44 protein-coding genes and 2 pseudogenes (2 of these 46 cut by a window edge) are annotated in these 57,671 nt (G+C 61.5%); 20 read left to right on the top strand and 26 right to left on the bottom strand.

Annotation, left to right across the window (positions count from 1 at the left end; translation table 11 throughout):
* The 12 genes in view from MJP36_RS27860 to MJP36_RS27805 are tightly spaced (at most 9 nt apart) and all read right to left on the bottom strand, a layout consistent with a single transcriptional unit that may run on beyond the window.
* Positions 1–157, bottom strand: the start of a protein-coding gene (locus tag MJP36_RS27860) for an MMPL family transporter (RefSeq protein WP_244384550.1). Its footprint begins 2,156 nt before the window's first position; 157 of the gene's 2,313 nt are visible here — the first part of the coding sequence; it begins with the start codon at positions 155–157; the stop codon falls past the left edge of the window.
* Complete coding sequence (locus MJP36_RS27855) at positions 147–830, bottom strand: outer membrane lipoprotein carrier protein LolA (protein ID WP_198760854.1); 684 nt, start codon at positions 828–830, stop codon at positions 147–149. Before MJP36_RS27855 ends, MJP36_RS27860 begins: the two co-directional genes overlap by 11 nt.
* A complete protein-coding gene (locus MJP36_RS27850; protein WP_060755184.1) occupies positions 827–1,252 on the bottom strand; it encodes an acyl-CoA thioesterase in 426 nt (141 codons plus the stop codon). Before MJP36_RS27850 ends, MJP36_RS27855 begins: the two co-directional genes overlap by 4 nt.
* The gene (locus tag MJP36_RS27845) at positions 1,245–2,786 is read right to left on the bottom strand and encodes an HAL/PAL/TAL family ammonia-lyase (protein WP_244384549.1); all 1,542 of its coding nucleotides are present in this window, start codon (positions 2,784–2,786) and stop codon (positions 1,245–1,247) included. Before MJP36_RS27845 ends, MJP36_RS27850 begins: the two co-directional genes overlap by 8 nt.
* The gene (locus tag MJP36_RS27840; protein ID WP_090367249.1) at positions 2,770–3,705 is read right to left on the bottom strand and encodes an LpxL/LpxP family acyltransferase; all 936 of its coding nucleotides are present in this window, start codon (positions 3,703–3,705) and stop codon (positions 2,770–2,772) included. The genes MJP36_RS27845 and MJP36_RS27840 overlap by 17 nt, the downstream gene beginning before the upstream one ends.
* Complete coding sequence (locus MJP36_RS27835; RefSeq protein WP_244384548.1) at positions 3,702–4,436, bottom strand: glycosyltransferase family 2 protein; 735 nt, start codon at positions 4,434–4,436, stop codon at positions 3,702–3,704. Before MJP36_RS27835 ends, MJP36_RS27840 begins: the two co-directional genes overlap by 4 nt.
* On the bottom strand, positions 4,429–6,099 hold the full coding sequence (locus MJP36_RS27830) for an acyl-CoA synthetase family protein (protein ID WP_244384547.1): 1,671 nt from the start codon (positions 6,097–6,099) through the stop codon (positions 4,429–4,431). The genes MJP36_RS27835 and MJP36_RS27830 overlap by 8 nt, the downstream gene beginning before the upstream one ends.
* The gene (locus MJP36_RS27825) at positions 6,096–6,641 is read right to left on the bottom strand and encodes a COG4648 family protein (RefSeq protein WP_090367243.1); all 546 of its coding nucleotides are present in this window, start codon (positions 6,639–6,641) and stop codon (positions 6,096–6,098) included. Before MJP36_RS27825 ends, MJP36_RS27830 begins: the two co-directional genes overlap by 4 nt.
* Complete coding sequence (locus tag MJP36_RS27820) at positions 6,638–6,892, bottom strand: acyl carrier protein (protein WP_060755179.1); 255 nt, start codon at positions 6,890–6,892, stop codon at positions 6,638–6,640. Before MJP36_RS27820 ends, MJP36_RS27825 begins: the two co-directional genes overlap by 4 nt.
* Before the next feature lie 9 nt (positions 6,893–6,901).
* Complete coding sequence (locus MJP36_RS27815; protein WP_060755178.1) at positions 6,902–7,171, bottom strand: phosphopantetheine-binding protein; 270 nt, start codon at positions 7,169–7,171, stop codon at positions 6,902–6,904.
* Entirely contained in the window at positions 7,149–7,961 is an 813-nt protein-coding gene (locus tag MJP36_RS27810; RefSeq protein WP_060755177.1) for a lysophospholipid acyltransferase family protein, read from the bottom strand. Before MJP36_RS27810 ends, MJP36_RS27815 begins: the two co-directional genes overlap by 23 nt.
* Positions 7,937–8,659 carry a beta-ketoacyl synthase chain length factor gene (locus MJP36_RS27805; RefSeq protein ID WP_090367241.1) on the bottom strand — a complete coding sequence of 241 codons (723 nt, stop codon included), beginning with the start codon at positions 8,657–8,659 and terminating at the stop codon, positions 7,937–7,939. The genes MJP36_RS27810 and MJP36_RS27805 overlap by 25 nt, the downstream gene beginning before the upstream one ends.
* 336 nt (positions 8,660–8,995) lie before the next feature.
* Here MJP36_RS27805 and MJP36_RS27800 point away from each other — a divergent pair, with 336 nt between their 5' ends.
* Positions 8,996–9,766, top strand: coding sequence for a ParA family protein (locus tag MJP36_RS27800; RefSeq protein WP_060755175.1), 771 nt, complete (start codon positions 8,996–8,998; stop codon positions 9,764–9,766).
* 219 nt (positions 9,767–9,985) lie between these two features.
* Here MJP36_RS27800 and trxC read toward each other — a convergent pair whose 3' ends face one another.
* Positions 9,986–10,420, bottom strand: coding sequence for a thioredoxin TrxC (gene trxC / locus MJP36_RS27795; RefSeq protein ID WP_244384546.1), 435 nt, complete (start codon positions 10,418–10,420; stop codon positions 9,986–9,988).
* 236 nt (positions 10,421–10,656) lie between these two features.
* On the opposite strand from trxC, the gene MJP36_RS27790 reads away from it, so the two are divergent.
* Together MJP36_RS27790 and MJP36_RS27785 are read left to right on the top strand one after the other, a co-directional pair.
* Positions 10,657–10,953, top strand: coding sequence for a type II toxin-antitoxin system HigB family toxin (locus MJP36_RS27790; protein ID WP_060755173.1), 297 nt, complete (start codon positions 10,657–10,659; stop codon positions 10,951–10,953).
* Positions 10,950–11,351, top strand: a complete 402-nt coding sequence (locus MJP36_RS27785) for a helix-turn-helix domain-containing protein (RefSeq protein WP_060755172.1) — start codon at positions 10,950–10,952, stop codon at positions 11,349–11,351. Before MJP36_RS27790 ends, MJP36_RS27785 begins: the two co-directional genes overlap by 4 nt.
* Positions 11,352–11,356: 5 nt before the next feature.
* Here MJP36_RS27785 and selO read toward each other — a convergent pair whose 3' ends face one another.
* From selO to MJP36_RS28265, 5 genes and pseudogenes are all read right to left on the bottom strand, one after another.
* Entirely contained in the window at positions 11,357–12,820 is a 1,464-nt protein-coding gene (gene selO, locus MJP36_RS27780) for a protein adenylyltransferase SelO (RefSeq protein ID WP_244384545.1), read from the bottom strand.
* Between the two features lie 48 nt (positions 12,821–12,868).
* On the bottom strand, positions 12,869–16,207 hold the full coding sequence (mscK, locus tag MJP36_RS27775; protein ID WP_090367235.1) for a mechanosensitive channel MscK: 3,339 nt from the start codon (positions 16,205–16,207) through the stop codon (positions 12,869–12,871).
* Positions 16,208–16,256: 49 nt separating this feature from the next.
* Positions 16,257–17,999: a potassium/proton antiporter gene (locus MJP36_RS27770; RefSeq protein WP_060755169.1), complete on the bottom strand. Its 1,743-nt coding sequence runs from the start codon at positions 17,997–17,999 to the stop codon at positions 16,257–16,259.
* A 345-nt stretch (positions 18,000–18,344) separates the two neighbouring features.
* Positions 18,345–18,944: pseudogene (locus MJP36_RS28270) on the bottom strand (methyl-accepting chemotaxis protein); the annotation flags it as partial.
* A 303-nt stretch (positions 18,945–19,247) separates the two neighbouring features.
* Positions 19,248–19,904 (bottom strand): annotated as a pseudogene (locus MJP36_RS28265) (MCP four helix bundle domain-containing protein); the annotation flags it as partial.
* A 342-nt stretch (positions 19,905–20,246) separates the two neighbouring features.
* Between MJP36_RS28265 and MJP36_RS27760 the strand changes: the two are divergent.
* Positions 20,247–20,477 (top strand): hypothetical protein, encoded by a 231-nt coding sequence (locus MJP36_RS27760; RefSeq protein ID WP_058423524.1) that lies wholly within the window; start codon positions 20,247–20,249, stop codon positions 20,475–20,477.
* Positions 20,474–20,764, top strand: coding sequence for a cell division protein ZapA (locus MJP36_RS27755; protein ID WP_060755167.1), 291 nt, complete (start codon positions 20,474–20,476; stop codon positions 20,762–20,764). The genes MJP36_RS27760 and MJP36_RS27755 overlap by 4 nt, the downstream gene beginning before the upstream one ends.
* Here MJP36_RS27755 and MJP36_RS27750 read toward each other — a convergent pair.
* Positions 20,761–22,563 (bottom strand): acyl-CoA dehydrogenase, encoded by a 1,803-nt coding sequence (locus MJP36_RS27750; protein ID WP_060755166.1) that lies wholly within the window; start codon positions 22,561–22,563, stop codon positions 20,761–20,763. The genes MJP36_RS27755 and MJP36_RS27750 overlap by 4 nt on opposite strands.
* 230 nt (positions 22,564–22,793) lie before the next feature.
* A complete protein-coding gene (gene putA / locus MJP36_RS27745) occupies positions 22,794–26,747 on the bottom strand; it encodes a trifunctional transcriptional regulator/proline dehydrogenase/L-glutamate gamma-semialdehyde dehydrogenase (protein ID WP_244384544.1) in 3,954 nt (1,317 codons plus the stop codon).
* A gap of 470 nt (positions 26,748–27,217) precedes the next feature.
* Here putA and putP point away from each other — a divergent pair, with 470 nt between their 5' ends.
* From putP to MJP36_RS27730, 3 genes are all read left to right on the top strand, one after another.
* The gene (gene putP, locus MJP36_RS27740) at positions 27,218–28,702 is read left to right on the top strand and encodes a sodium/proline symporter PutP (protein ID WP_161547739.1); all 1,485 of its coding nucleotides are present in this window, start codon (positions 27,218–27,220) and stop codon (positions 28,700–28,702) included.
* A gap of 204 nt (positions 28,703–28,906) precedes the next feature.
* A complete protein-coding gene (locus MJP36_RS27735; protein ID WP_244384543.1) occupies positions 28,907–30,919 on the top strand; it encodes a type VI secretion system Vgr family protein in 2,013 nt (670 codons plus the stop codon).
* A gap of 26 nt (positions 30,920–30,945) precedes the next feature.
* Entirely contained in the window at positions 30,946–31,671 is a 726-nt protein-coding gene (locus MJP36_RS27730; RefSeq protein ID WP_244384542.1) for a DUF4123 domain-containing protein, read from the top strand.
* On the opposite strand, the gene MJP36_RS27725 is transcribed toward MJP36_RS27730, so the two are convergent.
* On the bottom strand, positions 31,657–32,934 hold the full coding sequence (locus MJP36_RS27725; protein ID WP_244384541.1) for an O-acetylhomoserine aminocarboxypropyltransferase/cysteine synthase family protein: 1,278 nt from the start codon (positions 32,932–32,934) through the stop codon (positions 31,657–31,659). The two genes, MJP36_RS27730 and MJP36_RS27725, sit on opposite strands and share 15 nt — an antisense overlap.
* A gap of 174 nt (positions 32,935–33,108) precedes the next feature.
* Here MJP36_RS27725 and MJP36_RS27720 point away from each other — a divergent pair, with 174 nt between their 5' ends.
* On the top strand, positions 33,109–33,945 hold the full coding sequence (locus tag MJP36_RS27720; RefSeq protein ID WP_060755160.1) for a 23S rRNA (adenine(2030)-N(6))-methyltransferase RlmJ: 837 nt from the start codon (positions 33,109–33,111) through the stop codon (positions 33,943–33,945).
* Between the two features lie 153 nt (positions 33,946–34,098).
* Here the strand turns inward: MJP36_RS27720 and msrA are convergent, their stop codons facing one another.
* From msrA to aceE, 4 genes are all read right to left on the bottom strand, one after another.
* Complete coding sequence (gene msrA / locus MJP36_RS27715) at positions 34,099–34,746, bottom strand: peptide-methionine (S)-S-oxide reductase MsrA (protein ID WP_060755159.1); 648 nt, start codon at positions 34,744–34,746, stop codon at positions 34,099–34,101.
* A 72-nt stretch (positions 34,747–34,818) separates the two neighbouring features.
* Positions 34,819–37,512 carry a putative bifunctional diguanylate cyclase/phosphodiesterase gene (locus MJP36_RS27710; RefSeq protein ID WP_161547742.1) on the bottom strand — a complete coding sequence of 898 codons (2,694 nt, stop codon included), beginning with the start codon at positions 37,510–37,512 and terminating at the stop codon, positions 34,819–34,821.
* Positions 37,513–37,816: 304 nt separating this feature from the next.
* Entirely contained in the window at positions 37,817–39,460 is a 1,644-nt protein-coding gene (aceF, locus tag MJP36_RS27705; protein WP_090367218.1) for a dihydrolipoyllysine-residue acetyltransferase, read from the bottom strand.
* Between the two features lie 11 nt (positions 39,461–39,471).
* Positions 39,472–42,117 (bottom strand): pyruvate dehydrogenase (acetyl-transferring), homodimeric type, encoded by a 2,646-nt coding sequence (gene aceE, locus MJP36_RS27700; protein ID WP_090367216.1) that lies wholly within the window; start codon positions 42,115–42,117, stop codon positions 39,472–39,474.
* A 382-nt stretch (positions 42,118–42,499) separates the two neighbouring features.
* Here aceE and glnE point away from each other — a divergent pair, with 382 nt between their 5' ends.
* From glnE to MJP36_RS27660, 8 genes are read left to right on the top strand one after another with little or no spacing between them, the layout of a single operon-like run.
* A complete protein-coding gene (gene glnE, locus MJP36_RS27695) occupies positions 42,500–45,439 on the top strand; it encodes a bifunctional [glutamate--ammonia ligase]-adenylyl-L-tyrosine phosphorylase/[glutamate--ammonia-ligase] adenylyltransferase (protein WP_244384540.1) in 2,940 nt (979 codons plus the stop codon).
* 54 nt (positions 45,440–45,493) lie between these two features.
* Positions 45,494–46,528, top strand: coding sequence for a lipopolysaccharide heptosyltransferase II (gene waaF / locus MJP36_RS27690; RefSeq protein ID WP_060755154.1), 1,035 nt, complete (start codon positions 45,494–45,496; stop codon positions 46,526–46,528).
* Between the two features lies 1 nt (position 46,529).
* On the top strand, positions 46,530–47,591 hold the full coding sequence (waaC, locus tag MJP36_RS27685) for a lipopolysaccharide heptosyltransferase I (RefSeq protein WP_244384539.1): 1,062 nt from the start codon (positions 46,530–46,532) through the stop codon (positions 47,589–47,591).
* Positions 47,591–48,715 (top strand): glycosyltransferase family 4 protein, encoded by a 1,125-nt coding sequence (locus MJP36_RS27680; RefSeq protein ID WP_090367210.1) that lies wholly within the window; start codon positions 47,591–47,593, stop codon positions 48,713–48,715. Before waaC ends, MJP36_RS27680 begins: the two co-directional genes overlap by 1 nt.
* Entirely contained in the window at positions 48,712–49,518 is an 807-nt protein-coding gene (rfaP, locus tag MJP36_RS27675; protein WP_104995340.1) for a lipopolysaccharide core heptose(I) kinase RfaP, read from the top strand. The genes MJP36_RS27680 and rfaP overlap by 4 nt, the downstream gene beginning before the upstream one ends.
* On the top strand, positions 49,518–50,252 hold the full coding sequence (locus MJP36_RS27670) for a lipopolysaccharide kinase InaA family protein (RefSeq protein WP_090367206.1): 735 nt from the start codon (positions 49,518–49,520) through the stop codon (positions 50,250–50,252). The genes rfaP and MJP36_RS27670 overlap by 1 nt, the downstream gene beginning before the upstream one ends.
* A complete protein-coding gene (locus MJP36_RS27665) occupies positions 50,249–51,001 on the top strand; it encodes a lipopolysaccharide kinase InaA family protein (RefSeq protein WP_244384538.1) in 753 nt (250 codons plus the stop codon). The genes MJP36_RS27670 and MJP36_RS27665 overlap by 4 nt, the downstream gene beginning before the upstream one ends.
* On the top strand, positions 51,001–52,440 hold the full coding sequence (locus tag MJP36_RS27660) for a lipopolysaccharide kinase InaA family protein (protein ID WP_244384537.1): 1,440 nt from the start codon (positions 51,001–51,003) through the stop codon (positions 52,438–52,440). Before MJP36_RS27665 ends, MJP36_RS27660 begins: the two co-directional genes overlap by 1 nt.
* A gap of 164 nt (positions 52,441–52,604) precedes the next feature.
* Here the strand turns inward: MJP36_RS27660 and MJP36_RS27655 are convergent, their stop codons facing one another.
* Positions 52,605–54,686, bottom strand: a complete 2,082-nt coding sequence (locus MJP36_RS27655; protein ID WP_244384536.1) for a TonB-dependent receptor family protein — start codon at positions 54,684–54,686, stop codon at positions 52,605–52,607.
* A gap of 172 nt (positions 54,687–54,858) precedes the next feature.
* Here MJP36_RS27655 and MJP36_RS27650 point away from each other — a divergent pair, with 172 nt between their 5' ends.
* The 3 genes from MJP36_RS27650 to MJP36_RS27640 all read left to right on the top strand — a co-directional run.
* Positions 54,859–55,179, top strand: coding sequence for a YceK/YidQ family lipoprotein (locus tag MJP36_RS27650; protein WP_060755146.1), 321 nt, complete (start codon positions 54,859–54,861; stop codon positions 55,177–55,179).
* Positions 55,180–55,323: 144 nt separating this feature from the next.
* On the top strand, positions 55,324–57,081 hold the full coding sequence (locus MJP36_RS27645; protein WP_244384535.1) for a carbamoyltransferase family protein: 1,758 nt from the start codon (positions 55,324–55,326) through the stop codon (positions 57,079–57,081).
* Positions 57,065–57,671, top strand: the 5' portion of a protein-coding gene (locus MJP36_RS27640) for a glycosyltransferase (RefSeq protein WP_244384534.1). It continues 524 nt past the right edge of the window; the window shows 607 of its 1,131 coding nt (coding positions 1–607); its start codon is at positions 57,065–57,067; its stop codon lies beyond the right edge, outside the window. Before MJP36_RS27645 ends, MJP36_RS27640 begins: the two co-directional genes overlap by 17 nt.

The raw sequence follows: 57,671 nt of genomic DNA, 5'->3' as shown, positions 1-57,671 counted from the left end.
CGGCTTGCAGTTCGAGGGCATCCGGCGTGTTGCCCGGCACCAGTTCCATCAGGTTGGCCGACAGCGGCGCACCGTGGCGCCACTGCCAGCCGGCCACGGCCAGCACGGCCACCAGCAGGATCAGGAACAGGCGCGGCAGCAGGCGCTCACTGGGCAAAGTCGTGTTGCTCCGCGTCAGTCAGGGGCAGGCTTGCAGTGCTGTCCTGCATGCGCAGCACGGTGCTGTCACCCTGGGTTTCGAGCAACTGGATGGTCTGCACCAGCTCGCCGCCGTCAATGTTGATCTGGGTGAACACTTGCTTGAGCAACAACGAGCGTGGAACCAGCGTCAGCTTCCACTGCTTGGCTTCGCCTTGCAGTTGCAGTTCAAAGTCGCGCTGCAAGCCGCTGCTGTCGCCCTGGAGCACCGCAAGGAACAACCGGTTCTGCTCGGCCCCGGCGCTCTTGTTCGGCAGCAGTTGCCAGCCACCGGCGTCACGGCGGGCAATGCCTTGGGCGCTGATGCGGTAGTCCTGTTGCAACGGGGTTTTGAGCAGCCACAGCAGGCCGTGGTCTTTGGCCAGCACGAAGGTGCCTTTGCTGATCAGCGGCTGGGGCAGGGCGCGCAGGTGTTTTTCCTGGGTGAAGCTGCCGTGGATCACCGATGGTTTTGCCAACTGCTCGCTTAGCTGCTGCAGGTCAAAAGCATGAGCACTCAGGCTTAGCAGCAACCCAACCCCTGCAGGAGCGAGCTTGCTCGCGAAAAACCTGAGGGCGCGGCGCAGTGTCAGGCAGCCCGTATTCACGTTGACGATTTTCGCCAGCAAGCCGGCTCCTACAGGGGATCTCATTGCAGGGCCCTCTCGACGGCGTCGGTGAAGACTTTGGGCGAGGCCAGCTGCATCTCGCGGCTGGCGATTTCCACGGCCACTTGCACGGTGCTGGCGCGGGTCATGCGCTCGCCGCTGGCCAGGTCGGTAATCAGGTAGTTGACCTTCAAGCGGTTCTCCCATTCCACCAGGCTGGCGCGCACATTGAGGGTCTGGCCAAAGGTGGCGCCGCGCACGTAGCGCAGTTGCATATCGATCACCGGCCAGGCGTAGCCCGATGCCTGCATCTGGGTGTAGTTGTGCCCGAGTTTGTCCAGCAACGCACAACGCGCCACTTCCAGGTATTTCACGTAATGCCCGTGCCAGACCACGTGCATGGTGTCGATGTCGAAAAACGGTACGAGGATTTCAGTGTCGCAATGCAACACGCCCTGGCTACGCATGCAGCCTCCAGTGTTGCTCGGCGATACGTTTGAGGCACAGGCGCAACTCGCCTTCCAAGGCTCGATCCTCGATGACCGGCGGGAAGTCTTTGCCCAGTTCCTCGTGCATGGCGGCCAGGGCCGGCGGCAGCGGCCTTGCCTCCTCGGCCTGGACGCGCAGCCATACGCCCTGGTTGGCGGCGAGCAAGGTCGCGGCGGCGACTTGTTCGGTCAGCTCCAGCACGCGGATCGCGTCGCGGGCGGCGATGGTACCCATGCTCACTTTGTCCTGGTTATGGCACTCGGTGGAGCGCGAGAACACGCTGGCCGGCATGGTGTTTTTCAGCGCTTCGGCGGTCCAGGCGCTGGTGCCGATCTGCACGGCCTTGAAGCCGTGGTTGAGCATGGCGCGGTCGGCCGGCGCGCCGGACAGGTTGCTCGGCAGGCCATGGTTGTAGCGCACGTCCACCAGCAGTGCGAGCTGGCGGTCGAGCAGGTCGGCGACATTGGCCACCAGGGTCTTGAGGCTGTCCATGGCGAAGGCGATATGCCCGCCGTAGAAGTGCCCACCGTGCAGTACACGTTCTTCTTGCGCGTCGATGATCGGGTTGTCGTTGGCGCTGTTCAGCTCGGTCTCGATAAACGCGCGCAGCCAGCTCAGGCTGTCGGCCAGTACGCCGAGTACGTGGGGTGCACAACGCAGCGAATAGCGGTCTTGCAGGCGGTGCAGCGGCGCGGTCGGCGCATCGATTGCCAGATCCTTGCGCAGCCAGGCGGCCACTTGCATCTGCCCCGGGTGCGGTTTAGCGGCGAACAGGCGCTCGTCGAAGTGCTCCGGGTTGCCTTGCAGCGCCACCACGTTCAGCGCGGTAATGCGTGTGGCCAATTGCAGCAGGTAGTCGGCGCGGGAGAAGGCCAGGCAGGCCAGGCCGGTCATTACGGCGGTGCCGTTCATCAGCGCCAGGGCTTCCTTGGGGCGCAATACCAGCGGAGTCCAACCCAGTTCGCGGTGTACGTCGGCCGCCTGGCGGCGTTCGCCACGGAACATCACCTCACGTTCGCCGGACAAGGTCGCCGCCACGTAAGACAGCGGGGTCAGATCGCCGCTGGCACCCACCGAGCCTTCCTCCGGGATCAGCGGCAGTACGTCGTGTTCGAGAAAGGCCTGCAGGCGCTCCAGCAGTTCGACGCGCACGCCGGACACCCCATTGCACAGCGACTGCAACCGCGCAGCCAGTACTGCGCGGGTGGCCTGGGCGTCGAGCAGCTTGCCCAGCCCGCAGCCATGAAAGGTATACAGGTGACGGGGCAGCGCCTCGACATGTTGCAGCGGCACCGCCACCACGCACGAGTCGCCGTAGCCGGTGGTCACGCCGTAGATCACGCCTTCCTTGTCCAGCAGCGAGTCGAGGAACTGCGCGCCCTTGGCGATACGCTGGCGATACGCGGCGTCGTTCTGCAATTGCGTGGGCGCCTGGCGGTTGGCCAGGGCTCGCACGTCTTCAATGCGCAGAGCGCGTTCGCCAAAGGTTACCGGCTCAAGATGCGTCGTCATCGGTCTTCCAGAAAGGGTAAAAGTTGAACCATTGTCGGGGCGCTTGCAGGCAGAACTCGCCCAGGCGTGCGGCGTAGCGCGCGGTCCACTGGGCAATCACCTGCTCGCGGGTACTGCGCTTCCATTCGATCAATTGGGCGAAGGGCTCGATGGTCAGGCGATAGCGGCCGTCGTGCTTGAGGCACATCAGCAGGTTGACCGGGCATTTGAGCAGGCCGGCCAGCAACCACGGACCTTGGGGGAAGGCGGCATCCTGGCCGAGGAAATCCACGCGCACCTTGCGCCCGCCGTGTAGCGGCACGCGGTCGCCGGCAATCGCCAGCCACTCGCCCTCATCCAGGCGCTGGCTGAGCAGCAGCATGGTGGCCGGGTCCAGTTCGCTGACCTGGATCAGGCGCAGATGGGTCGCCCCGGCTTCACCCAGCAGGCGATTGAAACGCTCGGCATGCTTGGTGTGCACCAGCACGTTCATGGTGACTTGCTCGCCGATCTCCGCCAGGGCGCGGCACACTTCAAGGTTGCCCAAGTGTGCGCCCACCAGCATCTGCCCGCGCTCGCCGCGCAGTTGCCCACGCAATTGCGCCGGGTCGTCGATTTCGATCTGTTCGATGCGCAGCTTGCCGTTCCACACATCGAGCTTGTCGAGCAAGGCGTCGGCGAAGGCCATGAACTGACCGAACACGCTTTTATGGGTGGGTTGCAATTCGTTGCGGCCGCTCCAGTACGCCAGGCGCTGCTGGTACTCCCAGGCACTCTGGCGGGCCGTGCGGCCGAAGAGGAAGAAGTACAACACGATGCCGTACAGCAGGGGGCTCAGCAGGCGACGCCCCAGGACCCTGGCGGCGACAGCGGTGAGCTTCATCAACCAGAAACTGCCGCGCTCCTCGCGGTCGGCCCAATGTTTGTGGCTGTCGTTCATGCCTGCCACCGCCGCCACAGGATGAGCGGTGCCCGTACCAACATGCCGAAGAACAGCCGGGTATGCATGGCCGAGATACGCACGTTGTCGCGGAACAGGCGGAAGTGCGACAGGCCGTCGGCGGGGTAATGCACCTGGGTCGGCAGCCAGCGCATCGGCTGGTTGCGCCAGGCCAGGCGCACCAGGATGTCCGAGTCGAAATCCATGCGCGTGCCGATGTAGGCCGAGTCCATCAGGGCCAATGTGGGTGCCAGCGGGTACACGCGAAAGCCACACATCGAGTCGCGAATCTGCAGCGACAGGGTGTTGATCCACACCCAGACGTGAGTCAGGTAGCGTGCGTACAGGCGGCCCTTGGGCACGCTTTCATCGTATTCGGGATAGCCACAGATCACGGCCGTTGGGTGGGCGCGCGACGCGTCAAGGAAGGCCTCGACTTCACGCAGGTCGTGCTGGCCGTCGGCATCCACCTGCAGGGCGTGGCTGAAGCCCAGGCGTGCAGCCTCGCGAAAACCGGCCATGACCGCGCCGCCTTTGCCCTGGTTGCTCGGCAAGGTCAGCAGGGTGACCGACTCCAGCGTCGCCAGTTGCGCCAATACGGCCGCGCAGGCCGGGCTGCTGCCGTCATCCACCAACAGGCACGGCAGGCCACTGTCCAGCAGGCTGTGGACCACGGCCGGCACGGCGGCTTCATGGTTGTAGACCGGGATCAGGGCGCACGGCTTATGCATGGGCAGTGACCAGCTGGATGCGCCCGCTGGAGCAAGCGGCAACGCCGTTGCGGTAGGCGAAATACAGTTTGCCGCGTTCCGGGTCGAAGCGCAGGTGCAGCTCGATCTGGTCACCGGGGCGCACCAGTTGCTGGAACTTGAGCACTTCCATGCCGGCGAACGTCGTGGGCAGGTCCATCAGCTGTTGGCCCAGGTTGAACGCCCATTCCACCTGCACCACGCCCGGCAGTACCGGCGTCGCGGGGAAGTGGCCGCTGAAATAGGCCAGGTCCGGTGGGACGCTCAGTTGCAGGGTCCATTCGCCATCGGTTTCGACTTGCTCCAGCACGTGCGGCGCTTTTGGCCGTGGGGCGAGCAACAGGGCCGTGACATCGGCCTGGGGCAGCTTGCCCTGGGCGTTCAGCGGCAACTGGCGCAGCAAGCGCCAACGGCGGGGCAGGGCCAGTGCCTCGCAATGTTGGCTCAAGTGCTGGCGCAGGGTTTGGGTCAGCGTGCGACGTCCCTGGTTGCGCAGGGCATGCATGCCGTCGGCACTGAGCACCACCAGCGCGCCGAGGGATGCGCGGTTTTCCTGCACCACGCCCAGGCGGGTTTCGGCAACCCACGGGTGGGTCATCAGTGCCTGTTCCAGCATGGGCAGGGAGATGCGTTTTTCTTCCAGCTTGACGATGCGGTCCAGGCGGCCGAGCAATTCAAAGCGGCCATCGGCGTGGATCCGCGCCGCGTCGGCGGTCTGTTCGATATGACCGGCCGGCAGATAGGGCGAAGCAATGCGCAGGGCGCCCTCGGCATCCTGGCTCAGTTGCACATCGGCAAAGGGTTCCCACGGCTGTGCGCCTTGGCGCCAGGCGATGCCACCGGTTTCCGAACTGCCGAGGATTTCCGTCGGCCATTGCTGCAGGCGATCGTAAAGCTCGCCGGCCGCCTCGATGGGCAAGGCGCCGCCGGACGAAAACACCCGTGATACCTGGCGCAACGCGGGCCAGTCGAGGTTGTCGCCCATGCGCTTGAGCAGCGCCGGGCTGGCCACCCAGGCAAATTGCGGGTGTTCGCGGCTGGCGCGCTGCAGGTCTTCGGGAAAGGCCAGTTGCTGGCGCACGAAGCGGCGCCCGGCATACAGCGGCCATAGCACACGGAACAGCAGGCCGTAGATGTGTTGGGTGGCGACACTGCCGATGATGCAGGCGTCTTTGAGGTCCGCGCCCCACAGGGCCTCCAGGGCTTCGACTTCGTTGGCCAGTTGGCGCAGGGTTTTCTCGATACGCTTGGGCTCACCGCTGGAGCCGGAGGTGCACAGGCTCAGTCGGCAGGTGTCCAGGTCGAGCGCGGCGGGGCTCAATGGGGCCTGGTACAACGCATCCAGATCAGTCGGCTCAACCAGCCACGCATCTACTGAGTCGTCCCAGCGTTGGCGGGTCTGGGGTTGCAGGTCGGCAGGCAACAGCACGCTGACCCCCGCACGCCAGGCGCCCAGCAAAGCAATCGCCAGTATGCCTGCGTCTTCCAGATGTACCGCCAGATGCTGGATGCCACGCGCTTGCAGGCCCGCCGCGAGGCTCAGGGCGTGTGCCCACAGCTGGGCATGATTCATCAGCGGCTCGCTGGTCACCCAGCGCTGTTCCAGCGGCTCAAGCAGCAAGTGCTCAAGTTTCAAACCTTTCATACGCGGCCTCGAACCCTTTGTCGTACCAGCCATTCCACGGCAAACAACAGCCCCATCAGCCCGTAGGCGATCAAGCCGTTGTACAACGTCCACCAGCTCAGCGGCGCCCACAGCGTGAGGGCGGCGGCCAGCAGGCCATTACACAGAAAAAACACGCTCCAGACCACGGTGACCTGGCGCGTATAGACCACCGCTTTGGGCGGCAACTGCGGCTCGGTCATGCGCGCCAGGCGCTCGACCACCGGCGGGCCATACTTCAGGCTCAGGCCGAACAGCGCCAGCATGAATGCGCTGACCAGGCTAGGGTACCAGCGCAGCCACTGCGGGTTGTCGAACCAGGCCAGCAACAGGCAGAACACAATCACCGTCACGGCCATCCAGCGACTGCCGGGGCGCCGAGCCGCAGTGAGTGCACGCAACAGCCACAGGCTACCCAGCAACAGGCCGAACTGCCATGGCGCAAAGTGCTCGGTGCCGTAATACACCGCAAAGGGGTACAGCAGCCCTGCCAGCAACAGGCCAAGGCCGATCAACCGGCTCATGCGGCAGGCGTGACCAGACGGTACACCGCCTCTACCACGTCGTTCACGGTACGCACCGCCTTGAACTCTTCGGCGGCGATCTTCTTGCCGGTCTGGCGTTTGATATGGTCGATCAGGTCCACGGCATCGATGCTGTCGATTTCCAGGTCCTGATACAGGTTGGCCTCGAGGGTGATGCGTTCCGCGGGCAGTTCAAACAGTTCCACCAAGGCATCGCGCAGGGTGTTGAAAATATCGTCACGAGTTTGCATGGTACGGTCTCAAGCTGCCTGTCTGGCTGTGACGAACGCCGCAAGGCTGGCCACGTTGGTGAAGTGATTGCGGGTGTCCTTGGCGTCGGCGTCGATCTTGATACCGTACTTTTTCTGGATCGCCAGGCCCAATTCCAGGGCGTCGACCGAGTCCAGGCCCAGGCCTTCGCCGAACAGGGTTTGTTCGCTGCCGATGTCGTCGGCGCTGATGTCTTCCAGGCCCAGGGCCTCGATGATCAACGTTTTTATGTCGTGCTCAAGGCGTTGTTGGTCGCTCATCTTCGGCGAGCTCCTTAATGAAATAGTGGTGCAGGTAATCGTTGAGCTTGCGTGAAGCCTGGGGCGCAGGCCCAAGAGCGGCAAACGCTTGTGGTTCTATATCGGCACCCACCCGCAAACTGAAGTGCACGCGGCATTTGGGGATGCGGTACCAGGGTTCGGCCTTGGTCAGGGTGGTCGGGCTGACCTTGATCACCACGGGGGTAATGATTGTCGCACCGCGCAGTGCAATGGCGGCGCCGCCGCGATGAAAGGCGGGTGTCGCGCCGGGTGGGGTGCGGGTGCCTTCGGGAAAGATGATCAGGGTCTGGCCTTCGCGCAGGGCAGCGGCAGCGGCATCGAGCATTTCGGCGCTGCCATCATTGCTGATATAGCCGGCTTCACGCACAGGCCCACGGGTGAAGGGGTTTTGCCACAGGCTCTGCTTGACTACGCAGTTGGCCTGGCGCACCAGGCCGATCAGGAACACCACGTCGATCAGCGACGGATGGTTGGCGATGATCATCTGGCCCGGGCGGCCGAGGTTTTCAGCACCTTCGACGCTGTAGGTCAGCACGCCGGCGCGTTGCATCAGGCGGATAAACAGCCAGAACAACCTGCTGATGGTCAGGCGCGCACGGCGCTGATGTGTGTCGGCGCTGCCCGGCAGACAACTGAGCAACGGAAATACCAGCAACCGCAGGCACAGCCCGCCGAGGCCGAACAGCGCGAAGCTGGCGGCGGTGGCGAACAGGCGCCAGTAGTACGCGTCCCGCGGTTTGCGGGTCAGGGCTTGCGTTGCCAGTTCCATACACGGTTCTTCCAGGCATGTTGGCAGGCGTCCTGTCCGTTCAGCAGGGTGCGCAGCAGGTTCAGGGCGTGGGGCCACGGTTGGGCGGTGCTGGGTTGGACAGTGCCGGTGGTGAGTTCCAGCTGCCACTCGTCGCCCGGCGTCAGCAACAGGCCCAGAGCGTAGGGGAAGGGTACGTCGTGGATCCAGCTGGCGTAGGCTTCGGGCGGCTGTTCTTCGGTGATCACCAGCAGCACGGCCGGCGCCCCTTCGTCGAGCAGTGCGGCGGCTTCCAGCAGGCCATGCTCCAGGCCATCGCCGGCGGCGGCGAGGGCGGTCATTTCGCTGGTTTCATTGCGCAGGATCGACCACAGGCCAATCACCGCGTTATGCACCGACAGGCTGAACTGGGTGGGCGACAACGGCTGGTCGTTGGCCAGGTCGCTGAGGATATCGAGGGTGCGCGGGGTTTCGCCGTGGCGGGAGATAAAGACCAAGGGCAGGTCCTGCAGGCCCTCGGCCAGCGGCCAACCCACGCTGAACGCCATGCGCGCCAAGCGGCTCAGGCGCCGGCGCTGCATGGCCGGGAGGAATGACACGTCGGGGGAGGCTTCGCTGGCAGGCAGCAACACCGGGGCCAGGCACCATGTGCGCCAGGCATCCGCGCTCTCGAGGCCAGGAGCCCATGCGCGCCATTGGGCGATGTTGAAGTTGATCACTGAGACGTTATCCCGCCCCTGCGGGCTTCCATGTGCGGCTGTTGGCCCCGAATACCGGGACAGGGAGCAACGGCCGAATGGCGCGCATTATCCCGGTGGCGTGGGGTTCTAGCAAATTTTGGTAAAAATTTGTGCACGTCGATTACAAATCAGTCGTGGAGATTTGCGGATTGTCCTTTACGCGGTGCTCGTTGGGGCGTCGGACGCGTCCCTTTCATTTGTATGCGAGGTCCTGGTATCGGCGTGTCATGTATGGCTGAACGGATGAACGAGGTAGCTAACAGGCGCTTTTGCCCTCTACACTCGGGACATTCATTGATACACGGAGGTTTTTCCATGCGGCGCGTGGTGTTCAATCAGAAAGGCGGTGTGGGCAAGTCCAGCATTGCCTGCAACCTGGCGGCGGTCAGCGCCAGCGAAGGCTATCGAACCCTGTTGGTGGACCTCGATGCACAAGCCAACTCAACCCAGTACCTCACCGGGCTGACCGGCGACGATATCCCCATGGGTATCGCCGATTTTTTCAAGCAAACCCTGTCTTCTGGGCCGTTCTCCAAGAAAAACCAGGTGGATATCTACGAAACCCCGTTCGACAACCTCCATGTGGTCACCGCCACCGCAGAATTGGCGGATTTGCAGCCCAAGCTTGAGGCCAAGCACAAGATCAACAAGCTGCGAAAACTGCTGGATGAGCTGGGTGAAGATTACGATCGGATCTACCTGGATACCCCGCCGGCCTTGAATTTTTATGCGGTTTCGGCGCTGATTGCTGCTGATCGTGTGTTGATCCCGTTCGATTGCGACAGCTTCTCGCGCCAGGCCCTTTATGGCCTGCTGGCGGAAATCGAAGAGTTGAAGGAAGACCATAACGAAGGCCTTGAAGTGGAAGGCATTGTGGTCAACCAGTTCCAGGCCCGGGCGAGCCTGCCGCAGCAAATGCTCGACGAGTTGATCGCCGAAGGCTTGCCGGTGTTGCCGGTGTACCTGGCCAGTTCCGTGCGCATGCGCGAGTCGCACCAGGAGAGCAAGCCGCTGATCCACTTGGACCCACGACATAAGCTGACCCAGCAGTTTGTAGAGTTGCATAACCTGCTGGAAAACGCGTGACCTGAGGCGCAACACAAAACTCATGTGGGAGGGGGCAGATCCCCTGGTTTATACGCCTGGACGGGCAATAACCTCACCGCCTTAAATCTCTAGGTAAAACGCGGTCAAATGTGGGAGGGGGCTTGCTCCCGATGGCGGTGGGTCAGCCAGCACAGGGGCTGCTGATAGCCCGCTATCGGGAGCAAGCCCCTTTTGGTCTGCGTTGTTCTTGAGGTTGGATCAGATGCCCTGGCTGTGCAGCCAATTCATCAACTGCGGCAATGGAAACGCCCCACTCTGACGCGCCACTTCACGGCCGTTCTTGAACAGGATCAAACTCGGGATCGAGCGAATGCCCAACTGCGCCGATAACTGCTGGTTGGCCTCGCTGTCCAGCTTGGCCAGCCGGCACTTGCCTTGCAGTTGCCCTGCCGCCTGTTCGAACACCGGTGCAAACGACTTGCACGGCCCGCACCAGTCGGCCCATACATCCACCAGTAACGGTAAATCCCCCTTGATCTGGCTGGCGTAGTCGCCTTGCTTCAGCTCGAAAGGCTTGTTCAACAAAACCGCTTGCTTGCAACGCCCGCATTTGGGCGCATCACCCAGGCGTTCGCCGGGGATGCGGTTGAGGCCGTTGCAATGTGGGCAGGGAATGACGAGAGGTTCGGACATGGATGCGCTCCTTGGGTGTGGCCAGTGGAGTGTATTTGGAGCCAAGTCTGGGGGTTATCAAGGTTGGAAGAGGAGACTTATCCGTTCACAGTTTTGCCTGTGTCGATCTGAGTTCGGCTGCCTAGGCTGCTAAAGCCGGTTTTGTTCTGAGCCGTTGGTCTGTTTGTGGCTATAGCAAATTGCGATAGTCGCAATTCGAGCTTAGCCTTCATAGCAAGATGCGATAAGGATGTTGCATGCGAGTCATCAGTGAAAAAAGGATCTGGGAAGCCAAGGAAAAGTGGCCGCGCTCAGCGATGGCGTTGGATCAGTGGTATCGCGTAATCAAGCGCAACTCCCCCAAAGACTTTGCGTCGATGAAAACCATGTTCCCCGCCACTGACAAGGTCGGAGAGTTTCACGTGTTTGATATCGGGGGTAACAAGCTGAGGTTGATTGCTTGCGTGGCGTATCAGGTGCAGCGCGTTTACATCAAGCATCTGCTTGATCACCGCGATTATGAGAAAGATAAATGGAAGGAAAAAATCAGATGAGCGCACTCATGCGAGTAGCGGCTGAACACTGGCAGTTCGTTTCGCCGGTGCTGCGCAAACCAGAAAGCGAGGCGGACTATGATGCGCTGGTGTGCGGTTTGGACGAGTTATTGAGCCTGATCGGTGAGGTTGAAGACAGCCCTCTGATGAGCTTGGTGGACATTCTCAGCGACTGGATCGAAGCCTACGATCAAAAGCATCGCCCAATGCCCGTCGCCAGTGGCGTCGATGTTCTGCGATACATGATGCGCGAGCATAACCTTACCCAGAGCGACTTGCCGGGCGTCGGCGCCCAGTCCGTGGTTTCTGAAATACTGAGCGGAAAGCGCCAGCTCAACGTGCGGCAAATTCGTTGGCTGGCTGAGCGTTTTGGCGTTTCAGTGGAGACCTTTATCTAAGGGCTTCAAGACGAACAACTGATCTCCAGATGCTTACCCCAATCCGGTGGTCGCTGCGCGTATTGCTCCATTCCCGCTTGCGCCTCGAACGGCTTGGAAAGCACCTCATGCAGCCGCCGCACTTCGCTGTAATCCCCGGACTCGGCGGCGGCAATAGCGTTTTGCGCAAGGTAGTTGCGCAAGATGTACAGCGGGTTCACCGCATGCATCCGCGCACGGCGCTGTTCTTCGCTGCCGTCGCCATCGCGTTCAACACGAGCCTTGTACAGCTCGGCCCAGGCGTCAAACCCGGCCAGGTCGACAAAATCATCGCGCAGACGTGCCACTGACAGTGCCGCCGGCTCATCCCCCAGGCGGCGGAAGAACAGCGTGTAGTCCACGCCGCTGTTCTGCATCAGCTTCAGCAGGCGTTCGACCAATTTCTGGTCATCATCTTCGGCGGTGGTCAGCCCCAGCCGGCGACGCATCAGGTCCAGGTAATGCGCCTGATACAGCGGCAGGTACAGGCCAAGGGCTTCTTTCAACGCATCGACGCTGATAAACGGGGTGAGCGCCTGGGCCAATGCGCTGAGGTTCCACTGCCCGATCGGCACCTGGTTGCTGAATGAGTAACGCCCTTCATGATCGGAGTGGTTGCAGATGAAGTGCGCGTCGAAATCATCGAGAAACGCAAACGGCCCGAAGTCGAAGGTGATGCCCAGGATCGACATGTTGTCGGTGTTCATCACCCCATGGCAGAAGCCGTAAGCCTGCCATTTGGCGATCATCTCGGCGTTGCGCTCGACGATTTCGCGGAACATTGCCAGGTACGGTTCGGGCTGTTCCCGGCACTCGGGGTAATGCAGGTTCAGCACATGTTCGGCCAACTGCGCCTGCTGCTCGGGCTTCTGGGTGTAGTAGAAATACTCGAAATGCCCGAAGCGGATATGGCTGGGCGCCAGGCGCAGCACCATCGCGCCACGCTCCTGTTTTTCACGCCATACCGGTGTGCTGGAGCCGATCACGCATAAGGCGCGGCTGCTGGGGATGCCCAACGCATGCAGGGCTTCAGAGGCCAGGAACTCGCGGATCGATGAGCGCAACACGGCGCGCCCATCACCCATCCGTGAGTAAGGCGTCATGCCGGCGCCCTTGAGGTGCAGGTCCCAGTGCTCGCCCGCGTCGTTGTACACCTCGCCCAGTAACAGCCCACGGCCGTCACCCAGTTGCGGGGTATAGCCGCCGAACTGATGCCCGGAATAGACCATCGCCCGTGGTTGCGCCTCGGCCCACAGCTTGTGGCCGCCAAATAGCTCGGCGAACACCGGTGTGTCGGCCACGGCGGGGTCAAGGTCGAGCAGGGCCATGGCGGCGTCGCTGGCTACGACCAGGCGCGGTTCGTCGAGGGGTTCAGGCAGTACGTGGGTTGAGAACGCGTCGCCCAGGCGTGCGAAACGGTTGTCGAAGGTCAGTTCGTCGAGGGCTTTCACCGGCCATCTCCAGCAGAATGTCCGAGCATTCTGCTGGGGATAACGCCGTTAGTCGAGTTTGCTGGGCGGCGGTTCTTGCACACCGCCGTCGTTGGCGGGCTGGGTCGGCGGGTCGACTTCCACCAGTTTGTATTCCTGGCCGTGCAGGTTTTTCAAGTAAACCTCCATCTGGCGGAACGAAATGTTGATGTGCTCTTTCTTGAACTCGCGGTTGATAAAGCGGTTCACTTCGTCGATCACCGGGTTGCGGTCGCCCAGGTCACGCACGTGCATGCGCAGTTCGTGGTCGAGGGTGCTTTCGCCGAAGTTGAGGAAGTACACATGCGGCTCCGGCTCCTTGAGCACCCGCGGGTTTTCGCGGGCAGCCTTGAGCAGCAGCTCTTTCACGCGGTCCAGGTCGGAGCCGTAGTCCACGCCCAGTTTCAGGGTGACGCGGGTGATGGTGTCGGTCAGCGACCAGTTGATCAGTTGCCCGGTGATGAATGTCTTGTTCGGGACAATGATGTCTTTGCGGTCGAAGTCGGTAATGGTGGTGGCGCGGATGCGGATCTTGCTCACCGTGCCCGACAGGTTGCCGATGGTAATGGTGTCGCCGATGCGCACCGGGCGTTCGAACAGGATCATGATGCCGGAGATGAAGTTGGCGAAAATCTCCTGCATCCCGAACCCCAACCCCACCGACAGCGCCGCCACCAGCCATTGCAACTTGTCCCAGCTCACACCGAGGGTGGACAGGGTAGAGACGAAGCCGACGCCGGCAATCACATACGACAGCAAGGTGGTGGTGGCGTAGGCGCTGCCCTGGGCCAGGTCCAGCTTGGACAGCACCAAGACTTCCAGCAGGCCGGGCAGGTTGCGCGCCAGGGCGAAGGTGATGCCGACGATGATCGAAGCGCCGAGCAGGTCGCCGATGCTGATCGGCACCATGCTGATGTTGGCGCCGGTGCCGCTGGTGTATTCGTAGAGGGTCACGTTGTCCAGGTAGGAGAACACGGTGATCAGGTCTTTCCACACCCAGTACAGCGCCGCAATGAAGCCGCCCAGCAAGGCCAGGCGGATCAGGCGCATGGATTGTTCGTTGACCTGCTCGATATCCAGGGTCGGTTCTTCGATCACGGCTTCGCCATCACCGGCTTCCTTGGCGGCCTGGCGTTTGGCCAGGGCCCGGGCATAGGCCAGGCGTCGTGCGGCAACGCCCAGGCCGCGTGCGAAAGTGGCCTCGATGACCAGCCAGAGCATCAGCAGGTACAGGGTGTTGATCAGACGGTCGCTGAGTTTGAGCGCGGTATAGTAGTAGCCGAAGCACACCGCGATAAACAGCGCGATGGGCAGGGCGGTAAACACCAGCCCTACGACTTTTCGGAACAGCGAGGCTTTTTCGTGAGTTGGGCTGTTCAGCAGCAGGCGACCGAGCAGCCAGGCCATCAGTGCGTAACAGGTCAGTACCACGCCGATGCCCAGCACGTCGTCGGCCAGCGCCGCCGGTTGATGTTCGGCGATGGCCACCACGGCAACCAGCGCCAGTACGACCAGCCCGAGTTTGCGTATCCAACCCTGGAGAAAGGCCACCTGAGGCCGCTCCCAGCGGAAATGCAGTTCAGCCACACCGCCCGGCGCGAGAATTCTGTAGGCGGTGTAGAACACCAGCCACGCTTGGGCAATCAGCAGCAGTGCGACGCCCAGGTTGGCGTTTTGCCCGCGAGCGTCGATCTGCAGGGCATAGCCGCACAACGCCAGGCCCAGGGAGACCGGCAATGCCAGCAGGATATTGATCAGGATCGCCTGCGGTGTGTGCCACTGGCTGTCGCGCTTGAAGTGGCCGATGTCCAGGTGGACCTTGTTCAGGCGCTGGTACAGGGCTTTGCGTCGCCACAGCAAGGCACCGATCAACAGCAGCAATGGCAGGAACAGCAGCGGGCGTTGAGTCAGGCCGTCATACAGTTCGCTGACGCTGGAGGCCCAGGGCAGCGTGGTGATCTGCTTGCTCAGGTGATCCGGTACGGTTTCCAGCCATTCGGTATCCAGCGGCTTGTTGCTGGGGATCCAGAACATTTGCTCATCCAGGGTCGCGCGCAGGTTGCTGGCGGTGCTGAGCAGTTGTTTCTGGTTCAGTTGCAGGGTGATGGATTCATTGAGCAGCGCGCTCAGTTCCCGGCTCAGGCGCTCCAGCAGGTCGCTGCGCGTGATCGCCAGTTCCAGCAGGGTACGGCGCAGTTGCGGGGTGACTTCATCCGGCGGCTGGTTGGCCAGCAGGTTATCGACATAGCTGCTGGGGGTGCTGATCAGCTCGCGTTGCTGGTTGACCTCGAACTGGTACAAGCGAATGTTGGCGATGTCGTCTGCCAGGTTGCGGTCGACGGTGAGGCGCGGCAACGCCTGCTTTTGCTTGTAGAGGATCTTGGACAGCAGCAGGCTGCCCTTGAGCACGTTGATTTGCTCGTCCAGGGCCGAGTCGCTCTGGGTCACGGTGTCCAGTTGCTGTTTGGTCTCCAGGTTCTTCTGGGTCAGGTCGTTGAGGCGGTCGGTACTTTTGAGCAGGTAGTCGGAGAGTTTGAGGTTGGCTGCGCTCTCGGAGGCCAGCAGGCTGCTGCTGCCGGCTTTTTGCGCTTCGATGGACTGCTGGGTCACCGTCTGTTGGGACTGGGCCAGGCGCTTCTGGTTGATCAGGGTTTGCAGGTCCTGGATCTCTTGTTCCAGGCGGGCGGTCTTTTCGACCACCAGATCATGCTGGCTGTTGCCCAGGTCTTGCAGTTGGCTGTTGCCGGCCAGTTCCTGGCGGCGCAGCGGGATCAGCGCATTCAGGGAGGCGAGTTCGGCATTCAGCTGGTTGCGCTGGTCGCCGCTGAGGGTCTTGCCGTTGTCTTTACCAAGCTTGAGGGTCGCGTTGATCTGCTGGATACGCGTCTGGCTGTTGCTGATTTCGGTCTGCGCACGCTCGGGGCGGGTCTGGGCGGCGATGGTCAGGCTGTTGGCGTCGGCCAGTTCTTTTTGCAGGTCGCCTTGCTGGGTGGAGCGTTGCACCAGCAGTTGTTCAAGCTGCGGCACCGGCAGGCTCGCGTAGCGCTGCGCCACCGGGATGATTTTGGTGGCCTTGAGCCGCACCAGTTCGCGCTGGTTTTCGCTAGTCTGGCGCGGAGCGTCTTCCAGTTGGCGCTTGAGGTCGATGAGGCGCTGCTCGTAATCCTGCTTGTTGCCCAAAAAGGTCAGGGTCTGTTGCAGGATGGTCTGCAGCGCCTTCATATCGGCATCGGGCAGCTTGCGGTCGGGCAGCTTGTCCAGGCTTTGCTGGATGGCGTCGGCGCTGGGCGGCTCGGCGGCATGGACGATGCCGACACACAGGGTCAGGCTCAGCAGGGCAGTGGCGAGATAAGTGCGCAAGGTTGGCATAGAGACCGGTCGAGCAAGGTGAAGAATCGGGGCATTGTGGCCCCGCAGTTTAGAGGAAGAGTCCGGGGCCCGGGCGACTTCCTTCGGGAAATCTGACGCCGACTTTACCAATCTTGTTCCCGTCCATGACAGCGACGGTCCAGATGGTGTTGTTCCATTCCACCTGGTCGCCGACGATAGGTGCGCCGCCGACTTTCTGGGTGATGAAGCTGCTCAGCGGCATGTCCGGGTCGATGCCTTCGAGCTTGAGGCCGTACAGGGCCGACACCGCGCCCAGCTGGGCGTCGCCTTCCAGGACGAAGTCGCCGAAGAAACGCAGATCCAGGCCGCGTTGCGGCGCCTGGCTGAACAGTTTGCCCAGGGCCGGCAGGTTGTGTTCGTGACCGATCACGCAGAGCAGATCGTCGACTTCAAGCACCGTACTACCCGACGGATGGAGCAGTTGCTGGCCCCGGAACAGGGCGGCGATCCGCGTGCCCTCGGGCATTTTCAGTTCGCGCAGGGCGGCGCCGATGCACCACTTCTCCGCGCCCAGGCGGTAGACGAACAACTCCCACTCACTGGTGACGTGTACTTCCAGCGCTGCACGGGAGATCGGTGCCGGTTCCGGCGGTACGGTGACCTTGAGCAGTTTGGCCACCCACGGCAGGCTGGTGCCTTGCACCAGCAACGAGACCAGCACGATAAAGAACGCCAGGTTGAAGTACAGCTGAGCATGGGGCAGCCCGGCCATCAGCGGGAATACCGCGAGGATGATCGGCACCGCGCCGCGCAGGCCGACCCAGGCGATAAAGGCTTTTTCGCGACCATGAAACGCCTTGAACGGCAACAGGCCGACGATCACGGACAGCGGTCGCGCAAACAGAATCATCCACAGCGCCAGGCCCAGGGCCGGCAGGGCAATCGGCAGCAAGTCATGGGGCGTGACCAGCAGGCCCAGCACCAGGAACATGCCGATCTGTGCCAGCCACGCCATGCCGTCGAGCATATGCAAAATGCCATGACGGCTGCGCACCGGCCGGTTACCGATGACCAGGCCGCACAGGTACACGGCGAGGAAGCCGCTGCCATGCAGGGCGTTGGTCAGGGCGAATACCACCAGGCCGCCGGCGATCACCAGGATCGGGTACAGGCCGGTGGCCAGGTTGATGCGGTTGACCATCTGCAGCATCAGCCAGCCGCCGCCCAGGCCGATGATGCCACCGATGCCGAACTCGCGGATCAGGTGCGTCAGCAGGCTCCAGTGCAGGCCGGTCTGGCCGCTGGCGAGCATGTCGATCAGGGTCACGGTGAGGAACACCGCCATCGGGTCGTTGCTGCCGGACTCGATTTCCAGGCTGGCGGTAACCCGTTCGTTCAGGCCCTTGCCGCCCAGCAGCGAAAACACCGCGGCGGCGTCCGTGGAGCCGACGATTGCGCCGATCAGCAAGCCCTGGATGAGATTCAGGTCAAATAGCCAGGCCGCCGCCATGCCCGTCAGGCCGGTGGTAATCAACACCCCCACCGTGGCCAGCGATAACGCTGGCCAGAGTGCCACGCGGAAACTCGCCACCCGCGTGCGCAAGCCGCCGTCGAGCAGGATCACGGCCAGGGCGAGGTTGCCCACCAGGTAGGCGGTCGGGTAGTTGTCGAAGATGATGCCGCCGCCATCCACGCCGGCGACCATGCCCACGGCCAGGATGATCACCAGGATCGGAATCCCTAAGCGGGACGAAAGGGAACTCACCAGAATGCTCGCACCCACCAGCAACGCGCCGATCAAGAACAGGCTGTTGATGGTCGTTGCATTCAAAGGCAGTACTCCAGGGCTGGGAAGACGGGCGCAAACTGACCATGCAGTCTGCGTGCCAGCGATTCTAACCTGTTGAATTGCTGCGCTGTCAAAAGCTTTTCGGCAGGCTCCGATACAAACAATTTCCCTGTAGTGAGCGGGCTTGCCCCGCGCTGGGTGGCAACGCCGCCCCAACAAAGACACCGCGGTATTTCAGAAGGACCGAGGTGCCTGGGTTCGGGGCGGCTGCGCCACCCAGCGCGGGGCAAGCCCGCTCACTACAGATGATGTGTTCTACATTCCACCATTTAACTCACTGGCATTAGGGCTTGCCCTCTCCCACATTTTCAAGCCAGTGGTGTCCAGTCAGAGGCGGAAACGGCTCACCATCCCGTTCAAATCCACTGCCAGGCGCGACAACTCACTGCTCGCCGTACTGGTCTGGCTGGCACCGGTTGCCGACTGCACCGACAGATCACGAATGTTCACCAGGTTACGGTCCACTTCACGCGCCACCTGTGCCTGTTCTTCCGCTGCGCTGGCGATCACCAGGTTGCGCTCGTTGATCTCGATGATCGCGGTGTTGATAGTGTCCAGGGACATGCCTGCCCCTTTGGCAATGTTCAGCGTGGATTCTGCGCGTTCGGTGCTGTTACGCATCGAGTCCACCGCATGCCCGGTGCCGGTCTGAATGCTGCCGATCATCCGTTCGATCTCACTGGTCGATTGCTGAGTGCGGTGGGCCAGCGCCCGCACTTCATCGGCGACCACGGCGAAGCCACGACCGGCTTCACCGGCACGCGCCGCTTCAATCGCCGCGTTCAAGGCCAGCAGGTTGGTCTGGTCGGCCAGGCCGCGAATCACGTCCAGCACCTTGCCGATGTCACGCGATTCGTTGGCCAGCTCGCCAATCAGGGTGGCGGTGGCTTGCACGTCGCTGCTCATGCGTTCGATGGCACTGACGGTTTCCTGTACCAGATCACGTCCGTCGCCGGCCGACGTGGTGGCGTTGCGCGAGGCCTCCGAGGTGCTGACCGCATTACGTGCGACTTCTTCGACGGCGCTGGTCATCTCGTTGACGGCAGTGGCAGCCTGTTCGATTTCGTTGTTCTGCTGGGTCAGGCCGCGAGCGCTTTCGTCGGTGACGGCGTTCAGTTCTTCGGCGGCGGACGCCAGCTGGGTGGCGGAGCCGGCGATGCGTTGCAGAGTGTCGCGCAGCTTGTCCTGCATCTTGGCCATGGCGGCCAGCAGGCGGCCGGCTTCGTCGTTGCCGTCGACCTTGATCGGGCGGGTCAGGTTGCCTTCAGCCACTTCTTCGGCCGCTTCCAGAGCCTGGGAAATCGGCACGGTGATGCTGCGGGTCAGCAACCAGGCGAACAACAGCGTCAGCCCCGTGGCGATGATCAGCAGGCCCACTACCAGGTCAAAGGCCATGTCGTACTGGTTTTTGGCTTGCAGGTTGGCGGCATTGGCATCGTTGTTATTGATGTCCAGCAGGCGGGTCAACACGGCATTGACCTGCTCGGAGTTGTCCAACAATTGCGTGTTCAGCAGGTCGCGCAGGGCTTCGATCTGATTGGCGCGCGACAGGCTCTTCATGCGTTCTTCAATCTGGTGGTACTGGCCCAGCAGGCGTACGTACTCCTCGTAGGCATTGCGTTCTTCAGGGCTGCTGATCAGCTTTTCGTAGACGGCCTGGGCTGTGCGGATCTGCTGATTGCGCAGGTCGAAGGCATCCAGGGTCTTTTGCTGCACGTCCGGCTCGCGGTTAGTCAGCAGGCGGTACGACAGCACTCGCAGGCGCAGGGTCAGTTGGGTGAACTCGTCCAGGGCGCGGATGCTCGGCACGCTGCTCAGGGTGATGGCTTCGGTGGCTGCGCGGATCTTGCTCATCTGGTTCAAGGCGAACACGCCCAGACACAACATCAGTGCGCCAATAAACGCGAAGCCGAGGAAGGCCCTCGGAGCGATATTCATATTACGGAGAGACATGCGGGAATCCTGGGAAGAAGCGCGATCCATGCGGTCTTGAGACGGGTATGCATCGGCTATCGGCCATGCGACTAAAGTCTTAAGGGCGTGCGCGCTTTTGTCGCATCGGACGAGGGGTTAAACCGATTCAGGAACCAGATGGGGGAATTGCAGTCACTAAGGCTCCGAAAGTGCGGCCCGGCCCTTAAAAAACGGGCTGCGCGCCGGGGATAAGCCTGGCATCCGAGGTGAATTTTCTTTATCGTCACCGCCCTTTTAAAAGCCCGAGAAATCAAAATGTTAGAAGCATCTCTCAGTCAATTGGAACAATTGGTCAGCGACCTTGTACAGCAGAACCAGGACCTGCTGGGCAGCAACGAGTCCCTCAAGGCGGAACTGGCCCGCGCCAAGGATGAAAACGACAGCCTGCAACTGAGCCTGATGGAACAGGAAGAAAAGCACGGCGCCACCGCCGCTCGCATCCAGGCGTTGGTTGAGCGTGTGAGCGCAGGGCCTGTCAGCGCATGAATGAAGGGATAAAGGTCGTTTCGATTCTCGGAGAGGATTACTCGATCAAGGCTCCGGCCGGGGAAGACCAAACCCTGATGCACGCCGTGACCCTGCTCAAGGCCTCGTTGGCCACCACCAAGAAAAAGTACCCGACCCTGATCGGTGACAAGTTATTGGTACTGGCCGCGCTGAACCTGTGCGCCGAGCAGATCGAAATGCAACAGCGTCACCAGCAGGAGCTCGACCGTTACCAAGAGCAAGTCAGCGCCACGGTCGAAGTGATTTCCAAGGCCATCCAGCCCTAGAACCAGTCATCCTGCATCCCCAGGCACGTATCGTCGCGTGCCTCCAGAATCGCCAGTTCATGATGGCAGCTCGGCACTTCCCAGGTCAGGAAGTACCGGGCAGCCTGGAGCTTGCCTTTATAGAAGGCGACGTCGGCCGCATTCCCCCTGGCCAGCCCTTCCTCGGCGCGTATCGCCTGTTCCAGCCAGCGCCAGCCAATCACCGTATGCCCGAACACTTTCAAGTACAGCGCCGAGTTCGCCAGGCTGCTGTTGACCTTGCCTTGGGCCAGATCCGTCAGCAGGCCGATCGTCACGCTTTGCAAGCGGTTGACCAGGTGTTCCAGTGGCTCACGCAATGCGTTCAGTGACGGATAGGCTTGTGCCCGTGCGCCCGTCTCGGCGATCAATCGAATCAACTGCTTGAGACCCGCACCACCGTTCTGCGCCAATTTACGCCCGAGCAAGTCCAGGGACTGAATGCCATGGGTCCCTTCGTGGATCGGGTTCAGACGGTTGTCGCGGTAATACTGCTCAACCGGGTATTCACGGGTGTAGCCGTGGCCCCCGAGAATCTGGATCGCCAGTTCATTAGCCTTGAGGCAAAACTCCGACGGCCAGGATTTGACGATGGGCGTGAGCAGGTCCAGCAGCTCGTGGGCTTGCTTGCGCTCGGCCTCGGTCTCCAGGGTGGTGGTGTCGTCAAATAGCCGTGCGGCGTAGAGGCCAAGGTCGAACGCGCCTTCCACGTAGGACTTTTGGGTCAGCAGCATGCGCTTGATGTCGGCGTGCTGAATGATCGAGACCGGTGCTGTCGTAGGATCTTTGCTATCGGGCAGGCGACCCTGCGGGCGCTCACGCGCATATTCCAGTGAATACAGGTAACCGGCGTACCCAAGCATCACGGCGCCCATGCCGACACCGATGCGTGCCTCATTCATCATCTGAAACATGCAGCTAAGGCCCTGGTGCGGTTTGCCCACCAGATAACCGACACAGTTGCCGTTATCGCCGAAGTTGAGCGCTGTGGAAGTGGTGCCGCGCCAGCCCATTTTGTGAAACAGCCCGGCCAGCAGCACATCGTTGCGCGCGCCGAGGCTGCCATCGTCGTTGACCAGGAACTTGGGCACGATAAACAGCGAAATGCCTTTCACCCCTGGCGGCGCATCCGGCAGCTTGGCCAGCACCATGTGCACAATGTTTTCCGACAACGGGTGGTCGCCGCCGGAGATGAAAATCTTATTGCCCTTGAGTCGATAAGTGCCATCGGCGGCAGGTTCTGCACGTGTACGGATATCCGACAGCGACGAGCCGGCGTGGGGCTCGGTGAGGGCCATGGTGCCGAAGAAGCGGCCGTCGATCATCGGCTGCAGAAAGCGCTGTTTCTGTTCTTCGGTACCGAAGCTTTCGATCAGGTTGGCGGCGCCCATGGTCAGGAACGGATAGGACGTCGATGCCGCGTTGGCTGACTGAAAATGCGCGAAACAGGCTTGAGACAGCAGAGTGGGCAGTTGCATGCCGCCGGCTTCGAAGCTACGGGCGGCATTGAGAAAGCCGGCTTCGAGGAAGGCATCCACGGCGGGCTTCACTTCCGGAATCAGAACTGCCGCGCCGTCTGCATAGCGCGGCTCGTTTTCATCGTTCTTGCGGTTATGGGGGGCAAAGTACTTTTCAGCGATGTTTCGCGCCGTGCCGATGGCGGCGTCGAACGTCTCGCGGGTGTGTTCGGCAAACCGCTCGCGCTGGGTCAGGCCCTCGGCATCGAGGACTTCATACAGCTCGAAAGCCAGGTTGCGGGAACTGAGCAGCGACTCGGACATGGCGGGTTACCTTTAGAGGAATTGGCCTGAGTCTAAGTGCGCGAATGGAGGCTGGATAGCAAGATTGATTTGGGTGATGGAGGGGCAGAACGCGCAAGGGTGAGAGAAGCGCGGAGCCAATGTGGGAGCGGGCTTGCTCGCGATAGCAGCGTGTCAGTCGATGAGATGTTGACTGACATTGCGCATTCGCGAGCAAGCCCGCTCCCACAGTTCTGACCCTGTTGGGTCAGTTAACCAATGGTCATCAGGCTGGCGTTACCGCCTGCCGCCGCAGTGTTGACGCTCAAGGCACGCTCGATCACCAGGCGCTCCAGCGCAATCGCCGTCTCACCCTGCGACAAACCCTGCACCCCGACAATCGCGCCGCCACGCTGGGCCACTTGCTGGCACACCGCACGCAGTTGGTCGGAGTCGCCGTGGTGCAGAACGGCGTCGAATACGACTTCGTCCTTGGTCCAGTCGGCCACGCGCTTGATCTTCGCCTGAATCTCCCTCGGCAGGCGTGGGAACAATGCCTTGGTCAGGCCAGTTTCCGGCCATACCGCCGAACCGCCTACCGCCAGTACCGCCGCCAGTTGAGTAAGCAGATCGCCTTCCACCTCCGCCAGCGACAGCACGTGCTCGCGAGGCAGGATGGCGTAGCTGTTACGCTCGCCGGTCGGGCCGGCCAGTTGGCGGGTGATACCGCTTTGCGACTGCGCGGCGAATTGAGTGCACAGGGCGCTCAGTTCGCTGAACTTATTGCTGTCGGCCCAGGTTTTCAGGGCGGTCAGCGGTTGGCTCATGGCATCGCGCAGGCGCACGTCCGGTGCGGCCAGTGCATCGCCACGCACGAAGGATTGTTCGATCGCATCGGTCGGACGTGTCGACAGCAGGCGGTACAGGTACAGCGGGCCACCGGCTTTAGGGCCGGTGCCCGACAGGCCTTCGCCGCCGAACGGCTGCACGCCGACCACGGCGCCGACGATGTTGCGGTTGACGTAGACGTTACCGGCATTGACGTTGTCGATCACCTTGGCGATGGTCTCGTCGATACGGGTATGCACGCCCAGGGTCAGGCCGTAGCCCGAAGCGTTGATCTGGCCGATGAGCTGGTCGATTTCCTTGCGCTTGTAGCGCACCACGTGCAGCACCGGGCCGAAGATCTCGCGTTGCAGTTCGTCGAAGCTTTCCAGCTCGATCAGGGTCGGCATCACGAAGGTGCCGCGCTTGATTTCTTCGCCGTCGGCGATAGCCACTTGGTACACGTTGCGGCCTTTGTCGCGCATGGCCTGGATGTGTTTCTCGATGCCGGCCTTGGCTTCGGCGTCGATCACCGGGCCGATATCAACCGACAGGCGTTCCGGGTTGCCCAGACGGCATTCAGCCATGGCGCCTTTGAGCATTTCGATGACGCGGTCTGCCGAATCTTCCTGCAGGCACAGTACGCGCAGCGCCGAGCAACGTTGACCGGCACTGTCGAAGGCCGAGGACACCACGTCGATGACCACTTGTTCGGTCAAGGCCGAGGAGTCGACGATCATCGCGTTCTGGCCACCGGTTTCGGCGATCAGCGGGATCGGGCGACCCTGGGTGTCCAGGCGGCCGGCGACATTGCGTTGCAGCAGGCGCGCCACTTCGGTGGAACCGGTGAACATCACGCCTTTGATGCGATCATCACCCACCAGGCGGGCGCCCACGCTTTCGCCCTGACCGGGCAGCAGTTGCAGCACACCTTCCGGAATGCCGGCTTCCAGCAGGATGCGCACGGCTTGTGCGGCCACCAGCGGGGTTTGCTCGGCAGGCTTGGCCAGTACCGGGTTACCCGCCGCCAGTGCGGCGGCAACTTGGCCACTGAAGATGGCCAGCGGGAAGTTCCACGGGCTGATACACACCACCGGGCCCAATGGGCGGTGGGCGTCGTTGGTGAAATCGTTGCGTGCCTGCACCGCGTAATACCGCAGGAAATCCACGGCCTCGCGCACTTCGGCGATGGCGTTGGCGAAGGTCTTGCCGGCTTCGCGGGCCAGCAGCCCCATCAGCGGCTGGATCTCGCTTTCCATCAGGTCGGCGGCACGTTCCAGGATCGCGGCACGTTCGGCAGGCGGAGTGGCCTGCCAGATCGGACCGGCGTTGATCGCGCACTGAATGGCGTTATCGACGTCTGCAACGGTGGCTTCCTGGACCTGGCCGACGACGTCGCGCAGGTCGGCGGGGTTCAGCACCGGCGTCGTCGCTTGCTCGCTGGACGCGCAACCGAGCATCGGCGCGGCTTTCCAGTCGTTGTGGGCCGTGGCCAGCAGGGCGCAGGACAGCGACGCCAGGCGATGTTCGTTGGCCAAGTCGATACCGGCGGAGTTGGCACGGTCGCTGCCATACAGGTCGCGTGGCAACGGAATACGTGGGTGCGGCAGACCGAAACCGCCTTCCAGCGTGGCCATTTGCTCGATGCTGGCCACGGGATCAGCCACCAGCTCCTGAATCGAGATCGACTGATCGGCAATGCGGTTGACGAAGGAGGTATTGGCGCCGTTTTCCAACAGGCGACGTACCAGGTAAGCCAGCAGCGTTTCGTGGGTGCCGACCGGTGCGTACACGCGGCACGGACGGTTCAGCTTGCCATCGGCAACCTTGCCCACAACCTGTTCGTACAGCGGCTCGCCCATGCCGTGCAGGCATTGGAACTCGTACTGGCCAGGGTAATAGTTCTGACCGGCGATATGGTAGATGGCCGACAGTGTATGAGCATTGTGCGTAGCGAACTGCGGGTAGATGACTTCCGGTACCGACAGCAGTTTGCGTGCGCAGGCAATGTAGGAAACGTCGGTGTAAACCTTGCGGGTGTACACCGGGTAGCCTTCCAGACCCTCGACCTGGGCGCGCTTGATCTCGCTGTCCCAGTACGCGCCTTTCACCAGGCGGATCATCAGGCGATGGCGGCTGCGGCGCGCCAGGTCGATAACGTAGTCGATCACATACGGGCAACGCTTCTGGTAGGCCTGGATCACAAAACCGATACCGTTCCAGCCGGTCAGTTGCGGCTCGAAACACAGGCGTTCCAGCAGGTCCAGGGACAGCTCAAGACGGTCGGCTTCTTCGGCGTCGATATTCAGGCCGATATCGTATTGCTTGGCGAGCAGGGTCAGCGACAGCAGGCGCGGGTACAGCTCGTCCATCACACGCTCGTACTGAGCGCGGCTGTAACGCGGGTGCAGGGCCGAAAGCTTGATGGAGATGCCTGGCCCTTCATAAATCCCACGGCCGTGAGACGCCTTGCCGATGGAATGGATAGCTTGTTCGTACGAGGCCAAGTACTTCTGGGCGTCATGCTCGGTGAGTGCGGCTTCGCCGAGCATGTCGTAGGAGTAACGGAAGCCCTTGGCTTCGAACTTGCTCGCATTGGCCAGGGCTTCGGCGATGGTCTCGCCGGTGACGAACTGCTCGCCCATCAGGCGCATGGCCATGTCGACGCCCTTGCGGATCATCGGTTCGCCGCTCTTGCCGATGATGCGGCTCAGGGATGAAGTCAGGCCGGCTTCATTGTGGGTGGAGACCAGTTTGCCGGTCAGTAGCAGGCCCCAGGTGGCGGCGTTGACGAACAGCGACGGGCTGTTGCCCAGGTGCGGCTGCCAGTTGCCGGTGCTGATCTTGTCGCGGATCAGAGCGTCACGGGTGCCCTTGTCCGGGATGCGCAACAACGCTTCGGCCAGGCACATCAGGGCCACGCCTTCCTGGGAGGACAGGGAAAACTCTTGCAGCAGGCCCTGAACAATACCGGCACGGCCGCCGGCACTCTTCTGATTGCGCAGTTTTTCGGCAATCGAGGCGGCCAGTTTGTTGGTGGCTTCGGCCATCGGCGCCGGCAGGCGTGCCTGCTCGATCAGCATGGGCACCACTTCCGGTTCCGGACGGCGGTAAGCGGCGGTGATCGACGCACGCAGTACCGACTGCGGCAGGATACTTTCGGCGAACTCCAGGAAGCACTGGTGGGCGTGATCGGTCTGGATCTCGCCGGCCTCTTCAACGTCCTTGCTGCCCAAGCCATTGAGCTCGGTCAGGGTTGCACCACCCTCGAGTTTCTCCAGGTAATTGAAAATCGCCTGCTTGATCAGCCAGTGCGGCGTGCGATCAATGGAGGTCGCGGCAGCCTTCAGGCGTTCGCGGGTCGGGTCGTCGAGTTTGACCCCAAGGGTGGTCGTTGCCATCTTTTTATCCTCATGGGTGCCACTACCGAGTGGCATCTGCTGGCGCCAAGATTAGCTTTGCCCATGAGGAGGTGCAACCGGGTGCAACCGGGTGCAACCCTTTTGTTCAGGAAATTTTTGAAGGTTCTTGAGAAAAAAATCGGCCCTCAGCGGAATCCGCTTCTTCTTGGTGCGTTTTATTATGATGTCGGCTGTTTTTGCTCCGAAAGGGAGCAAAAACGCGGTGTTTGGCGTAATACATGTCTGGGTGCAACTTATTCTCGCGAAACTGGTTGCACCTTATTTGCTTTGTTGCATAGCATTCGCGACCAAGGTGCAACCACCTCCAAGGTTCGGTTCATCGGCTGGCGGCTTTCCTGGGGAAACGCCAGTCATAAATGCGCGGCACGCAGTTTCGTCTACCCGGTTAACACTAGGTAGCCGTCTGACAGACCGCCGCTACATAAAAACAAAGCCAGGGCGTCACTCTTATGAGCGTTAGCAATCCAACCCTGATCACGTTCGTGATCTACATCGCAGCAATGGTACTGATCGGCTTCATGGCCTATCGCTCCACCAACAACCTTTCCGATTACATCCTTGGCGGTCGCAGCCTCGGTAGCGTGGTGACGGCTCTGTCGGCCGGCGCTTCCGACATGAGCGGCTGGTTGTTGATGGGTTTGCCGGGCGCGATCTACATGTCGGGCCTCTCGGAAAGCTGGATCGCCATCGGCCTGATCGTCGGTGCTTACCTGAACTGGCTGTTCGTGGCCGGTCGCCTGCGCGTACAAACCGAACACAACGGCGATGCCCTGACCCTGCCGGACTATTTCTCCAGCCGTTTCGAAGATAAAAGCGGCTTGCTGCGGATCATCTCTGCGGTAGTGATCCTGGTGTTCTTCACCATCTATTGCGCGTCCGGCATTGTGGCCGGTGCCCGCCTGTTCGAAAGCACCTTTGGCATGTCCTACGAAACCGCCCTGTGGGCCGGCGCTGCAGCGACCATTGCCTACACCTTTGTCGGTGGTTTTCTGGCCGTCAGCTGGACTGACACCGTGCAAGCCACGCTGATGATTTTTGCGTTGATCCTCACGCCGATCATCGTGCTGCTGGCCACCGGTGGCGTCGACACCACCTTCCTGGCCATCGAAGCCAAGAATCCCGACAACTTCAATATGCTGAAGAACACTACCTTCATTGGCATCGTTTCGCTGATGGGTTGGGGCCTGGGCTACTTCGGCCAGCCGCATATCCTCGCGCGTTTCATGGCGGCCGATTCGGTGAAGTCGATCGCCAAGGCGCGTCGCATCTCCATGACCTGGATGATCCTGTGCCTGGGTGGCACCGTGGCGGTGGGCTTTTTCGGTATCGCTTACTTCTCGGCGCATCCGGAGGTGGCAGGTCCAGTGACCGAGAACCACGAGCGTGTGTTCATCGAGTTGGCCAAGCTGCTGTTCAACCCATGGATTGCCGGTGTATTGCTGTCGGCCATCCTGGCGGCGGTGATGAGTACCCTGAGCTGCCAGTTGCTGGTGTGCTCCAGCGCCTTGACCGAAGACTTCTACAAGACCTTCCTGCGTAAAAATGCGTCCCAGCTGGAGCTGGTCTGGGTCGGCCGTGCCATGGTGCTGCTGGTGGCCCTGATCGCCATCGCCATGGCCGCCAACCCGGACAACCGCGTGCTGGGCCTGGTGAGCTATGCCTGGGCCGGTTTCGGCGCAGCATTCGGGCCTGTGGTACTGATCTCGGTGATCTGGAAAGGCATGACCCGCAACGGCGCACTGGCCGGTATCCTGGTTGGTGCGATCACCGTCATCGTATGGAAACACTTCAGCCTGCTCGGCCTGTACGAAATCATCCCGGGCTTTATCTTCGCCAGCCTCGCGATCTACTTCGTGAGCAAGCTGGGCGCACCGACCGCAGGTATGGTCGAGCGTTTTAATGCTGCGGAAAAAGACTACAACCTCAACAAGTGATTCGTCAGGTGTTGAGCCTGCGCTGAATGGAAAAAGAGGCCCGCGTCCTACGGATGGCGGGCCTTTTTTTGCGCGTGATTTTCGCAGGGCCGAAGAAGATTCGGGCGTGTACATGTAGGGCGTTACTGATTTATCCAGGCTGTGCTCAGCGGGGTAGAACAGTGGTGCAGAATCATCCGCCTACTTCCCGCAGAGAAACACCGGATGTTCGCTCCTGCTAATCAAAGTGCTTTTACCCTCACCCTTGATGGGGAGCCCAGTGAGCTCAAGGTCTTGGAGTTCAAGGGGACCGAAGCCATCAGCCAGCCCTACCGTTTCAACCTTGAACTGGTCAGCGAGCAACCTGATCTCGACCTGGAAAGTCTGCTGCATCGCCAGGTGTATCTCGGGTTTGATGACCAGGGGCATGGCGTCCACGGCCTGGTTTACCGGGTGGCACAAGGTGACTCCGGGCGGCGTCTCACGCGTTATCAGGTCAGCCTGGTGCCGCAACTGGCGTACCTGAAACACAGCAGTCACCAGCGCATCTTCCAGCACCTGACAGTGCCGCAGATCGTTGCGCAAGTGCTGGAGGTGCAGGGCATCCAGAGTGACCGGTTCAAATTCCAACTCAGCGGTACCTACCCTGCGCGTGAGTACTGCGTGCAGTTTGGTGAGACCGACCTGGCATTCATCCAGCGGTTGTGCGCCGAGTTGGGCATTCACTATCACTTCCAGCATTCGCCCGCAGGGCACCTGCTGGTGTTCGGTGATGACCAGACGGTGTTTACCCAGGCCGAACAGTCCACCGCTTACATGCCCGGTTCCGGAATGGTGGCGGATACGCCGGTGGTCAAGCGCATGACCGTGCAATTGGAAACCCGCACTACTGCGGTCAGCCTGCGCGACTACGACTTCCGTAAACCACGCCTGACGTTGGAGAGTGAAGTGGCTGGCGAGCAGCTTCCTCGGCTGCTGGAGCAGGGTTTTCCCGGCCAATTTTCCGACCGCTCCCATGGCAAATGCCTGACGCAGCACAGGCTGGAGCGGCATCGCAGCGACTACCGCGTCGCCCATGGCCAAGCTGATGAGCCGGCGTTGGTCAGTGGCCGTTTCCTCAAGTTGAGCGGGCACCCTCGTGACGACTGGAACGACCTGTGGCTGGTGACGCGGGTCACGCACGAAGGCAGGCAGCCCCAGGTGCTTGAGGAAGCGGTGGTCGAGGTGGCCGGCGGGGATTTGCGCCAGGGGTATCGCAATGAATTCAGGGCGGCACCCTGGGACGTGATTTTCCGGCCGCCGCTGCCGGAGCAGCCACGCCCGAGTATTTCCGGGTATCAGCATGCGGTGGTCACCGGGCCTGACGACAGCGAAATCCATTGCGACGAGTATGGCCGGGTCAAAGTGCAAATGGCCTGGGATCGTACGGGAGAACACAACGACCACTCCAGCTGCTGGCTGAGGGTGGCCAGTGCCTGGGCGCATGATCGTTATGGCTCGGTGCTGATCCCGCGGGTCGGCATGGAGGTGCTGGTGGGCTTCGTCAATGGCGACCTGGATATGCCGGTGGTCATGGGTTGCCTGCCCAACGCGGCGACGCCGGTGCCCCTCGAACTGCCGGCGGACAAGACCCGCAGTATCTTGCGCAGCCATAGCAGCCCAGGCGGGGGTGGCTACAACGAACTGCGTATCGAAGACCGCAAGGGGGCCGAGGAGATCTACCTGCGCGCCCAGCGGGACTGGACTGAGCATGTGCTGCATGATCAGCAGGTGCAGGTGGATAACCTGCGCCGGATAACGGTGGGCGGCGAGTCGCACCATGAATTGCAGGGCGAAGAGCAGCGCATCACCCACGGTAACCGCCTGACTGAACTCAAGCAGGATGATCATCTGGTGGTCGGTGGTTCGCAGCAAATACAGGCTGGGCGGACCGTTCAGATCGGCGCCGGGCAGAGTGTCGTGATCGATGCCGGTGCCAGCGTGACGATTCAGGCGGGCGGCCAATCGATCACGGTTTCAGCGGGCGGCATATTTAGCAGTGTGCCGATCCAGCTTGGCGGGGCGCCGGTTCCCGCTGTTGCGCCGTTGCTACCGGGCATAAAGGCAACGCTGCTGGCGGTAATACCCGCTCCGTTGAGTCGCGCTCAAGTGGCCAGCCTGAAACGCAGCGCGCCGTTCTGCGAGGAGTGTGAGCGCTGCAAGCATGGCCAGTGTGAAATCCCTCGACACAGTGGCTGAGCCTAACCTGAAAGGAGTTTACCGCGATGAACAAGCTGCTGACCCCCAATGCCTGGATCACACAACACCCTCTGCAGGCTGATGAGCGGATCTTCGCCATCTTGAGTGGTACCAGCGATGCCAAACCCTTTGGCCACTGGCAAGCCATGGGCGGCGGGATGCTGCCCCAATCGATCTGGGCAGGCACCGCCTATGCCGAGTGGGATGAGGTCATGCCTCATGTCGGTATCGTCGAGCCGGGCAGTGCCTTTCTCGATTGGGTCGCAACCACTGACGCTACGGATTGGGGCTGGTTGGCGGTGTCGTCCAGCTCGCTCGACATCGTGATTGCCCATCTGCAAAGCCTGACCAAGGTCTATCTGCCCGACGGCCAGGTGGTGTTCTTGCGTTTTTGGGATGGTGCTCAGTTTCTGCCGGTTGTGCAGGGCCTGGGCGATGACGCGGGGAGGGTATTGCCGGTGTTCCAGCGGTATCTGATCAATGGCCGGCCGCTGACGGTTGCGCCTGGTGCGGTCACGGTTGCCAAGACCAGCCCCTGGTGGCGAGTGCCTGCACCTCTATTGGCGCATGTGGCGGAACAATCCCCGCAAACCCTGATCGACAACCTGCTGCAATGGCTCGAAGAACAGCGCCCCGACCTATACGCAGGGTTTACGCCGACGACCTTGCAGCACAAGGTCGCCTACTGGGCGCGCAGGCCGACGATCAACCCCGCAGCGCTGGCCGATTACCTCGCCTCAGAGTCGAGTTGAACCCAGCGCCTGCTGCAGATCGTCAATCAGGTCGTCAATCGCCTCGATACCCACCGACAGGCGGATCATCTCGGGCTTTACTCCGGCCTTGGCTTGCTCGTGTTCATTCATCTGCCGATGGGTGGTGGATGCCGGATGACAGGCCAGGGACTTCGCGTCGCCGATATTCACCAGGCGCTTGAAGATCTGCAGGGCGTCGTAGAAGCGTACACCGGCATCAAAGCCACCCTTCAAGCCGAAGGAGAGGATCGCCGAGGGTTTGCCTTGCAGGTATTTTTGCGCCAAAGCGAAATGCGGGTGGTCCGGCAGCCCGGCGTAACTGACCCATTCCACCGCAGCATGGCCTTGAAGGAATTGCGCGACCTTGAGGGCATTCTCAGTGTGGCGCTCCATGCGCAGGGCCAGGGTTTCCAGGCCTTGCAGCAGCAGGAACGCATTCATCGGCGACAGCGCTGCGCCGGTGTTGCGCAGGGGCACGGTGCGGGCGCGCGCAATGAAGGCAGCCGGACCGAATTTTTCGGTGTAGACCACGCCGTGATAGGCCGGCTCAGGGTTGTTGAGCCCGGGGAATTTTTCGGGGTATCGGGTCCAGGGGAAGGTGCCGCTGTCGACGATTACGCCGCCCAGGGAATTGCCATGGCCGCCGATGTATTTGGTCACTGAATGCACGACGATGTCGGCGCCGAACTGGATCGGCTTGCACAGGATCGGCGTAGCCACTGTGTTATCCACCATCAGCGGTACGCCACGGGCGTGGGCCACCGCTGCCAGGGCTTCGAGGTCGACGATGTTGCCCGCCGGGTTGCCGATACTTTCGCAGTAGACCAGTTTTGTATTGGCGTCGATCAGTTCGGCGATGGCCGCGGCGCTGTCATCGCGGGCAAAACGGACCTCGACCCCAAAACTCGGCAGCAAGTGGGCGAACAGGGTATAGGTGCCGCCGTAGAGCTGCGGGGTGGTGACAATATTGTCGCCGGCGCGGGTGAGGGTCTGGATTGCATAGTGGATGGCGGCACTGCCGGCCGACACCGCCAACGCCGCGATGCCGCCTTCGAGGGCGGCGATACGTTGCTCCAACACATCGTTGGTGGGGTTCATGATGCGCGTGTAGATATTGCCGGGCACGTCGAGGTTGAAGAGGTCGGCGCCGTGCTGGGCGTTGTCGAATTCGAAAGCGACATTCTGATAGATCGGCACGGCGACGGCCTTGGTGGTCGGGTCGGACTTGAAGCCGTGATGCAGCGCGATGGTGGCGTCTTTCATGATTGTTATTGACCTCCCTGGAGAACGGATCGCCACAATAAATCCACCCTGGCCACACCATTTAGATTTTTTTCAGCCGGCCTCCTGTGTTTGCGGCATAAGCGTCGCCCGACACGCAGCCCTGCACCTTTGCTCACGTAGAAGGTAAACTTCGCCCCCTGCGCAGGAGCAACCATGAATTATCGTCACGCCTTTCACGCCGGCAACCATGCCGATGTCTTCAAACACCTGACCTTGACCCGCCTCATCGCCCTGATGTCGCGCAAGGAACAGCCGTTCGCCTACCTCGACACTCACGCCGGCATTGGTCTGTACGACCTGCAAGGCGACCAGGCCAACCGCACCGGTGAATACCTGGAAGGCATCGCCCGCCTGTGGGGTGAAAGCGACCTGCCGCCACTGACCGCCGATTACATGCGCGTATTGCACGAGATGAACCCGGACGGCCAATTGCGTTACTACCCGGGTTCACCGGAGCTGGCGCGGCGTCTCACGCGCCCGCAGGATCGTGTGCTGCTCAATGAAAAGCACCCGGACGATGGCGTGTTGCTCAAGGACAACATGAAGGGTGATCGTCGTGTGAAGGTGCACCTGGGCGAGGGCTGGCATGTTCCGCGTGCCTTGCTGCCAGTGCCGGAAAAGCGTGCGCTGATGCTGATCGACCCGCCGTTCGAAAAACTCGACGAGATGCAACGCTGCGCGGCTTCCCTCAAAGAGGCGGTGGGCCGCATGCGTCAGACCGTTGCGGCCATCTGGTATCCGGTGAAAGACCAGCGCATGTTGCGCCGTTTCTACCAGGACCTGGCCGGCACCGGTGCGCCGAAGTTGCTGCGTGTGGAATTGCTGGTGCATCCGCTGGACACGCCCAACACCCTGACCGGCTCGGGCCTGGCGATCGCCAACCCGCCGTGGGGCTTGGAGGAGGAATTGCGTGAGCTGCTGCCATGGCTGTCCAAGAAGCTTGGCCAGACCCAGGGTGGGTGGCAGATGGATTGGCTTATTGCCGAGTAATTGCTTGTAGTGAGCGGGCTTGCCCCGCGCTGGGCGGCGAAGCCGCCCCAACAAGGACGCCGCGGCGTTTCAGGAAAACCGAGGTGTCTGAGTTTAGGGCGGCTATGCCACCCAGCGCGGGGCAAGCCCGCTCACTACAAGTTCGAGGTTGGGTCAGATCGGGCAGGTCACGCCGGTGCCGCCGATGCCGCAATACCCCTGCGGGTTCTTTGCCAGATACTGCTGGTGATACGCCTCGGCGAAGTACACCTGCGGCGCTTCTTCGATCTCCGTGGTGATTTCACCCAGGCCGGCCTTGGTCAGTTCGGCCTGATAGGCTTGCGCACTGGCTTTGGCCGCTGCCAGTTGCTCAGGCGTGGTGGCGTAGATTACCGAGCGGTACTGGCTGCCGATGTCGTTGCCCTGGCGCATGCCCTGGGTCGGGTTGTGCAGCTCCCAGAACATCTTCAGCAAGTCTTCGTATTTCACCTTGGCTTGGTCATACACCACCAACACCACTTCGCTGTGGCCGGTCAGGCCAGAGCAGACTTCTTCATAGGTCGGGTTCGGCGTGTAGCCACCGGCATACCCGACCACCGTGCTGACCACGCCATCGCGCTGCCAGAACTTGCGCTCGGCGCCCCAGAAGCAACCCAGGCCGAAGATGGCGAACCCGACGTCGTCGAGGAATGGGCCTAGCAGCGGGTTGCCGTTGACGAAGTGGGTGTCCGGCAGCGCCATTGGGGTTTCACGGCCGGGCAAAGCTTGTTCTTGAGTAGGCAGCACGTTTTTGTTCACCAGAATTTCCGAGCGCAAGACCATGATCAGTCCTCTCAGTCAGATTGAGTTAGGTAAGAATTCAGACAGTCAGTGTGCCCGAGTGTTACATCGCTGTCAGGCGATTGGCCCGCGCGGGTAGCGTTTAAGCATCTTCATCAGCTCTGAGCCAGGGATCGGCCGGTCGAACAGGTAGCCCTGGCCCACATCGCAGCGATGCCGACGCAGGAACGCCAGTTGTTCGGCGGTCTCGATACCTTCGGCCACCACCTTGAGCTTGAGGTTGTGGGCCATGGCGATCACCGCCGAGGTGATTTCCATGTCGTCCTGGTTGTCCGGGATTTCGTGGATAAAGCTGCGATCGATCTTAATGATGTCGATGGGGAATTTTTTCAAGTAGCTCAGCGACGAGTAACCGGTGCCGAAGTCGTCCATGGCCAGGGTCAGGCCGAAGCTCTTCAACTGGTCCAGTTGCAGGCGCGTGTCTTCAGTGGCCTCCAGCAGCAGGCCTTCGGTCAGTTCCAGCTCGAGCAGATTCGCCGGCAGCTGTTCTTCCTTGAGGATCGTGGCGATCGACGCGACCAGGTCCGGGTCGGAAAACTGTTTGGGCGACAGGTTGATCGCCACCTGCAAGTTGCCCATGCCGGCGGCGCTCAATTGCTTGCTCATGCGGCAGGCCTGGCGGGCGATCCATTTGCCGATGGGGATGATCAGCCCGGTCTCTTCGGCCACGCTGATGAACTGGTCGGGGCGGATCATGCCTTTTTCCGGATGGTTCCAGCGCAGCAGCGCTTCCATGCCCAGCAGGCGGCCGCTGCGCAGGCACAGCTTGGGCTGGTAGAACACATCCAGCTCGTTCTGAGTCAGGGCGCGGCGCAGGTTGTTTTCCACGAACAGCTTGTAGCTGGCCTCGGCGTTCAGCGCCTCGGTAAACACCTGCACCTGGTGTTTGCCGTTGGCCTTGGCTTTGTGCAAGGCCAGGCCGGCGTTGCGCATCAGGGTCTGCGGGTCGCGGCCATGCAGTGGCGCACAGGCCAGCCCCACCGAGCCGGTGATACTGATCAATTGGTTGTCGACGAACATGGGCTTGTCGAGGGTCGTCAGCAGTTGGCTGGCGACCTGCTGGCCCGTCTCCAGGTCGGCATCGTCCAGCAGCACCGCAAACTCGTTACTGGCAAAGCGCGCCAGGCTGCCGCCGGCACTCAAGCTGTTACGCAGGCGCCGGGCCAGGCTGATCAGCAGTTTGTCGCCGGTCTGGTGGCCGAGGCTGTCGTTGATCCGCTTGAAGTTGTCGATGTCCACCAGCAACAGGCTGATAGGGCTGTCGCTGTCCCGGGCGAAGCGCTCATCCAGGTTGCGGATAAACGCCGGGCGGTTGCCCAGGTTGGTCAGGTTATCGGTGTAGGCCAGGCGCTCGATACGCTGCTGGGCCAGCTTGGTCTGGGTGATGTCTTCGTAGATGCCGATGTAGTGGGTCAGTTCGCGGTTGTCGCCATACACCTTGGAAATCGACAGTTGGCCCCAGTAGGGTTCCAGGTTCTTGCGCCGGCTCTTGAATTCGCCTTGCCAGCTGTTGCTCTTGGCCAGGCTTGACGGGGCGTCGAACAGCAACTCGCTGAGGTTCTCCAGCGCCGGCAGTTGCGCCAGGCGATGGCCGTGGACTTCTTCGGCGCTGTACTGGGTAATCGCGGTAAAGCTGGGGTTGACGTACTCCACCACACCATCGCAATTGACCAGCAAGAAGGCGTTGGCACTTTGCTCCACTGCCCGCTGGAATAAATGCAGCGCGCTGGTGGCGGCGCGACGGTTGTGGTTGTTGATCACGTGGGCGAACTGGTCGGCCAGTTCGCCGGCAAAGGCGATCTCATCGGACTGCCAGTCGCGTGCTCGACCGCTCTGTTCCAGGCACAACACGCCGACGACATGGCCATCGACGCGGATGCTCGCGTCAAGCATCGCGTAGATGTCCTTGGCGCGCAGATGGTCGGCCATTTCACGCGTGCGCGGATCGCGCATCGCGTGGGTGGCGTCGATGGCACGGCTGCTGTGCAGGGCTTCCAGGTAGTCCGGGAAACCGCTGGCGTCGATCGCCTCGGGCAGGTGGTGTTTTTGGTCAATGCGGTGATACGCCGAGATCGGCACCAGGCGCTGCCCTTCGAGGTTCCAGATACTGGCGCAATCGACCTGATAGATATCGCAGGCACTGCGGGTGATCAGCTCGGCGGCTTCCTGCAGCGAGTTAGGCGTGCTGTAGCGCTGGCGTGCCAGCAGCAGGATCAGTTCCTGCTGGGCGCGTACCCGCTCCAGGTGCTGCAATTGTTCCTGTTGCGCACGCTGGTTGAGTTCCAGGGCGATTTGCAGGCGGCTGTTCTGGTTTTCCAGGTCGGCAGTCGGGGCAAAAGTCGGTACTTCACTGAACAGGCCGTCGACCACCATGAGGTAGCCACGCAGCAAGTGACGATTGTGTTGCTTGTAGGCCTCGCCCATTTCCAGCAGGCTCAGCGGCCCATCGTGGGTGTGCAAGGTGTAGCGCACCAGGTAATGGGGGCTCTGGCTCAGTTGCTGCTGGATCGCATCGTGCAACTGATAGCGCGCCTGGGGTTCCATCAGGCTGGCGTAGGGGGTGCCGAGCAGGGCGCACAACTCGACCGCCGGCAGGCCGAATTGGCGTTCGCAATTGGGGTCGAGGTAAAGCATGGCCCAGCTTGCCTCATTAAGCCGCTCGAAACGCAGCATGCCGAGGCGCGAAGGCACCGGTAATTGCGTCACTACCTCGGCCGCCATTCGGGCGACATCGGGTTGGCTTTTCATGGGGGAAACTCGCTTGGGAAAATGCGCACTGCACCGGGCTCACGCCCTCTTTACTGTCGCCTGCGGCAAGGTTGCATCATGCAGCACGCACTGACAAGAGAGGATGAAGGCTAAGTGCTATATGGCTGTTATCGGCCGCTCGGAGGATTTCTGCAATCGGGCTGATAGAAGGTGTACAAACCTGTTCTGGCTATGCAACAAGAGCCCAAAAAAAGCCCCGCCAAGTGGCGGGGTTGAGGTACGAGCGTGGCGCTCGGAAATCGGTGCAGCCAGGCCTCCCTGGTAACAGGGAGGCCCGTGAGGCTTACAGCAGGATGGTGCGGATGTCGTTCAGCAACTGGCTCAGGCGCTGAGTGAAGCGTGCAGCCGCGGCGCCGTTGATCACACGGTGATCGTAGGACAACGACAGAGGCAGCATCAGCTTCGGCTGGAACGCTTTACCGTCCCACACAGGCTGGATAGTCGCCTTGGACACGCCCAGGATCGCCACTTCCGGCGCGTTGACGATTGGCGTGAAGCCAGTGCCGCCAATGTGACCGAGGCTGGAGATGGTGAAGCACGCACCTTGCATATCGTCTGGGGTGAGCTTCTTGTCGCGGGCCTTGGCCGCCAGCGCAGCCGCTTCAGCAGCAAGTTGCAGCAGGCTCTTCTGGTCGACGTTCTTGATGACCGGTACCAGCAGGCCATCCGGAGTATCGACGGCAAAGCCAATGTGTACGTATTTCTTGCGGATGATCGCTTTACCGCTCGGGGCCAGCGAACTGTTGAAGTCCGGCAGTTCCTTGAGCAGGTGCGCGCAAGCCTTGAGCAGCAGCGGCAGCACGGTCAGTTTCACGCCGGCTTTTTCGGCCACGGCTTTCTGCGCAACGCGGAAAGCTTCCAGGTCGGTGATATCGGCCTGGTCGAACTGAGTCACGTGCGGAATGTTCAGCCAGCTGGCGTGCAGACCTGCCGCGCCGATCTGCATCAGGCGGGTCATCGGCACTTCTTCGATTTCGCCGAAGCGGCTGAAGTCCACGGTGCGGATCGGCGGAATGCCCGAACCACCGGTAGCGCCGCCTGCGGCCGGAGCTTCCTTGGCTTTTTGCATCATGGCTTTGACGTAAGCCTGCACGTCTTCCTTCAGCACACGGCCGTGAGGGCCGCTGGCCGACACAGCACTCAGCTCAACGCCGAACTCACGAGCCAGCTGACGTACCGCAGGGCCAGCATGAACCTTGGCACCGCTTGGCGCGGGTGCGACAGCAGCAGGGGCCGCAGCGGCCTCGGCTTTTGCCGCAGGCGCAGGGGCGGCGGCGGCCGGAGCCGCTTCAGCCTTGGCGGCCGGAGCGGCAGCCGGTGCTGGTGCGGCAGCAGGCGCCGCGCCTTGTACTTTCAGCTTGAGGATGAAGTCACCGGTGCCGACTTCGTCTTCCAGCTTGACCGCGATGCTTTCCACGACGCCGGCAGCCGGCGAAGGGATTTCCATGGAGGCCTTGTCGGACTCCAGGGTGATCAGCGACTGGTCGGCTTCGACGGTATCGCCGACCTTGACCAGCAGCTCGATGATCTTGGCCTTGCCCGACGAGCCGATGTCCGGCACATGAATGTCCTGGACGCTGGCGGCGGCGGGTGCAGCAGCCGGGGCCGGGGCGGCCTCGACAGCAGGTTTTTCAGCAGCAGGCGCTGGCGCGGCAGCGGCAGCAGGAGCCGCCGCTGGGGCCGCATCAGCGGCACCTTCGATTTCCAGCTCCAGCAGTTCGTCGCCTTCTTTCAGGCGGTCGCCCAGCTTCACTTTCAGGCTCTTGACCACGCCGGCCTTGGGAGCAGGGATTTCCATGCTCGCCTTGTCCGATTCCAGGGTCAGGATGCTCTGGTCGGCTTCAACCTTGTCGCCGACCTTCACAAACAGCTCGATTACTTCACCTTCACCGCTGCCGATGTCAGGTACGCGAATGAGTTCGCTCACAAAAAATCTCCTCAGCAGTCCAGTGGGTTGCGTTTTTCCGGGTTGATCCCGAACTTGACGATAGCGTCAGCCACTACCTTGGGTTCGATCTCACCACGGTCAGCCAAGGCTTCCAGGGCTGCCAACACCACGAAGTGACGGTCGACTTCGAAGAAGTGACGCAGCTTCTTGCGGCTGTCACTGCGGCCGAAACCGTCGGTGCCCAGGACTTTGAATTCCTTGGACGGGACCCACTGGCGAATTTGTTCAGCGTACAGTTTCATGTAGTCGGTCGAAGCGATCACCGGGCCTTTACGGCCGGTCAGGCACTCTTCAACGAAGGTGCGCTGTGGCTTCTGGCCAGGGTGCAGGCGGTTGTGACGCTCTACGGCCAGGCCGTCGCGACGCAGTTCGTTGAAGCTGGTAACGCTCCACACGTCGGCGCCGACGTTGAACTCTTCACGCAGGATCTTCGCCGCTTCACGCACTTCACGCAGGATGGTGCCGGAGCCCATCAGTTGTACGTGGTGCGCTGCTTCCTTGGTGTCTTCTTCGAGCAGGTACATGCCCTTGATGATGCCTTCCTCCACGCCGGCCGGCATGGCTGGCTGCTGGTAGGACTCGTTCATCACGGTGATGTAGTAGAAAACGTCCTGCTGCTCTTCGGTCATCTTCTTCATGCCGTCCTGGATGATCACCGCCAGCTCATAGCCGTAGGTTGGATCAAAGGTGCGGCAGTTCGGGATGGTGGCAGCCAGGATGTGGCTGTGACCGTCTTCGTGTTGCAGGCCTTCGCCGTTCAGCGTGGTCCGGCCGGCAGTGCCGCCGATCAGGAAACCACGGGTACGGCTGTCGCCGGCCGCCCAGGCCAGGTCGCCGATTCGCTGGAAGCCGAACATCGAGTAGAAGATGTAGAACGGCAGCATTGGCTGGTTGTGGCTGGAGTACGAAGTACCGGCAGCGATGAAGGAGCTCATGGCGCCCGCTTCGTTGATGCCTTCTTCGAGGATCTGGCCCTTCTTGTCTTCCTTGTAGAACATCACCTGGTCTTTATCGACTGGCTCGTAGAGCTGGCCGACGGAGGAGTAGATGCCCAACTGACGGAACATGCCTTCCATACCGAAGGTACGGGCTTCGTCCGGAATGATCGGGACGATGCGCGGGCCGATGTCCTTGTCCTTGACCAGCTGCGCCAGAATACGCACGAAGGCCATGGTGGTGGAGATTTCACGGTCGCCCGAACCGTCAAGGATAGCCTTGAGGGTGCTGAGGTCTGGCGTCGGTACGCTGAAGCTGTTGGCGCGGCGCTGTGGCACGAAACCACCCAGTGCGGCGCGGCGCTCGCTCAGGTAACGAGCTTCGGCGCTGTTCGGCTCCGGCTTGAAGAACGGCAGGTTTTCCAGCTCTTCGTCTTTTACTGGAATGTCGAAGCGGTCGCGGAACAGCTTCAGGCTGTCGACATCGACTTTCTTGGTGTTGTGCGCGGTGTTTTTCGCTTCGCCGGCACCGGTGCCATAACCCTTGATGGTCTTGGCCAGGATGACGGTCGGTTGTTCCTTGTGGTTGACCGCTTCGTGGTACGCCGCGTAGACCTTGTACGGGTCGTGGCCGCCACGGTTGAGTTTCCAGATCTCGTCGTCGGACAAGTCGGCAACCATCGCCTTGAGTTCAGGCGTGTTGAAGAAGTGTTCACGCACGAACGCGCCGTCTTTGGCTTTGTAGTTCTGGTACTCGCCGTCGATGACTTCGTCCATGCGACGCTGCAGGATGCCGTCGACGTCCTTGGCCAGCAGTGGGTCCCAGAAACGGCCCCAGATGACCTTGGTCACGTTCCACTGAGCACCGCGGAACACGCCTTCGAGTTCCTGGATGATCTTGCCGTTGCCGCGAACCGGGCCGTCGAGGCGCTGCAGGTTGCAGTTGATGACGAAGATCAGGTTGTCCAGCTTCTCGCGGCCGGCCAGGGAGATGGCACCCAGGGATTCCGGCTCGTCACACTCGCCGTCACCCAGGAAGCACCAGACTTTCTGCTTGCCTTCAGGGATGAAGCCACGGGCTTCCAGGTACTTCATGAAACGTGCCTGGTAGATCGCCTGGATCGGGCCCAGGCCCATGGATACCGTCGGGAACTGCCAGAAATCAGGCATCAGCCATGGGTGCGGGTACGACGACAGGCCGTTACCGTCCACTTCCTGGCGGAAGTTGTTCATGTGTTCTTCGGTGATGCGGCCTTCCATGAACGCACGGGCGTAGACGCCTGGGGAGGTGTGGCCCTGGAAGTAGATCAGGTCGCCGCCGTGCTCGTCGGTCGGGGCCTGGAAGAAGTAGTTGAAGCCGATGTCATACAGGGTCGCGCTGGAAGCGAAGCTGGAGATGTGACCGCCCAGGTCCGAATCTTTCAAGTTCGTGCGCATTACCATCGCCATGGCGTTCCAACGTACCAGCGAGCGAATGCGGCGTTCCATGAACAGGTCGCCAGGCATGCGTGCTTCGTGGGTAACGGGGATGGTGTTGCGGTATGGCGTGGTGATGGCGTAGGGCAGTTGCGAGCCGCTGCGGGTCGCGAGTTCGCCCATACGGGTCATCAGGTAGTGAGCACGGTCTTCGCCTTCTTTGTCGAGAACCGATTCCAGGGCGTCCAGCCATTCCTGGGTTTCGACGGGATCGAGGTCTTGCATGGCTTGCTCCAGGGCGGAAAGGCTACCAGAATCGGTTGCCTGAGTTTGCGACTGGCCTTGTGGGCAGACGACATAAATTCTTGGATGGCCGAAGGTTGCTTCGGCGTCCTGTAGTTTTACTACAAATCGTCAGCCATTTCAGCCTTTCGAATGTATATACGAGTAGTAAAACTACACAAGACTGAGCGTATGGCTCGGTCTGGCTGGTGAGCATAATCGTTATTGTTGATCTTTTGCGAACAAGAAAAGGTGAATGTTTGATGTTGGCTGCCAAAATGAAATTAATTTCAGCTATTTCTAACCTTTGTTCGACAGTCCTTCACCGAGCGTGGTTCCTGCGTTCACAGCTACAAGCCATTCACGCGCCGATCAAGGATAGACCATGAGCCTTCCAACGCTGGCCGAACTGCCGGCCGTTCTCTTGCCTTTTGCCCAGCGGGCCGAGCAGTCATTTCGTGACGCGGTGGCCGCGCTGGATGACGATCATGGCCTTTCTGCGTGGACGCCGCAACGGTGGGCCGACTTCGCCCGGGTATGCGCCGCCAGTGATTTTGTCATTGAACAGAGTCTTCGTGACCCTTTGATGTTGCTGGAGCTGGTGGCCTGGGGCGAGCTGGATCGCGGCTTTGCACCAGGCGAACTGTGCGGGCAGGTGGCCGGCGCGGTGCAACAGGCTGAAACAGAAGACGAGCTGGGGCGTGTATTGCGTCGTCAGCGTACCCGTCAGCAGGTGCGGATTATCTGGCGCGACCTGACTCGACAGGCGGACCTGGTGCAAACCTGCCGTGACCTCTCCGACATGGCGGACGCCTGTATCGACCAAGCGTACCAGTGGCTGTATCAGCGCCATTGCGTGCAATTCGGCACGCCGACCGGCCGCCGTAGCGGCGAACCGCAGCACATGGTCATTCTCGGCATGGGCAAGCTCGGTGCGGTGGAGCTGAACCTGTCATCCGACATCGACCTGATCTTCGCCTATCCCGAAGGCGGCGAGACGGTGGGCGTGAAGCGCGCCCTGGATAATCAGGAGTTCTTTATTCGTCTTGGTCAAAAACTGATCAAGGCCCTGGACCCGATGACCGTCGACGGTTTTGTGTTCCGTGTCGACATGCGCCTGCGTCCCTATGGTTCGGCCGGTGCCCTGGTGCTCAGTTTCAACGCGCTGGAGCAGTACTACCAGGATCAGGGGCGCGACTGGGAACGTTACGCCATGATCAAGGCACGCGTCGTGGCGGGCGATCAGGTGGCCGGCGCGCAACTGCTCGATATGCTGCGACCGTTCGTCTACCGCCGTTATCTGGATTTCTCCGCCATCGAAGCGCTGCGCACCATGAAGCAGTTGATCCAGCAGGAAGTGCGGCGCAAAGGCATGGCCGACAATATCAAGCTGGGCTCGGGGGGTATCCGTGAAGTCGAGTTTATCGCCCAGGCGTTCCAGCTGATTCACGGTGGACGCGACCTCAGCCTGCAACAGCGCCCGCTGCTCAAGGTGTTGGGCACTCTGGAAGGCCAGGCCTACCTGCCGCCGGCGGTGATTGCCGAGTTGCGCGAAGGCTATGAATTCCTGCGCTACACCGAACATGCCATCCAGGCCATCGCCGACCGGCAGACCCAGATGCTTCCGGACAACCCGCAGGATCAGGCACGTATTGCCTTTATGTTGGGCTTTGCCGATTGGGCGGCATTTCATGAGCGCTTGATGTATTGGCGCGGTCGGGTGGATTGGCATTTTCGCCAAGTGATTGCTGACCCGGATGAAGAGGAAGGCGACGAAAGCGAGCTGATGGTGGGCGGTGAGTGGTTGCCGCTGTGGGAAGAGTCCCAGGATGAAGACGCGGCGTGCCGCCAGTTGGCCGAGGGCGGCTTCAGCGACGCGCCCAAGGCCCTCAGGGCCCTGGCCAGCCTGCGAGGCAGCCCGCAATTGCGCGCGATGCAGCGCCTGGGGCGTGAGCGGCTGGATGCGTTTATCCCGCGCCTGCTGGCCCAGGCGGTGGAACACGCCAACCCCGACCTGGTCTTGGAGCGCGTACTGCCGCTGGTGGAAGCCGTCGCGCGGCGCTCCGCTTACCTGGTGCTGCTGACCGAAAACCCCGATGCGCTGCGCCGTTTGCTGACGTTGTGCGTCGCCAGTCCCTGGATCGCCGAGCAGATCACGCGGTTCCCGTTGCTGCTCGACGAGTTGCTCAACGAAGGTCGCCTGTTCAAACCGCCGTTGGCACCGGAGCTGGCTGCCGAGTTGCGCGAGCGCCTGACGCGCATCCCCGAGGACGACCTTGAGCAGCAGATGGAGGCGCTACGCCATTTCAAGCTGGCTCACCGCCTGCGCGTGGCCGCTTCGGAGATCGCCGGCAGCTTGCCGTTGATGAAGGTCAGCGATTACCTCACCTGGCTTGCCGAAGCCATCCTCGAGCAAGTATTGGCCCTGGCCTGGCGCCAGACCGTGGCCCGCCATGGTTCGCCGCAGCGCGTGGACGGCACCTTGTGCGATCCTGGGTTCATCATTGTCGGTTATGGCAAAGTCGGCGGGATCGAACTGGGGCATGGTTCGGACCTGGACCTGGTCTTTATCCATGATGGCGACCCGCAGGCGGAAACCGATGGGGCCAAACCGATCGATGGGGCGCAATTCTTCACGCGCCTGGGCCAGCGGATCATTCACCTGCTGACCACCCAGACCAACTCGGGCCAGCTCTATGAGGTGGATATGCGCCTGCGACCTTCCGGCGCCTCCGGGTTATTGGTCAGTTCATTGGGGGCGTTTGATCGCTATCAACAAAATGAAGCCTGGACCTGGGAACATCAGGCCCTGATCCGCGCCCGGGTGTTGGTGGGCAGCCAGGACGTCGGGCAGGCCTTCGAGCAGGTGAGGGCCCGTGTGCTGGGCCGTGAGCGGGACCCGGTCAAGCTGCGCCAGGAGGTCAGCGAGATGCGCGCCAAGATGCGCGATAACCTGGGCACCAAGACCACGGCGGCCGGCACCGGCGCCAATGCGTTCGAGGCGACGGCGGTGTTCGATCTCAAGCAGGACGCCGGAGGTATCGTCGATATTGAATTTATGGTGCAATACGCGGCTTTGGCGTGGTCTGCGCAACATCCATCGTTGCTGCGCTATACCGACAATATCCGCATTCTGGAAGGCTTGGAGCAGGTAGGGCTGATGCCCGCCGCCGATGCCCACCTGCTGCGCGAGGTGTATAAGGCCTACCGTTCCGCTGCGCATCGCCAGGCTCTGCAAAACGAGTCCGGTACGGTCGCCGGGGATCAGTTCGCCGACGAACGGCGGCAGGTGATGCGAATCTGGCAGGCGCTGGGGTTGAGCTGAAACACTATTAGGGCGGGGAGGCATAAGCCTCCCCGCATCGTTTGTGGAAACTACATGAATATTCTGATCGTTGGGCCCAGTTGGGTCGGTGACATGGTGATGGCGCAGACACTGTTCCAGTGCCTGAAACAGCGTCATCCCGACTGCCAAATCGACGTGCTCGCCCCCGAGTGGAGCCGGCCGATCCTCGAGCGCATGCCCGAGGTGCGCAAGGCCTTGAGCTTCCCGCTCGGCCACGGCGCCCTTGAACTGGCGACCCGTCGGCGCATCGGCAAATCCCTGGCCGGCCAGTACGACCAGGCCATCCTGCTGCCCAACTCGCTGAAGTCGGCGCTGGTGCCGTATTTTGCCGGCATCCCCAAGCGTACCGGCTGGCGCGGCGAGTTCCGTTATGTGTTGCTCAACGACGTGCGCACCCTCGACAAGGCGCGCTACCCGCTGATGATCGAGCGGTTCATGGCCCTGGCTTACGAGCCGGGTGCCGAGTTGCCCAAGCCTTACCCGCGCCCCAGCCTGCAGATCGACCCGCTGACCCGCGACGCGGCACTGGCCAAGTTCGGCCTGACCCTGGACCGCCCGGTGTTGGCGCTGTGCCCGGGTGCCGAGTTTGGCGAGTCCAAACGCTGGCCGTCGGAGCATTACGCCAAAGTCGCCGAGACCAAGATCCGCGAGGGTTGGCAGGTGTGGCTCTTCGGATCGAAAAACGATCACTCGGTAGGCGAAGACATCCGTCAGCGCCTGATCCCCGGCCTGCGCGAAGAAGCGGTGAACCTCAGTGGCGACACCTCGCTGGCCGAGGCGATCGACCTGCTGTCCTGCGCGGATTCGGTGGTGTCCAATGACTCGGGCCTGATGCACGTAGCGGCCGCGCTGAACCGCCCGCTGGTGGCCGTTTACGGTTCCACCTCACCCGGTTTCACACCGCCGTTGGCCGACCAGGTCGAAGTGGTGCGCCTGGGCCTGGACTGCAGCCCGTGTTTTGACCGCACCTGCCGGTTCGGTCACTACAACTGCCTGCGCCAATTGCTGCCGCAGCCGGTCAACGAGGCTTTGCAGCGGTTGCAGGGCTCAGTGGTCGAGGTCCGTTAGTTTGCGCGTATTGGTAATCAAGACCTCATCCCTGGGTGACGTGATCCATGCGTTGCCGGCACTGACCGATGCGGCGCGGGCCATTCCCGGCATCCGCTTCGATTGGGTGGTGGAAGAAGGCTTTGCCGAAATCCCCACCTGGCACCCGGCGGTGGACAAAGTGATTCCGGTGGCGATTCGTCGCTGGCGCAAGAACCTCTGGCAGACCTTCAAGAGCGGTGAGTGGCGGCTTTTCAAACAACGCATCCAGTCGACCAGGTACGACCTGGTGATTGATGCCCAGGGCCTGCTCAAAAGCGCCTGGCTGACGCGCTACGTGCGTGCGCCGGTGGCCGGTTTCGATAAGAACTCCGCACGTGAACCCGTCGCGGCGCGCTTTTATTCCCGGCGCCTGGCCGTGGCCCGTGGGCAACATGCGGTGGAGCGCTTGCGCCAGCTGTTCGCCGTGGCGTTGGGCTATGACCTGCCCAAGGCCCTGGGCGATTACGGCCTGAACGTCGACAAGTTGCTTGGCCTGCCGACGCAAAAGCCCTTTGTACTGTTGCTGCACGGTACCACCTGGGACACCAAGCACTGGCCCGAGGCTTATTGGCGCGAACTGGCTGAGCGGATGGGCCGCCTGGGCGTGGACGTGAAGCTGCCGTGGGGCAACGCTGCCGAAAAGGCCCGAGCCGAACGCCTGGCCCAGGGGCTGCCCAACGCCGAAGTACTGCCCAAACTGAACCTCGCCGGCGTCGCCCGTGTGTTGGCCGGTGCCCGCGCCTGCGTGGCGGTGGACACGGGCCTTGGTCACTTGGCCGCTGCGCTGGATGTGCCGACCCTTTCGCTGTTCGGCCCCACCAACCCCGGCCTCACCGGTGCCTATGGCAAAGGCCAGATCCACATGGCCAGTGACTTCCCATGTGCACCCTGCCTGCAAAAGCAATGCACCTATCAGCCCACGGCCGACGACTTGCGTCGGTTCGACATCCGGCGTGAATCGCCATTGTGCTTTACGCGCCTGAATCCCGAGCGTGTGGCAAGCCGACTGACCACGCTGTTACTGGCCGAGGACCTGCACTGATGCAACTGGCTTTTGTACTCTACAAATACTTTCCCTTCGGCGGCTTGCAACGCGACTTCATGCGTATCGCCCTGGAGTGCCAGCAGCGTGGTCATCAGATTCGCGTGTACACGTTGATCTGGGAAGGAGATATCCCGCCGGGTTTTGAAGTGCTGGTGGCGCCGGTCAAGGCGTTCTTCAACCATCGTCGCAACGAGAAACTCAGCGCCTGGATGGCAGCGGACCTGGCCAAGCGCCCGGTGGACCGTTTGATCGGCTTCAATAAAATGCCCGGCCTGGATGTTTACTATGCCGCCGACGGCTGTTTTGAAGACAAGGCGCAAAACCTGCGTCACTCGTTGTACCGCTATTTCGGTCGCTACAAGCACTTTGCCGAGTACGAGCGTGCGGTGTTCGCCAGGGAGGCCAAGACCGAAGTCCTGATGATTTCCGAAGTGCAGCAGCCGTTGTTCATCAAGCATTACGATACGCCGCTTGAACGCTTCCATCTGCTGCCGCCAGGCATTGCCCAGGACCGCCGTGCGCCGCCGAATGCCGCCGAGATTCGCGAGGGTTTCCGCAAGGAATTCAACTTGGGTGACGACGATTTGCTGCTGGTGCAAATCGGCTCGGGTTTCAAGACCAAAGGTGTCGATCGCAGCCTCAAGGCTGTGGCCGCGTTGTCGCCCGAGCTGAAAAAACGCGTCCGGTTATTTGTAATCGGCCAGGACGACCCCAAGGTATTCCAACTGCAAAGCGCGGCGTTGGGGCTGGGGGATAACGTGCAGTTCCTCAAGGGCCGCAGCGATATCCCGCGTTTCCTGCTGGGCGCCGACCTGTTGATTCATCCGGCGTACAACGAAAATACCGGTACGGTGTTGCTCGAAGCCTTGGTGGCGGGTTTGCCGGTGCTGGTCTCGGCCGTGTGTGGTTATGCCCACTACATTGCTGAAGCCGACAGTGGCCTGGTACTGGATGAGCCGTTCGAGCAGAACCAGCTCAACCATTACCTGACGCACATGCTCACCGACACTGCACAGCGCGCGGCCTGGAGCCGCAATGGGTTGGCCTTTGCCGAGACGGCCGACCTCTACAGCATGCCGCAACACGCTGCGGATGTGATTCTGGCGGAGCCCAAACGATGAAGTTGATCCTTGCCGAACCCTTCAAGACTTTATGGGCTGGGCTTGATGCCTTTGCCGAAGTCGAGAAACTGCAAGGCGAAGTGTTTCGCGAACTGGCGGCACGTCGTACTTTGCGCACCGAGGTGGGTGGCCGTCCGTATTTCGTGAAGGTCCACCGTGGCATTGGCTGGGGCGAAATCTTCAAGAACCTGATTACCGCCAAGTTGCCGGTGCTGGGCGCCGGCCTTGAGTGGGCGGCGATTCATCGCTTGCAGGAACTCGGCGTGCCGACCATGACCGGCGTAGCCTTCGGCGAAAAAGGCAGTAATCCGGCAGACCAGCACTCGTTCATCATCACCGAAGAGCTGGCGCCGACTCTCAGTCTCGAAGACGTTACCGTGAACTGGGCCGCTGAACCCCCTGCGCCCGCGTTACGCCACGCCCTCACGGCCGAATTGGCGCGCATGGTCGGAGACATGCACCGGGGTGGCGTCAATCACCGCGACTGCTACCTGTGCCACTTCCTGCTGGACACCTCGCAACCGATTGACGCACGCAATATCAAGCTCTCGGTGATCGACCTGCACCGTGCCCAATTGCGCGCTCAATTGCCGTTGCGCTGGCGTGATAAAGATCTGTCTGCGTTGTACTACTCGGCGCTGGATATAGGTCTTACCCGTCGCGACAAGCTGCGTTTCCTGAAGGGGTACTTCCGTCAGCCGCTGCGTCAGATCCTGGCCGAACAAGCGGCATCCTTGAGCCTGCTGCAGCGCAAGGCCGACAAGCTATATGCGCGCAAGCAACGTTTGGGGGATGCAATCTGATGGCGGGTTGGAACCTGGAACCTGCCTACGCGGCCCTGAAAGATGACTTCGGAAGCCTCGAGGCGGTTTTCGCCCTGCAAGGCCAGCAACTGACCCGCGACCCATTGTCGGAAGTGATCCGGGTGGAGCGGGGCGGGGTCAATTACTACGTCAAGCGCTACACCGGCGCCGGCAAGGGCCTGCGGCGTTATCTGGGCAAGCCGCGGGTCAAGTCCGAATGGCAGAACCTCAAGCGCTTCAACAAGTGGGGCATTCCCACTGCGGATGTGGTGGCTTGGGGGTTGGAGCGCAATGGCCTGGCCTACGACCGTGGTGCGATGATCACCCGTGAGCTGCCCAAGACCGAAGACCTGTCGGTGCTGGCCGACCGCAACGATGCGCGTCTCAAGAACCGCAAATGGGTGGATGTGGTCAGCCGCCAGCTCGCCGAATATACCCGTACCATGCACGAGCACCGTTTTACCCATAACGATCTGAAGTGGCGCAACCTGTTGATCGACGACCAGCAGACGCTGTACCTGATCGACTGCCCCAACGGTGATTTCTGGCGCGGCTTCTGGCTCAAGTACCGCATTACCAAAGACCTGGCATGCCTGGACAAGGTTGCCAAATATCATTTGTCGGCCACCCAGCGCCTGCGGTTCTACATGCAATACCGCCAACGTACGCACCTGACGGCGTCGGACAAACAGCGAATTCGCCATGTGGTGAAGTTTTTCGAGGGACGCGAATGAGTGACTTTCTGGCGGCCGAAGACCGAGCCCTGCTTGAGCGCAATGGCCTTGCAACCTTCGAGGCATTGTGGGCCAAGCAATTGGACGCGGTCGACGAACCGAACACCAGCCGTGGTGGGTGGAGCAGCGTATTTCGTCTGGAGCTGGAGGGGCAGGGTTATTACCTCAAACGCCAAAGCAACTATCTGACGCGTACCTTGCATAGCCCGTTCGGCGAGCCTAGCTTCGCCCGCGAATTCCGCAATATCAGCCGCTACCGGCAGCTGGGTATTCCTGCATTGCAGGCTGCCTTTTTTGGTGAGCGCAAGGTGCAGGGCGAGCGCCGTGCCATCTTGCTGACCCGTGCATTGGACGGCTGGAGCGACCTGGACACATTGCTGGAGCAATGGTCGCAATTGAGCGATGCTCAGCGTGCCGCGATCCTGCTGGCGTGCGGTCAGCTCGCCCGGCGCCTGCATCGCGCAGGCCAGGTGCATGGTTGTTTTTACCCCAAGCATATTTTCCTGCGGGCCAGTGATGAAGGCTACGCCGCGCAGCTGATTGACCTGGAGAAAACCCGGCCGCTGTTGTTCGGTTGGCGTGACCGCGTCAAGGATCTGGAGCCGTTGTTGCGACGCGCGCCGCAATGGTCGGACGACCAGGTACGCCAACTGCTGGCCGCCTATCTCGGCGAGCCGCAATACAGTGCGCTGGTCTCTACATGGCTGCAGAAATTGACCGCCCGCCGCAGCCAAAAGGAAAACCGTTGATGCGTTTGTCCGAGCTGAAAATGGCCGGCCGTACTCCCGACCTGCCCCTGACCATTGAGCTTGCGGATGCGGCGGGCCCTGGCCAACTGCAACTGTTGAGCCTGCTGCGGGTATTGCCGGGTGAGCGTTACGTCGGTGCCGCGGTGTGGCGTGGCCGCCCGGTGTTGGCCAAGTTGTTGGTGGGCAGCAAGGCGGCACGCCATTTTCAGCGTGAACTCTCGGGTGTGCGCCTGCTCGCCGAGCACGGCCTGACCACGCCGTTGTTGCTGGCTGATGGTTTGAAGGACGGCGAGGGCGGCTGGCTGCTGTTCGAGTTCATCGAAGGTGCGCAAAGCCTCGCCGATGCCTGGCAGGCGGTCGAAGGTTTGCCGCCGCTGGCAGATGAACAAACCGCCGTACTCGCCGAAGCCCTGGGCGCGATTGCCCAGATGCATGCCAAAGGCCTGTGGCAGGAAGACCTGCATCTGGACAACCTATTGCGCCATGATGGCAAGCTGTACCTGATCGATGGTGCCGGGATTCGTGTCGAAGAAGCGGGCAAGCCGCTGTCGCGCAGCCGGGTGCTGGAAAACCTCGGTGTGTTCTTCGCCCAGCTACCCAAACACCTTGAGCCGTTCACCGAGGAGCTGCTGGTGTATTACCTGCTGGGCAACGGCGAACATGCCTTGCCGCTGGAAGCCCTGGAAAAACAGGTGCACAAGGTCAGTGCCTGGCGCCTGCGGGACTTTTTGAGCAAGGTCGGCCGTGAATGCACGCTGTTCAGCGTCGTAAGGGGGGCTTTTGCCTTGCGCGCCATTCGTCGTGAGGAAGAACCGGCGATGCTGCGGGTGCTGGCGCAGGCTGACGTGTTGCTCGATCAGGGCCATCTCTATAAAACCGGTGGCGCGGCGACTGTCGCCAAGGTAGAGGTCGCTGATAGGCCGTTGGTGATCAAGCGATACAACATCAAAGGTTTTGTGCATTGGCTCAAGCGCTTCTGGCGCCCCAGCCGCGCCTGGCATTCCTGGCGCGAAGGCAACCGCCTGGCGTTCCTGGGGATCGCTACACCCAAGCCGCTGGCTGTACTGGAGAAGCGTTTTCTCTGGCTGCGCGGCCGGGCTTACCTGGTGACCGAGTTCTTGCCGGGACCGGACATCATCGAGCGCTTCGCACCCTACGTTGAACACGGCGATGCGCCTGAGAACGAACTGTTGGCCCTGGACCAGTTGTTCGCCGAACTGATCCGCGAGCGCATCAGCCATGGCGACTTCAAAGGGCACAACCTGTTCTGGAACGAAGGCCGCTGGGCAATGATCGATCTGGATGCCATGTGCCAGCACCGCTCAGTCGCCAGCTTTGCCCCGGCGTTTGCCAGGGATCGTGCGCGGTTTATGCGTAATTGGCCGTCGGACAGTGCGCTCTACAAGTTGATTGACCAGCGTTTGCCCAAACAGGTCTGATTCGGGCGAGACCTAATGCCTGATCAGTTAAGCGATAGAACGGACGATGGTTGATCTGTGGGAGGGGGCTTGCTCCCGATAGGCCGTGTGGCGGCCTCAAAAATGGGCCTGCTACGCAGTCCATCGGGAGCAAGCCCCCTCCCACAGGTTGATTTGGGGGGAATCTAGAACTGGTACTCAGCCCCTGCGCCCGCATACCACGATCGCCCGGGGGCCGCTTCGTAATAGCGGCCGTTGCCGTCACCGACAATGACCGAGCCGACATACTGGCGATCCAGGAAGTTATCCAGGCGTAACGTCTGGTGAAAGGTCCAGTGTTCCACCTTCTGCTCGAACCGTGCACGCCAGTTGAAGACGCTGTAGCCCGGCGCCGCGTGTTGCTGGTTGGTGTCCTCTACGTAGACCTTGCTGCGGTACATGCCTTCGATAGCGCTACTGACCCAGTCGCGGGGCTTCCAGTTCAGCTCGGCGAACAGGGTGGTTTGTGGTACGCCTGGCAGGTAGTTGCCCTTGTCCACGGGTTTGCCACCGCCAACAAAATCGCTGTCATAGGTGGCTTGCAGGCGGGTGTAGGCAAGTTGGGTGCTCCACTGTTCCGTCAGTTGGCTTTCGATACCCAATTCAAAGCCCCGGCGCAGAGTGCGGCCGGCGTTCTGATAGGTGGTGCGACCACCGCTGGATTGTTGCACCACCAGCTCGTCTTCGGTGGTGATCTGAAACACGGCTGCGTTGAGTCGCGTGTCCTGCCCGAGGCGGGCTTTGAGCCCCATTTCATACTGGGTGCTGACTGACGGCTTGAGCGCGAAGTTGAAGCCGTTCGAGGCGCCGGAATAGGCCGATTCGGCCTGGGTCGGTGTTTCGAAGCCTTTGCCCGCACTCACATAGCCATGCAGGTCCGGCGTAAAGGCGTACATGACGCTCACCGACGGCGTGTTCTTCTGGTAGGTCTTGTTGCCGCTGTCGTTACCGTCGCTCTGGAAGTGATCGTCGACGTCCATCTTCATGGTGCTGTGGCGCAGGCCGGCTTGCAGCGTCCAGTCGCCCAGCAGCCAGTTGGCTTGCACGAACGGGTCGAGACTGGTGGCGGTGTCGATTTCATCGCGGCCCAGGGCGCCTTTGACGCCATGCACGCCGTCGAGCGTATTGGAATAGCCCTGGCGATCATCCTGACTGCGGTCGTAGTCGAGGCCGGTGATCAGCGTGAGGTCTCCAGGCGCGCTGGTGATGGGTTGCAGCCAGCGCAGGGAGCCGCCGTAGAATTTACGCTCGAAGTCCACCACGCCGCCGCGCTTGTCGGGTGGTGTGCCACCTGGAATCGATAAATATTGAATCACGCTGCGGCGGCCCGTGTACGCATTCACCTGCAAGGTGGCATCGCCGAAGTAGCGCTCATAATTCAGCCCCAACTGTTGGTGGTCGATACTTTTGCGCGTGTTGTATGTCAACGCACTGGTGCTCACCGAGCGCGGGTCGGCCTTGTAGGCTTGCCATGTCTGGCCCAGCGGATCCTGCGTATTGTTCTGCTCCAGGCTGCTGTAGATCAGCGCCAGTTTGCTGTCGTCATCCGGCTGGACGTTGAGCTTGGCGAAGGTCTGGTCGCGGCGGGCGCTGCTGTGGTCGCGGTAGCCGTCGGTGTCCATGCGTGAGGCGTCGAGCACGAAGCCGGCACCGTTGGCCGCGCCTTCGGCGCTCAGGTGGTTTTTGTTCAGGCCATCGCTGCCCACCAGGGTTTCGGCGCCGATGCGCGGTGGGCCCTCGCCGTCACGCGAGAACATCTGGACCACCCCGCCGGCGTTGCTGCCGTACAGCGTGGCTGCCGGGCCGCGCAGCACTTCAATGCGCTCGGCGGTGTCGAGGTTGAACGTGGCCGCCTGGCCCTGGCCGTCCGGGGTGCTGGCGGGAATGCCGTCGGCAATCAATTTGATGCCGCGCACGCCAAACGCCGAGCGTGCGCCGAAGCCGCGGGAAGAAATCTGCAGGTCCTGCGCATAGTTCTGACGGTTCTGCACCACCAGGCCCGGCACGCGGGACAGGGCTTCGGAGGCGTTGATGCCCAGTTGGCCGTCGCTGATCTGCTCGCGGCTGATACTGTCCACCGAGTACGGCAGGTCGAACGTCGGGCTGGCGCTGCGCGAGCCGGTGACCACGCTGGGGTCGAGGATCAGGGCGGTGTCGTCGGCCGTGGCGGTATCGCATACGGCGAACAGGCTAGGTAATAGCAAGGTGATGCGGGCGAGGGTTTTCATGAGTCAGCCGAAATGCGAGGCGCTTTGTGTGTAAACGCGCAAAAGGGCGCGAGTTTAGTGGTTTGGCAGGTTTTGCGCATTTCGGAAGCATCCTACGCGTTGTAGCGGTGGGGCTGGGCTGAACCCCGCTCAAGTCAGGTGCTAGCGTGGCGAACCATCTTGAGGGCTCGCCATGAACGTAAAAACTGCGCTGGCAGTCGGTTTGGTTTCAATGACGATCAGTGGCTGCGGCACACTCAATACGGTGCTGCGTGAAGATGTCGCAGCGACCCGAGAGCTGCGCAAGCAAAAAACCTATTGTGCGGCCATTCCTCGTATCTACAGCGGCGTGGCGTTTGATTTCTGCCTGCTGCACGCTGCGCCAGACCCGACGGGCGTGCTCATACCGTTTGTGTTGGCTGATATCGCCTTGTCGGGTGCATTGGACACGGTCGTTCTGCCCTACACCCTGTATCGGCAAGTCGAGTACGGCTACCTCTATGTCTACCGTTAAGCCGCGCCGATCCTCTTGCCGCTAACAGTCTTGTGCTGCTTTTAAGCTATAATCCCGCCCTTTAGCTGTTTCCCGCCGAGGTGGGAGGCACACTTTTTTCAGGCGCAACCCGCCTGCATGCAGACTAAAAGAGGCTAGACCCCTGTGGCATTGACGATTCTTGGCCTGTCCGGCGCCCTTAGCCATGATCCTTCCGCAGCCTTGTATATCGACGGCAAGCTGATCGCGGCCGCCGAAGAAGAGCGCTTCGTACGCGACAAACATGCAAAGAACCGCATGCCTTACGAGTCGGCGAAGTTCTGCCTGGAACAGGCCGGCATCAAGCCTTCCGACGTTGACGTAGTGGCGATCCCATTCGCCCCGATCAGCCTGTTCGGTGAGGCGCGCTGGCACTACGCCAAGCGTTACTGGTACGCCCCGGACCGCGCCCTTGACGCGATCCTGATGGGCAACCGTCGCTACAAGCGCTATCGCAACAAGATCGTCTGGTGCCTGGAGCAACTGGGCTTCGATCCGAAGAAGATCAAGATCGAACCGGTTGAACACCACCTGGCTCACGCTTCCAGCGCCTACCACTGCTCGGGCTTCCAGGAAAAAACCGCGATCCTGGGCATCGACGGCAAGGGCGAATACGCCACCACGTTCTTCGGCTACGGCGAAAACGGCAAGATCCACAAGATCAAAGAATTCTACGATCCGGACTCCCTGGGCGGCCTGTACGGGGCAATCACCGAGTTCCTCGGTTTCGAGATGCTCGACGGTGAGTTCAAGGTCATGGGCATGGCGCCGTATGGCGATGCCAGCAAATATGACTTCTCCCGCCTGGCCTCGTTTGAGAATGGCGAGTTGGTGATCAACACCGACTACGCCAACGTCATCGGCCTGCGTCGTTATAAAGAGAAGGGCAAGGGCTTCTACTTCTCGCCGAAACTGATCGAGTGGCTGGGCCCGAAACGCGAGGGTGACATCGCCGACGAGCCGTACATCCACTACGCCGCCAGCATGCAGGCGCTGTTCGAGAAGCTGGCCCTGCAGATGATCGACCATTACCTGGGCGACATCCTCAAGGAAACCGGCAAGCTGGCCTTCGCCGGCGGCTGTGCGCTGAACGTCAAGCTGAACCAGAAGATCATCGCGCGTGACGACGTGAAAGAGCTGTTCGTGCAACCGGCGTCCGGCGATGCCGGCACTGCGGTTGGCGCGGCAGCCTATGTGTCGCACGCTCGTGGTGTACCGGTAGAGAAGATGGAACACGTCTATCTCGGCCCGTCCTACAGCAACGAAGACGTGATCGCCGCGTGCGCCAAGCACGAGAGCAAACCGAACTGGCGCAAGATCGAGAACATGCCTCAGCGCATCGCCAAGATCATGGTCGACGGCAACCCGGTAGCCTGGTTCCAGGGCCGCATGGAATTCGGTCCGCGTGCGTTGGGCGGCCGTTCGATCATCGGTTGCCCAAGCGCCACCGGAGTGGCTGACCGCATCAACCACCAGATCAAGTTCCGCGAGCGCTGGAGGCCTTTCTGCCCGTCGATGCTCGACACCGTGGCCCCGCAGATGATCAAGGTCGACCACCCGGCGCCGTTCATGACCTTCACCTTTGAAGTGGCCGAGGAATGGAAAACCCGCGTGCCGGAAGTGGTCCATGAAGATGGCACCTCCCGAGCCCAGGTGCTCAAGCGCGAATACAACCCGCGCTACTACGACATGATGAAAGAGCTGGAAGTACTGACCGGCAACGGCGTGTCCCTGAACACCTCGCTCAACCGTCGTGGCGAAGCGATGATCTGCTCGCCGACCGATGCGTTGAACATGTTCTTCGGCTCCGACCTGCAGTACCTGATCATGGAAGACATCCTGGTCGTCAAAGACGGCGTGGACCCTTATGACGCGCTCGGCTGATCGGCAGGTCCTGCAATTCTGCCACGGCTATGACGGGCCGTTCCTGGACTGCGCGCGGCAATACGCCAGCCTGTTCGCGGGCTCGGGTTACAAGGTGACCACGGTGTTCCTCACCGGGGTCGCCGACCCCGGCGTGGCGGCGGCCTGTGCCAGTGATGAAGTGTTGTTCATGGAATACAGCTCCAAGGCCATCCGTGGCCTGAAGCTGTCGGCCATCGCCCAGATGCGCAAGATTGCCGCGTCACGCAACTTCAGCTTCTGCATTGCCCACCGCGCCAAACCCATTTACATCGCCCTGCTGGGCACGGGGTTGCAGGTCATCGGCGTGCATCACGCCTTTGGTGACTATCAGCGTCGAGGTCGTCGCCTGTTTGCCTCGATCTTCCAGAGGCGCCTGAGCCTGCTGGCAGTTTCGGACGCGGTGCGTGATGACATCCGTCGCTGCCTGCCGAAATGGCCGGCGGCACGTATTCAGACTTTGTATAACCGCATCGATGTCGAGGCCCTGCAGGCGCAACAGGTGTCGAAGGATGAGGCACGCGACGCCCTGGGGTTGTCACCCGACGAGTGGGTGGTTGGCAACGTCGGTC

The sequence above is a fragment of the Pseudomonas palleroniana genome, assembly GCF_022836895.1.
In the GTDB taxonomy this organism is placed as follows: domain Bacteria; phylum Pseudomonadota; class Gammaproteobacteria; order Pseudomonadales; family Pseudomonadaceae; genus Aquipseudomonas; species Aquipseudomonas palleroniana.
The sequence above is the reverse complement of the archived record's forward strand: the minus strand, read 5'-3'. Positions and strand labels throughout refer to the sequence as shown.

Excerpts from the sequence above, each read along its gene's own strand:
- MJP36_RS27650 (WP_060755146.1), top strand. The coding sequence starts at position 54,859 with ATGAACGTAAAAACTGCGCTGGCAGTCGGTTTGGTTTCAATGACGATC.
- MJP36_RS27830 (WP_244384547.1), bottom strand. The coding sequence starts at position 6,099 with ATGAAAGGTTTGAAACTTGAGCACTTGCTGCTTGAGCCGCTGGAACAG.
- MJP36_RS27670 (WP_090367206.1), top strand. The coding sequence starts at position 49,518 with ATGGCGGGTTGGAACCTGGAACCTGCCTACGCGGCCCTGAAAGATGAC.
- msrA (WP_060755159.1), bottom strand. The coding sequence starts at position 34,746 with ATGGTCTTGCGCTCGGAAATTCTGGTGAACAAAAACGTGCTGCCTACT.
- MJP36_RS27710 (WP_161547742.1), bottom strand. The coding sequence starts at position 37,512 with ATGAAAAGCCAACCCGATGTCGCCCGAATGGCGGCCGAGGTAGTGACG.
- MJP36_RS27720 (WP_060755160.1), top strand. The coding sequence starts at position 33,109 with ATGAATTATCGTCACGCCTTTCACGCCGGCAACCATGCCGATGTCTTC.
- mscK (WP_090367235.1), bottom strand. The coding sequence starts at position 16,207 with ATGCCAACCTTGCGCACTTATCTCGCCACTGCCCTGCTGAGCCTGACC.
- MJP36_RS27820 (WP_060755179.1), bottom strand. The coding sequence starts at position 6,892 with ATGCAAACTCGTGACGATATTTTCAACACCCTGCGCGATGCCTTGGTG.
- waaF (WP_060755154.1), top strand. The coding sequence starts at position 45,494 with ATGAATATTCTGATCGTTGGGCCCAGTTGGGTCGGTGACATGGTGATG.
- MJP36_RS27840 (WP_090367249.1), bottom strand. The coding sequence starts at position 3,705 with ATGAACGACAGCCACAAACATTGGGCCGACCGCGAGGAGCGCGGCAGT.
- MJP36_RS27725 (WP_244384541.1), bottom strand. The coding sequence starts at position 32,934 with ATGAAAGACGCCACCATCGCGCTGCATCACGGCTTCAAGTCCGACCCG.
- MJP36_RS27825 (WP_090367243.1), bottom strand. The coding sequence starts at position 6,641 with ATGAGCCGGTTGATCGGCCTTGGCCTGTTGCTGGCAGGGCTGCTGTAC.
- putP (WP_161547739.1), top strand. The coding sequence starts at position 27,218 with ATGAGCGTTAGCAATCCAACCCTGATCACGTTCGTGATCTACATCGCA.
- aceE (WP_090367216.1), bottom strand. The coding sequence starts at position 42,117 with ATGCAAGACCTCGATCCCGTCGAAACCCAGGAATGGCTGGACGCCCTG.
- MJP36_RS27760 (WP_058423524.1), top strand. The coding sequence starts at position 20,247 with ATGTTAGAAGCATCTCTCAGTCAATTGGAACAATTGGTCAGCGACCTT.
- MJP36_RS27855 (WP_198760854.1), bottom strand. The coding sequence starts at position 830 with ATGAGATCCCCTGTAGGAGCCGGCTTGCTGGCGAAAATCGTCAACGTG.
- rfaP (WP_104995340.1), top strand. The coding sequence starts at position 48,712 with ATGAAGTTGATCCTTGCCGAACCCTTCAAGACTTTATGGGCTGGGCTT.
- MJP36_RS27835 (WP_244384548.1), bottom strand. The coding sequence starts at position 4,436 with ATGCATAAGCCGTGCGCCCTGATCCCGGTCTACAACCATGAAGCCGCC.
- trxC (WP_244384546.1), bottom strand. The coding sequence starts at position 10,420 with ATGTCCGAACCTCTCGTCATTCCCTGCCCACATTGCAACGGCCTCAAC.
- MJP36_RS27680 (WP_090367210.1), top strand. The coding sequence starts at position 47,591 with ATGCAACTGGCTTTTGTACTCTACAAATACTTTCCCTTCGGCGGCTTG.
- MJP36_RS27735 (WP_244384543.1), top strand. The coding sequence starts at position 28,907 with ATGTTCGCTCCTGCTAATCAAAGTGCTTTTACCCTCACCCTTGATGGG.
- MJP36_RS27810 (WP_060755177.1), bottom strand. The coding sequence starts at position 7,961 with ATGGAACTGGCAACGCAAGCCCTGACCCGCAAACCGCGGGACGCGTAC.
- MJP36_RS27730 (WP_244384542.1), top strand. The coding sequence starts at position 30,946 with ATGAACAAGCTGCTGACCCCCAATGCCTGGATCACACAACACCCTCTG.
- MJP36_RS27750 (WP_060755166.1), bottom strand. The coding sequence starts at position 22,563 with ATGTCCGAGTCGCTGCTCAGTTCCCGCAACCTGGCTTTCGAGCTGTAT.
- MJP36_RS27845 (WP_244384549.1), bottom strand. The coding sequence starts at position 2,786 with ATGACGACGCATCTTGAGCCGGTAACCTTTGGCGAACGCGCTCTGCGC.
- glnE (WP_244384540.1), top strand. The coding sequence starts at position 42,500 with ATGAGCCTTCCAACGCTGGCCGAACTGCCGGCCGTTCTCTTGCCTTTT.
- MJP36_RS27755 (WP_060755167.1), top strand. The coding sequence starts at position 20,474 with ATGAATGAAGGGATAAAGGTCGTTTCGATTCTCGGAGAGGATTACTCG.
- MJP36_RS27665 (WP_244384538.1), top strand. The coding sequence starts at position 50,249 with ATGAGTGACTTTCTGGCGGCCGAAGACCGAGCCCTGCTTGAGCGCAAT.
- MJP36_RS27790 (WP_060755173.1), top strand. The coding sequence starts at position 10,657 with ATGCGAGTCATCAGTGAAAAAAGGATCTGGGAAGCCAAGGAAAAGTGG.
- putA (WP_244384544.1), bottom strand. The coding sequence starts at position 26,747 with ATGGCAACGACCACCCTTGGGGTCAAACTCGACGACCCGACCCGCGAA.
- MJP36_RS27800 (WP_060755175.1), top strand. The coding sequence starts at position 8,996 with ATGCGGCGCGTGGTGTTCAATCAGAAAGGCGGTGTGGGCAAGTCCAGC.
- MJP36_RS27655 (WP_244384536.1), bottom strand. The coding sequence starts at position 54,686 with ATGAAAACCCTCGCCCGCATCACCTTGCTATTACCTAGCCTGTTCGCC.
- MJP36_RS27850 (WP_060755184.1), bottom strand. The coding sequence starts at position 1,252 with ATGCGTAGCCAGGGCGTGTTGCATTGCGACACTGAAATCCTCGTACCG.
- MJP36_RS27660 (WP_244384537.1), top strand. The coding sequence starts at position 51,001 with ATGCGTTTGTCCGAGCTGAAAATGGCCGGCCGTACTCCCGACCTGCCC.
- MJP36_RS27785 (WP_060755172.1), top strand. The coding sequence starts at position 10,950 with ATGAGCGCACTCATGCGAGTAGCGGCTGAACACTGGCAGTTCGTTTCG.
- MJP36_RS27815 (WP_060755178.1), bottom strand. The coding sequence starts at position 7,171 with ATGAGCGACCAACAACGCCTTGAGCACGACATAAAAACGTTGATCATC.